Source organism: Rhodanobacter sp. T12-5 (assembly GCF_008329435.1).
Taxonomy (GTDB): domain Bacteria; phylum Pseudomonadota; class Gammaproteobacteria; order Xanthomonadales; family Rhodanobacteraceae; genus Rhodanobacter.
This window is the reverse complement of record NZ_NPKN01000010.1, coordinates 56,710-114,190: the sequence shown is the minus strand read 5'-3', so window position 1 is coordinate 114,190 and position 57,481 is coordinate 56,710. Positions and strand designations below refer to the sequence as shown.

Below are 57,481 nucleotides of genomic sequence, written 5' to 3'. Positions count from 1 at the left end.
CGACGGATCAGCGAGGGAGCAAACAGACATGCGCGCATCCGATATTTGCACTCTCGATGTGGTCTGCATCCATGCAAGCGCATCGGTAACAGACGCGGCCAAACTCATGCGCAAGAGCCACGCAGGCGCACTGGTGGTCATCAAACAACACGCCAGCGAACGCATCCCGGTCGGCATCGTGACCGACCGGGACATCGTGATGAGCGTCGTCGCCGCCGACGTCCCGGCAGCCACGCTTACCGTCGGCGACATCATGACTGCTCCCGCACTGACCTGCGGCGAGGATCACCATCTGCTCGAGATCATCTCCGTCATGCGCACGAAGGCGATCCGCCGATTGCCGATGGTCAACGCGCACGACGTGCTGGCAGGCATGGTGACCGCAGACGATGTCTATCTGGCCCTGGGCGTGCTCCTGCACGAAATGAATGCGGCCATCACGGATGAGCAGACCCGGGAGCACGAACTGCGCGTCTAGGGATGGCAGTCGTCACCATGCATCGCCGCGACCGCATATGCCTTTGTACCCGGTGATCTGACCATGGCAACGAAACCTCCGCCGCTCTACGGGAAATGGATCTGGTACGCGCTGCCGTTGGTGGTGGCAGCCATCGGCGTCGAGAATTACGTTGCCACGCGCAACCAGGTTCAGGGTATTTCCTACAGCCAGTTCGAGAGTGCGCTGAAGGCAGGTGAGGTCGCGGATGTCACGGTGACGGATACGTCCCTGGAGGGAAGCTACCGCACGCCCGACAAGAACGGCCGGACGCGCTACTTCAGCACGGTGCGCGTCGCCCCGGATATCGCCCGGGAGCTGGCCGCCGCCAGGGTGAGCTTTCATCAGGAAACACCGCCGGGGCCGCTCGAAAACATCCTGAGGTGGATACTTCCTTTTGTCGGCATCGTCCTGCTGTGGATGTTTTTGTCGCGACGTGTCCTGGAAGGCCGCGGCGAGCACGGCATGTTGGCAGTCGGGCGCAACAAGGCCAAGATCTTCGTGGAGCGTTCGATCCATACGAGCTTCGCCGACGTGGCTGGCGTGGACGAAGCGAAGGAAGAGCTCAAGGAAGTCATCCTGTTCCTCAAGAATCCGCAGGATTACGGACGGCTGGGCGCACACATCCCCAAGGGCATCCTGCTGGTCGGACCGCCCGGCACCGGCAAGACCCTGCTGGCGCGTGCCGTCGCAGGTGAAGCAGGGGTGCCGTTCTTTTCCATCAGCGGATCGGAATTCGTGGAGCTGTTCGTCGGCGTCGGCGCCGCGCGCGTACGCGACCTGTTCGAGCAGGCACGCGCACGGGCGCCCTGCATCATTTTCATCGACGAGCTGGACGCACTGGGGCGTGCGCGCGGCGCCGCGCCGATCAGCGGCGGCCAGGACGAAAAAGAGCAGACCCTCAACCAACTGCTGGCCGAACTCGACGGCTTCGACGCCAGCAGCGGCGTGGTGCTGCTGGCTGCCACCAATCGGCCGGAAATCCTCGACCCTGCCCTGCTCAGGGCCGGGCGCTTCGATCGCCAGATCCTGGTCGACCGCCCGGACAAATCCGGCCGCATGGCGATACTCGGCATCCACGCGCGCAAGGTGAAGCTCGATCCGGCGGTGGAACTGGCCGATATCGCCGCGCTCACCATCGGTTTCACCGGCGCCGACCTGGCCAACCTGGTCAACGAGGCGGCCTTGCTGGCCACGCGACGCGGCGCCGAATCGGTCCAGAACCGCGACCTGACCGAGGCGATCGAGCGCATCCTCGCGGGCCTGGAGAAAAAGAGCCGGGTGTTGAATGCCACCGAGCGCCGCGCCGTGGCCTACCATGAACTGGGCCATGCGCTGGTCGCGCTTGCCCTGCCCGGCGCGAAGGTGCAGAAGGTGTCGATCGTCCCGCGCGGCGTCACCGCACTGGGCTACACCATTCAACGGCCCACCGAGGACCGCTTCCTGATGTCGCGCGCCGAACTGGCCGACAAGATGACGGTGCTGCTGGGCGGGCGGGCGGCCGAGTCGCTGGCGCTTGGCGAGATTTCCACCGGTGCCGCCGACGACCTCGCCAAGGCGACCGCGATCGCACGCAGCATGGTGCTTCTGTACGGCATGGTGCCGGAGTTGGGTCAGGTCAGCTATGGCAACAACACGCCGACCCTGCTCGGTACGCCAGCCGATACGTGGGTACCGCGCACGTACGGCGAACAGACGGCCACCGCCATCGACAAGGCCGTGCGCGACTTGATCGACACGGCCTTCCTGAAGGCACGCGCCATCCTCATCAGGGAACGAGTCGCGCTCGAAAACGCCGCCGACGCGCTGATGCATGACGAAACCATTTCCGGCGAGCGCCTGGCGAAAATCGTCGAGGACGCATCGAGGACAAAGACTTCCAGCGACAACGCGACCGGTATCGAAGCAAGCAGCATGGCGCCATGACCATCATGTGAATTCCCATCGACCGTTGGGTGACTTGGCGAAATGGTCCCGATACGAGAACGGCGCCCAGCTGATGCAGATCAACAACGCCATGCGGCTGAAGGAGAAATGTTGCATCTCCAGTCGTGGAGATCGGGCAACACCATGGACAGCGATCCCCCCAGCGAGCCCGCGGGTCGAGGCACGCTGGCCAATGCGCCCTCGTCGAGCGCGCCACCGTCGAAATATCGACGGCGCTGGCTCGTGGCAGCGGCGTGCGCGTTGCTCGCATTGGCTGCCGGCATCGCCTACCGGATGCTCCCGCCATCGCCCGCCGCGAGTTACGTCACCATGCCCGTCACGACGGGTCCGGTCACCCGGGCCGTCACCGCCACGGGCAGCGTCAATCCGGTCCTGACCATCATCGTCGGCTCGTATGTCTCCGGTGTCATCCGCGAGCTCCATTGCGATTTCAACACACGAGTGAGGAAAGGCCAGGTCTGCGCGAAGATCGATCCCCGCCCGTACCAGGCCGCCGTGGATACGGCCCGTGCCGAGCTGGCCAATGCCAGGGCGCAGCTGATCAAGGACCAGGCCGCGCGGACCTACGCGAACGTCACTTACACGCGCAACACCTCGCTGGTGAAGCTCGGTTACATCTCGAAGGACGCCCTGGACGCGGCGCGCAGCGCGCTCGACGAGGCCAACGCGCAGGTCACCCTGGATCGGGCAGCGATCGCCGCCCGCGAAGCGTCGCTGCATACCGTCGAAATCAATCTCGGCTATACCGACATCACCTCCCCCGTCGACGGCACGGTGGTCTCCCGCAACGTCACCATCGGCCAGACCGTGGCGGCGAGCTTCCAGACGCCGACCCTGTTCCTGATCGCGACCGACCTGACGCGGATGCAGGTCGATGCCAATGTCAGCGAAAGCGATATCAGCTCGATCAGGGAAGGCAACAAGGCCAGCTTCAGCGTGGAAAGTTTTCCGGACCGGACGTTCGCGGCGGTGGTGGTGCAGGTGCGGCAGGCACCGCAAACGGTGCAGAACGTCGTCACCTACGATGTGGTGCTCGGCACCGACAACACCGCGCTGCTGCTCAAGCCCGGCATGACGGCGACGGTGCGCATCATCACCGATGCGCGAACGCATGTGCTGCGCGTCCCCGACCAGGCGCTGCGCTTCGTACCCGGCAACCTGGCGTCGCCCGCTCCGGCCGAAGAAAGCGGCGTGGGCAAGCCCCAGCGCGTGTGGAAGCTGGTCAACGGGCATCCTGTGCCTGTCCAGGTCGTGCCCGGTCTCGACGACGACAGCTTCACCGAGGTGCTGGGCGGCGACCTGAAGCCGGGCGACGCGCTCATTGTCGGCGAGCAGCGCGGCCCACCCCATGCGGCTGCCGGCTCGCCGCCGCGTTTCAGCCCCTGATGAACGCCACCACGACCATGGCCGAGTCCGTCATCGCCGTGCAGCATGTCAGCCGGATCTATCGCACAGGCGACACCGAGGTGCGCGCGCTGGACGATATTTCCCTGAACATCAACCGGGGCGAGTTCATCGCCATCGTGGGCGCTTCCGGCTCGGGCAAGTCGACGTTGATGAACCTGCTCGGCTGCCTGGACCAGCCGACCGGCGGGCGCTATCTCTTCGAGGGCGTCGACGTCGCCGGTCTCGCCGAACCGGCGCTCGCGCAGATCCGCGGCGATCGCATCGGCTTCGTCTTTCAGAGTTTCAACCTGCTGCCACGCACCAGCGCGGTCGAGAACGTCGCCCTGCCGTTGTTCTATGCCGCTGCGGGAGCGGCCAGGCATGCCGAGCGCATGGCCCGCGCGCGGCAGATGCTGCATGACCTCGGGCTGGGCGAACGGGAACGCAACAGTCCCGGCCAATTGTCGGGTGGCCAGCAGCAACGGGTGGCGATCGCGCGGGCGTTGATCAACGAGCCGGGCCTGCTGCTGGCCGACGAGCCGACCGGCAACCTCGACACGCGCACCTCGCACGAGATCATGCAGACGCTGCGGACGCTCAACCGCGAGCATGGCGTCACTGTCGTGGTGGTGACGCACGAAGCGGACATCGCCGGCTTCACCGATCGGGTCATCACGATGCGCGACGGCCGGATCGTCTCCGACCGGCCCACCGAGCGCGTGGCGGGAGCGGACGAACCCGCCGGCCTGCTACCCGCCCGCGATGTCGTCGCCAGGAGCAGCGCGGCCAGTGGCACGTTATGGAGCAGCGGCTTTGCCCGGATGATCGTCGCTGCAGCGGCGCAGGCGATCTGGCGCAACCGGCTGCGCTCGGCACTGACCATGCTTGGCGTCTTCATCGGCGTGGCCGCCCTGATCGCGATGGTGGCGGTGGGCCAGGGCGCCAACGAGGCGGTGAGAAAACAGATCGCGAACCTGGGCACGAACATGCTGGTGGTCGTGCCTGGCGCGGTCACGGCCAATGGCGTACGCGCCGGCTTTGGCAGCGCATCGACGCTCACCGTGTCCGATGCCATGGCGATCCGGCGCGAAGATGGCGCCGTCGGCGCGGTGGCTTACCTGATCCGCCAGGTTGGCCAGGTCCAATACGGCGACAGGAACTGGAACACCAGCCTCCAGGGCGTTTCCGCCGATTACCCCTCGGTGGCGAATTGGAAAATCGCCGCGGGGCACGCATTCACCCAGGGCGAACAGGATGGTGCGGCCATGGTGGCGCTGCTCGGTGCGACCGTCCGCCACCAGTTGTTCGACGACGTCGAGAACCCCGTGGGCGCCATGATCCTGGTCAAGGGCGTACCGGTGCGCGTGGTCGGCCTTCTCGCCGCCAAGGGTCAGAGTTCCTTCGGCCAGGATCAGGACGACGTGCTGATGATTCCGTTCATCACGGCGGAACGCAAAGTCCTGGGCGTGGCTGCGCCCAATTCGACAGCCGGCTCGGGGGATCCCTATTTCCCGCCGCCGACGAATCCCTATGCGATCACGCCGCGTCTCACCGGCTACGTCAACCAGATCTATGTCCAGGCGGCCAACCAGGCGCTGGTACAGAACGCGCTTGGCCAGGTCACCGCGACACTCGTCCGCCGGCATCGCATCCATCCTGGCGACATCAACGATTTCGCCGTGCGCAACCTGAGCCAGATCCAGCAGACCGCCGAGGGCAGCAGCCACGTCATGGCCCTGCTGCTGGCGACCGTGGCCTCCATCTCGCTGGTGGTCGGAGGCATCGGCATCATGAACATCCTGCTGGTGTCGGTCACCGAGCGGACACGGGAGATCGGCCTGCGCATGGCGGTGGGCGCCCGGCGCCTGCACGTGCTGTTGCAGTTCCTGGTCGAAGCCGTGTTTCTCAGCGTCACCGGAGGCTGCGCCGGCATCGTCGCGGGCATCACGATTTCGGAACTGATCTCGGTCGTGGCCCACTGGCCGACGCTGTTGTCTCCCGCCGCGGTATTTGGCGGCTTCGTGTTCTCGGCGGCGGTCGGCATCTTCTTCGGTTACTACCCGGCGCGAAAAGCCGCCCGCCTCAATCCGATCGAAGCCTTGCGTTACGAGTAGGCAACAGATTCACGGGTGCTTCCGGGGCGGTCGGCCCTGCTCAGGCCGGCGTGGCGCTGCCTGCCGCGGCGGTGCCGGTCGCGCACAGGCCGACCATCGCCTCGGCGACCGGCTTGCTGATATCGATCTGCGACGTTTCGGTGACGACGCTGTTGCTGGCGACAATCAGTCCGGCTCCCTCGGCCCGCATGGCTTCGAGCGCTTCACCGGCGAACAGGCCATGCACGGCCACGCAGACGGGTGGTGATGAGGTTCGTCCGCGCAGGCAGCGCAGCGTCTGGATCATGGTCGCGCCGCTGGCGACGATGTCGTCGAGCAGGACCGGCGTGTGGTCGCGCCAGTTGTCGATTTCCGGCAGGGAGATTTCCACCTCGCGATCGCCATGACGCTCCTTGCGCGCCACCACGCTCGGCGCGCACAGAAGGTTGGACACCGCGGTCACCCACTGCGTGCTTTCGCGATCCGGCCCGATGATCAGCGGCAGGCTCACATGGGCATCGATCCAGACGGCCAGCTGCGCTGCCGCATGCACGACGTGCGAAGCGCGCGGATATACCTCGGCAAGCGTCGCGTGGCGATGCAGGTGCGGGTCCACCGTGACCAGCCAATCGAAGGTGCGACCCAGCCAGTCGCCGAAAATTCTGGCGGACATGGCTTCGCCGGGATGGAAGCGCGCGTCCTGGCGCATGTAGGCCAGATAAGGCGCGACCAGGCCGACGCGCGCGGCACCCAGTTCGCGCGCGGTCGCCGCCGCCATCATCAGCGGCAGTACCTTGGCATCCGGGCGATCCAGCGTGCATACGATCACGGCGTCGCCCCCTGGGGCCGGTGCCGCCATTTGCACGAGCGTCTCACCGTCCGGGAAATGGTGCAGCAGCAGCTGTCGGCGCTGATAGCCCGTATGCAGCGACAGCAACTCGGCAAAGGTGTCGCTACCGGGCATGGCATAGAGGGTGTTCATGCGGATGCCTCGACGCAGACGATGCAGGGGTGACGGGAGACGTATTCCATGGCGTAAGCCAGCTCGCCGGGACTTTGCGCGTGGAGCGTGAATAGCGCCTGCCCGGCCGCCACCGTCTCGCCGAGATGCGCATCCAGCGTCAGCCCGGCCAACGGCGCGGCAGGCGCGCCGGCCAGCTTGGCGACGCGGGACAGGCGGCGGTTGTCGATCGCCGTCACATGCCCCGGCTGCGCGGCCGGAACAGCTTGCTGGTAGGCAGCTTTCCCCGGCGTGCGCATGCCACCCTGCGCAGCGCAGATGGATTGGAAGCGCTGCCACGCCCTGCCCGTCTCCAGGCAGGCGGTCGCCATCGCCAGCGATGCATCGGCATCCGCAACGCCGGCCAGCTCCAGTACGGCGGCGGCGATAGCCAGGGCATGGGCGCGCAGGTCGGGTGGTGCATGAGGTTCGTTGCGCAACACCGCCAGCACGTCGTGCGCTTCCAACGCGGGGCCGATGCCCCGCCCCACCGGCTGACTGCCGTCGCTGAGCAGCACGCGCAGCTGCAGGCCGAACGCGGCCGCGACCTGCTGCAGCAACGCGGCCAGCGACTCCGCCTCCGCGTGATCGCGCACCTTGGCGGTCGGCCCGACCGGCACGTCGATCACCACATGGGTGGAGCCCGCAGCGATCTTCTTCGACAGCACGGACGCCACCAGCTGGCCGGCACTGTCGATGTCCAGTGCGCGCTCGATGCGGATCAGCCTGTCGTCGGCGGGAGCCAGGTTCATGGCGCCGCCCCAGGCAATGCAGCCGCCGCAGGTTTCCACGACGCGGCGTATCTGCGCTTCGTCCAGATCGACGGGCGCCAGCATCGCCATGGTGTCGGCAGTACCCGCCGCCGAAGTGATCGCACGCGAGGACGTCTTCGGTATCGTGAGGCCCAGTTCCGCCGCGATCGCCACCACGATGGGCGTGGTGCGGTTGCCGGCGAGCCCGCCGATGCAGTGCTTGTCGACCACCAGCGGCTGCCGCCAGCGCAGTTGCGCGCCGGTCTGCACCATGGCCTTGGTCAGCGCGACGACTTCCGCGAGGCTGAGGCGATTGCCGCCGGCGGCGGTGATGAACGCGGCCATTTCGATGGAGGAATACCGGTTACCGACGATGTCCTGGATGATCCCGTGCAGTGCGGACCCATCCAGCTCCCTGCCATAGATCTTCGCCCGCACCGAAGCCAGCGAATCCACGCTGGGCGGATGGGCGATGATCACGCGCTCGTCGGCGCCAGGCTGCACGGCGAGCCATGCCGACTCGGACAGCCCGGCCTCGTCCGCGCCCAGCAAGCCGTCCTGCACGATGTTCAGCGTCGCCAGCACCCGCTGCGTGCCCACGCGCAGCTCAAGGCGGGAATGCGCACCGAAACCCTCGCTGCGGCAGATCGGCGAATCACGGTTGAGGTAGACGACAAGCTCATGCCCGGTATCGATGCCGAGGCGGCGCAAGTGGCCCGGTTCGAGACGCGGCCGGGGAAACGTTTCGAAGCCTGTGGTTTCAGCGGACATGGACGGCCGGCCCGGCAATAAGTGGCGCTCTTCGTTTACGCCGGTTCGGCATCGGTCGACTTGATCTTCATCAATGGGAGGCTGCCGCTGACGCAAATCAAGTGCAGCCGGAAGGATCACGCCGCTTACGGACCGTGCCTGGAGCCGGTCGCGGCGCCACTGCCCGACGCGGGATATTGAGCCACATCAACAAGCGCGGTCGTACGGGGTAGTAAATATCCCTTGCGTTTCCACGATCCCAGTGGGTTGATGCGAGGCGCGGCCGAGAACGGGAGTCAGGGCCATGGCACTCAAGCAAAAGATCGACAAAGGCGTGACAACCGCCGGCGCGGTAAGCGCAACCCCGGATACGGCATCGCCACCATCGCAGGCCCGCGTGCTGCCGCCGATACGCACGCATGGCGGACTGCCGCTGATCGATGCCCTGCGATTGCGCCATTCGACACGTGAATACGACAACCGTGCCCTGCCCGTCAGGTTGCTATCGGAACTGTTGTGGGCGGCGTTCGGCATCAATCGGTCGGAAACGGGCGATCGCACGGCGCCCTACTGGCGGCATGTCATGGTCATCGATATATATGTGGCGATGGCCGATGGCGTGTGGATCTACGCCCCGGGACAGCATGAGTTGCTGCCTTGCCTGGCTACGGATATCCGGGCGGCGACCGGGCTGCAGGATTTCGTCAGCGAAGCTCCGGTGGAACTTGTCTACGTGGCGCACGGCGAGCGCATGCGCGACGTGGTCGCCGAGGACCAGCGATTGTACGCCTCGGTCGATGCCGCCTTCATCGGACAGAACGTCTACCTGTTTTGCGCCTCCGAAGGTCTGGGCACGGTGTTCCGCGGCGCGTTCGACCCGAAGAAACTGGCACAGGCCATGAAACTGGATGACAGGCAGTTCATCACCTTCGTCCAGACGGTCGGCTATCCGAAAGGCTGGACCGATCCGGCCAGCTGAACCGGAAGAACCACATGACCCAACCTACGGCCGAACCACCGGCGAACACGCCCGAGACGACATTGTCGATACCGGTCGACACCGTCTGCTTCATCATCGAGAAACTCCGTGAGTACGACAGCAGGGACATGCTCGCCGAACCGGCGGAAGACCCCGCTCCACTGGATTCCCAGGACGTCGACGCGCTCCGCGAGCGGGAAAACGAATACGAGGATGCGGCCGTGCTCCAGGAGCTTCGCACGGCTATCGATGATCTGCCGGAGGACCAGCAAATCGACTTGGTGGCATTGACCTGGCTTGGTCGCGACAACTGCTCGGCATCCGACTGGCCGGCGATTCGGCAGGAAGCCGCCGAGGCGCACAACGCACGGACGGCTGACTACCTGCTTGGCATGTCGATGGCGAGCGGCCTCCTGGAAGAAGGCCTGTCGACACTCGGGTTTTCCGACAAGCGGGCCGACCTGGCGCCGCCGCAGCAAGGCGGGAACGCCTCATGACGGACGCTGCCGTCCATGCCGGCAAGCCCTGATCCCGGCTTCGGGCGAAGCGCCCGTTCCATCCATCGATGGGGTACCGGCGGCAGATGGAACATGGGTGCTTCCTTTCAGCGAATCACCAGGACCGGCACCGTGGAGTTCGCCAGCACCTTGACCACCACCGAGCCGAGGAAGAGGCTCTTCAATACTCCGCGCCCATGCGACCCCATGACAATGAGGTCGTACTTTCCTCGCTTGGCCACGTCGATGATCTCGGCACCAGGGTCGCCGACGAGCAGTTTCTCGTCGTGAATGTGACCTGCATCCTTCAGTATCCGACGCGCCCGCCTCAAGGCCGCGTTGCCATTGTCGGTGCGGAACTTGGCCAAGCTCTGCGCATCCAGATGGCCAGTGACGTGTTCGTTCAAAGGCACATCCACATTGAGCAGAGTCACCTGCGCGCCCTCGGGCCAATGCTTCACCAGGTATCGGGCCGCGCGGGCGTTGACGGCACTTCCGTCCACGGGCAGGAGGACTTTCATAGGCTGTCTCCAGGTAGGCTGCGTTTGCCCAAAAGCGCCAATGGCCTTCGGGTTCGTCGCCCCTATGAAACTGGCAAAATCACCCGCTGGTGTTGATCTGCGTCAACGCGATGACGTCGGCCCCGCCGTCTTCACTCGATGATGGCCAGCGACGTGTGGCGCGTGAGGTGGCGCACGGCTTCCAGCCATATGACGCACCCCGCCAGCATGAATGACCCGAACACCAGCGTGGTCGCATCGGGCGCGCCAAAACCCAGCATGCTACGCAGCGCTGGAATACTGACGATGCCTGCCAGCATCAAGCCCACTCCTCCGAGCATGCGCAGCAGCCAGGGGTTGTCCGCCAACCTTCCGCGCCACAGGGCATGACTGAGATCGTGGTTGGCGAGCGTCAACAGGAACACTGCCACGATCAGGCCGACGTAGACCGCCGCGCGCCCTTGCTCGATCCCGATGCCGCGCCCCAGTGCGAACGCGTAGCCAAGCAGCAGGACCGCGGCCAGGCCCATGCCCTGCGCGATGCCGTAGCCGAGGTTGACACCCCGAAAGGGAGACTCGCCAATGGGTCGCGGCGGGCGTCGCATGATCGCCGGAGAGGCCTTTGCCGACTCGAAGACGATGGAGCAGGCCGGGTCGATCAGCAATTCCAGCAGAACGATCTGTACCGGCATCAAAAGAATCGGCCAATGCAGCAGGCTGGGCACCAGGGCGAGCGCCACGACCGGGATGTGTACTGCCACCACGAAGCGGGTCGCCTTGGTGATGTTGTCGTAGATTCTCCGTCCTTGACGAACCGCCACCACCAGGCTGGCGAAGTCGTCGTCGAGCAGTACCAGTGATGCCGCCTCGCGCGCCACGTCTGTGCCGCGTTCGCCCATGGCCACGCCAACATTCGCCGCCTTGAGTGCGGGCGCATCGTTGACGCCATCGCCAGTCATGCCGACGACCTCGCCTTGCTGCTGCAGGGTTCTCACCAGGCGCAGTTTCTGGGTCGGCTGCACACGCGCGCAGACGTCGACGTGGCGCAACCGTTCGCCGAGCTGTTCGTCGGTGAGCGCTTCCATTTCCGCGCCGGTGATCAGCTTTGGCGCAAGGCTCAGTCCTACCTGGGCAGCGATGGCCCGCGCGGTGGCTTGATGATCACCGGTCATCATGATGACCCTGATGCCGGCTGCATGGCATTCGGCGATGGCCCCGGCGGCCGCGGGCCTGGGCGGATCGATCAGGCCGACCAGCCCGATGAATCGGTAGCGGAAGCCGCGCTGGGTCGCCGGCCAATCGCCCTCGCCCCAGGTTCCAGCCGCGACGCCGATCACCCGCAGGCCGCGCTCCGCCATGGCGTGCACCTCGCTGCCCAGTACATCCTGCTCGGCCGCCGTGAGGCCGCAAAGTTCGATGACTGCCTCCGGCGCGCCCTTGGCGCTGAGCAGGTAGGGCTCGTTGGGCGCCTCGCGGAATGCCCGCGTCATGGCGAGAAGCTCCGGATCCAGTCCGTATTCCTTCACTGCCGCGGCCTTGGTCAGTGCATGCGCCCCCGCGTCGAGCCTTTCTGCACCGAACAGGCGGATGGCCTGCTCCATCGGATCGGTGGAGTCCGCAGGGGTCGCCAGCAGCGCGAAACGTACCAGTGCGTGAAACTCGGGGGGCAGGCCCGCCTCGGCGGCAGGAAAGCTGTGCCGACCGACATGCAGTTCGGCCACCCGCATCCGGTTCTGCGTCAAGGTGCCGGTCTTGTCCACTGCAAGAACGGTGATGGCGCCCAGGGCCTCGACGGCCGAGATCCGGCGCGTGAGCACCTTTTGCCTGGCGATGCGCCACGCGCCCAGGGCAAGAAATACGGTCAGGATGACGGGAAATTCCTCGGGCAATATCGCCATGGCCAGCGCGATACCCGACAACAGGCTGTCCACCAGGCCATGCCCGTCCCATAGCCAGTTCAGCAGCCAGAGACTGATCGCACAGACCATGGCGGCCACCGCAAAGCGGCGCACCAGGCGCCGCGAAGCGCGCTGGAGTCCGGACGTCACCTCCATGGTCGAACTCAGGGCCTGCCCGACGCGACCAAGCGCGGTGGCGGTGGCTGTCGCGGTCACCCGTGCCATGCCCCGGCCCCTGGTCACCACGGTGCCGGCGAAGATGCTGCTGTCGCCGGGATCGGGGATCTTGCGAACGGGCACCGACTCTCCTGTCAGAAGGGACTCGTCTGCTTCCAGGTAGCCGCCCAGCAGTGTGGCATCGGCCGCGATGCGGTCGCCCTCGCGCAGCGAGAGCACGTCGTCCACGACCACTTCGGCGGAAGGGATGCGCGCTTCATGTCCGTTGCGAACGACACGCGCGTGTGGCGCCGACAAATCGCGCAACGCTTCCAGTGCCCTTTGCGTCTTGCGCTCCTGCAACAACGTGATGCCAATGACCACCAGCACCGACATCAACAGGAATGTCGCTTCAGCGAGATCGCCGAGCACCAGATAGAGTCCGCCGGCGACGAGCAACATCAGGAACATCGGCTCGATCAACACATCGCGCGCGATCGACCATAGCGATTTCGGCTTGCTGTCAGGCAGGGTATTGGGACCGTATCGATCCAGTCTCGCCTTGGCTTCGGCCTGGCTCAGGCCACTACCAGTAGGAGGCAGCGGATCAACAGCATTCACGACGGCACTCCGCTTCGTTCGCCACGGGTTCCAGTGTTCAGTGAGCCAGCAGCAGAGAGATTTCGCTGTGCTGAAGCATATGGCGCGTGATGCCGCCCAGTATCCATTCGCTCATGCGCGAATGCCCCCAGGCTCCCATGACCAGCAAGTCGGCCTCCATGGACTTCGCTTGTTCGTGAATCGCCCTTCCATTCCCGCGCAATGGATCGATCGATTGCCATTGCACCGGCAGATCCTGACGTTCCAGCCATTTCCGCAATGGCAGCGGCGCGCGATGCCTGCCGGCCTCCGACACGTCTTCTCCGTCCAGCACCATGACTTTCTCCGCTTTGCGCAGCAGCGGCAGCGCCGCCTTGACCGCTCGCGCTGCCTCCACGGAACCGTTCCATGCGATCGTCACCTTGCGCACGCCCGGATCGCTTGCCCAGGCCTCGGGCACCAGCAACACGGGGATGCCACCTGAAAGCAATGACCTGCTCAACGGACCGAGGCCCGATAGCGGGAAGGTGTCCTTGGTGCAGAGGCTGCCGATCATCAGGTCGGACAAGCTGGCCTGCCGTTCGATGACACTCTGGTAGTAGCCGCGAACGACTTCCCAGCTTCCATCTACGCCGTGGCCTCGGCAAAGTTCGCGCCACCAGTCGCGCCGCCTGTGGGCATCCTGCTCATCTTCATTGAGGGCGATCAAGGCATCGGGGAGCACCAGCGACGTGGTATCCAGCGAGACGATCTGAAGACCGGTCAGGTGAGCGTCGTATTGGCGAGCCAAGCCAAAGGCGAACCGGATCAGCGTTGAATCGATCTCGCGAATGTCGATATTGACGGTGAGTTCGAGCATATATACCTGCCTGGACGAATCGAGCGCACCCGAATCGTGGGTTGCCCACGCAACGGCCACCTTGATCCAGATCACTACCGGGGTTGCTCTGGTCTGCCGGCTCGCGGCGTTCCTCGCAAACCCTCCGGCGAACCGATGCTTCATCCGGCGCCCATGCGGGGCACGTTACACAGGTTGCATTTCACGCCGTGAGGCTGCCGTGTCCAGCGGTTCGACCGCGGAGGTTTCATCGAGATGGAACACCGCGTCGAACTGCGCGGCGATCGACGCCTTGAAATAGTGGCTTTCGTACTCGGTATCCGGGCGGTACAGCACGCCGATGGCCCGCTCCAGCAGGGGCTCGCGCAACACGCGCGCTGCTTCTTCCTGCATCGGCAGGTAAAAGCGGTCCAGCCGGGTGCGATGGAACAAGTCCTCGTAACTGTCCGGTCTTGCCACCTTGACCTGACGGCACTCGGCCTCGCCGTCCCACTCATAGGCCGCCGTCACCGTGCCGGTGTAGGTCGTGAAGCCGACCAGCCATGCCGCCTCGGCACCTGCCCTCTCGCGGACCAGCTGGCCGACGTTCCATTCGCCGGCACGGGACATTTCCGTGGCACGCGCATCGCCGAGATGCGAGTTGTGCGCCCACACCACCACCTTGCCGGCACTGCCGAGCGCGCGCAGGTGCGCCTGCAGGGCGAACAGGGTTTGCACCATGTGTTCGTCGCGCACGTTCCAGCTCGCCGCCCTCGATCCGAACATGGCGCGGTAATAGCTTTCGGCGCTGGCCACGACGTGGGCGTTGCGCTCGGCGAAAAAATACGCATCCACGGCGCCACGGCCGTCAGCAGACAGGTACTCCGGGGCCAGCGTCCACAGGTCCAGCAATCGCTGTCGCACCCCCTCGCGGCAATCGGGGCGAAGGCCCAGCACTGCCTCGTAGCCATAGCGCTGCGGATCGCGGACATGGTCGAGTGCGGCGTATTGCTTCCTGGCGATGGCCGCCTGTTCCTCGTCAACCGTCGAAAGATAGTCGACAACCGCATTGGCCGACCGGTACATGCTGTACATGTCGAGGCCGTAGAAGCCGATGCGCTCGCTGGCCTGCCGTGTCATGTTGATGTCGCGAAGGCGCTCCACGAAGCGCAGGACTTCTTCGTTGCGCCACATCCAGCGCGGGAAACGCTGGAAATCGTCGAATGCGGATCGCGCAGACTGATCGTGTCCTTCGCCGCGCACGAACAGGTTCAGGCGATAGGCATCGGGCCAGTCCGCCTCCACGGCGATCGCATCGAATCCCTGCTCGACCACCAGGCGAAGCGTCAGCTCGGCACGCATCCGGTAAAACTCCCGGGTACCGTGCGTGGCTTCACCGAGCAACACCAGGCTCCGCCCCCCGACGCTGTCGAGCAGGGCATCGTAATCGTGCTCGTCGCCATCCAGTCGAAGGGCTTCGTTGCGGATGACGTCCAGCGCAGTGTGGGAAGGGTTTGGCATCGGCGTTGTCGCGTGACTGTCGTGAGTTCACGCTGCCCCTGCCGGCATGACCACCGGGCAGCGGGCAGCGCGTGAGCGATCAGCTGATCGTCAACTTGCGGGCACTGCCGTTTCCCTTCTTGGGGAGTTCCAGGGTCAGCACGCCGCCTTCGTAACGGGCCGTCGCCTTGTCGTTGTCCACCTCGTCGGGAAGGCTGAACGAGCGATAGACCTGTCCGTAATAGCGCTCGGTGTAGACGTCGCGCTCGTCGTCCTTTTTCTTGCTCTCGCGCTTGACCTCGGCGCTGATGGTGACCTGGTTGCCGCTGATCGAGACGTCGATATCGTTCTTCTCCACGCCCGGCATTTCCGCCTTGACGCGATAGGCGCCATCGTTTTCGATAACGTCGATGCGCACATCCGGAGCCTCCAGCTCGGACCACTGCGGGCGCAGGCTGAAACCACGGAAGAAATCGTCAAAAGGAGCGCCTTGCTCGAACCGTGACAGGGTCTTGAAGGGACTCCAACGGGTAAGGTTTGCCATGGATAAATCCTCCACACAGATCATTCGATGTCGTTGGGCTGAACCCCCGGCCCGCCACTCCCGGCAAGATGGGATCATCGGCAAGCGTAGGAAGTTGAAGCGGAGCGCGGTTGATCCAGGTCAACCTGGTGCGCATGACTCAAAAACATTTCATGGATTCGGCGCACGCCCCGCCGTGACGTCATGGCCCTGATCCGGCAGCCACTGCGCGAACCAGCTCGTGGCGAGCGCCGCCACCCGCTCGATGGCGCCCTCCTCTTCGAACAGATGCGTGGCATTGGGAACCAGCACCAGTTCGGCCGTGCACGTGAGCACCAGCAGGGCGGAACGGTTCAATGCGATGACTTCGTGATCCGCGCCGCCGACGATGAGCAAGGTGGGCGCCTGCACCCGTGCCAGCGCTCCGCGCCCCGCCAGGTCGGGGCGACCACCCCGCGACACCACGGCCTTGATCACCATCGGGTATCGCGACGCCAACACCAGCGAAGCCGCCGCCCCCGTGCTGGCACCGAACAGACCGATGGGCAAGGCCTTCGTGCGCGAATCGAGCATGGCCCATCGGGTGGCGGCATCGAGCCGTGCCGTGAGCTTGGGAATGTCGAAACGTGCAGAGACGTCCCTGGCTTCATCTTCGCTCAGCAAATCGAACAACAAGGTCGCCAACCCCTTCGCGTGCATGGCCTGGGCTACCAGGCGATTGCGTGGGCTGTTGCGGTTGCTGCCGCTGCCATGCGTAAAGATGACCAGGCCGTTGGCTCCCTGCGGCATCTGCAAGTCGCCATCGAGCAGCAGGCCATCGGCGGGGATGCGGATGTCCTCGGACAGCGCAGACGCGGACGATCCCGCGGGGGAACGCATCAGCAGGCGCACCACTTCGCTGTCGTCGACCGCAGGGAACTGCACATAGAACTGCCCGACCGCACGGAAGTGTTCGGGTGCGGACAGATAGACGAGGTCGTCCACCACGTCCGCCACTGAAGCCAGGCCACGCGGCGATGCCACGGGAATGGCGCACACCAGCCGCGCCGGCTTGCGCGCACGCACAGCCAGCAGCGCCGCGCGCATCGTGGCCCCCGTTGCCAACCCATCGTCTACGACGACCACGGTGCGTCCGGCAGGATCGATCGGCGGGTGGCCAAGGCCATAGCTCTGTCTGCGGGCCCGGATGACGGCCAACTGTTCGGCGGCCTCGCGCTTGATGTAGCGCTGATCGGCACCGGCCAGCTGCGCGTCATCCGTTTGCTGGATCGTCCTGGCTTCGTCGACGGCACCGATGGCATATTCCGGGTTACCGGGTGCGCCGATTTTCCGCACCAGCACGATATCGAGTTCGCCGTCCAGATGGTCGGCAACGATCCTGCCGACCGGCACTCCACCGCGCGGGATGGCCAGTATCAGCGGATGCTGGCCACGCAGCGAGGACAGCGCCTGCGCCAACTGCTGTCCGGCGTCGGTACGGTCGCGAAAGGCGTCGGTTTGCCACTGCGCCATGGTCATCTGCCCTCCTTCGGGTCATGCAGTCGATGGACCGTGCTCACGGTGCCGCCGGCGAGCCCGCGAAATCGACCACCAAGGTCACGCGGCGATTCGGCTCGGCACCATCGCCCGATTTGCCCTTGAGGACCTGGCGGTTTTCCGCCTTGCCATAGCTGACCGTGCGGACCTGGTCGGCACCCAATCCGCCGCTCTTCACCAGGTAGTCGCGCACGGCCTCGGCACGTGCTCGCCCGAGCCGCATGTTGTAGCTCCTGCCGCCCGCGGCGTCGGCAAAACCTTCCACCGTCACCAATGCCTGCGGGTAATGCGCCGAGACGATTTTCGCGAAATCATCCAGCAGCGGCTTGTCCTCGTCGCGCAAGGTCGCATCGTTGAAGGCGAAATGCGAAACGGCGTCCACGCGGACACGCCCGCCCATCTGGGCGATCTTGGCGTCGTAGGCAGCGAAACGCTCCTGCATCTGCTGCGAAAGGCTGTCGATCTCCTGCTGCTGTTTCTGGTCGTTGGCGCGCAGCTCGCTGACCGTCGAATCGAAATCGGCCTTTTTCACATAACCCGTGCAGCCGCCCAGCGCAATGAACGCCACGCCAAGCGAGGCACAAGCAAAACGGCGATAGGAATTCATGGTTGATTTCTCCTGAGGGAATCCATGCGGCGATGAATGTCCGACCGACCACGTCGAGGTCTGCTCATCCCGCGGCTCATCAACCTACGCAGAAAGCGGCGGGGCATGTTGATTTATGTCACCCAAGCCCCGCACGGCCGGCACCCTCGCCGAATGGATCCATTCGCCGATAGGCCATGGACCCAAAAAGAAAGAGGCCGCATCGCAGCGACCTCTTCCCCATGCAAGCCGTACCGGGATGGCCTCGACAAGTATTTGCCGTCTGTCCCATCTTCAGAGCGTCCCGCCTCCCGACTTTCACCGGAATGGCGAGTCACCCCGACCCTTCCCAATCCTAGGCGACAACCAGATTGTCGACGACCTTCTGCACGCCGGGCGCGCTCCACGCCGCCCACTCGACCGTATTGCGCTCGGCCAACGAATCGACCTCGCCCGTCAAGGTCACCGTGCCCTTCTCCACGCCAACGGTGATGTCGGCAGCATCGAAGTGCGCGCGGCGATAGAGCGCCGCCTCGATCTTGGTCTTGACGTCACGCGGCTCGATGCGCGGGCTTATGCTGATCTTGTTGATCACACCCTTGACGCCATACAAGTGGCGGACGCTGGCTTCTGCGGCGTAACGAATGAAGGCCCATTCGACGTTCCCGGAAAGCGTGATCCAGCCATTTTCGACGAGCAGTTTGACCGTGCCCTTCGGAATCGACGCGTTCCAATCGACGGCATTGGTGGCTGCCTTGGCAATTTCCGTGTCGTTTCGCTGATGCGGTCCGGGCAAGACCACATCCAGTTCGACCGCGACGCTCTTGATGCCAGCGACGCGCTGCGCCGCTCGCTCCGCAGCCCACTTCTGCGTGTAACTGTCGACATGGCCCGACAAGGTGGCCACGCCACCTGATACCTCGACGCCGATGCGGCTGGCGTCCACTGATGGCTCCCAGTCGAGTTCGGTCATGATGTCCTCTTGAAGTTGACGGTCGTTTTTCATGGGTTGTTCCTCAAATATTTCACCAGTGAATGGACAGCGGGCGTACGCAGGTCGATGCGACATGACAGGTCGCCATCGACGCATGGTCACTTTAGAAGTGGGGCACGGGACTCTGTTGATGCAGATCAACCTTGCAGCACATTCCAGCGAGCGTCCCGCGGGCAGAGGTTGATTTCGATCAATTCGACGTCAATCAGGCCGCACCATGATTTGCCCTGGGTCGGCGTGGTGGCTGTGCGGAAGCCGACTCCATCGGCGCCGAACAGGGAAAGGCCAGGCATATCCACGCTTCGCGGGCCGAACTGGACCAGCGGTTCGATTCGATGAACCCGTAGTGGTTTGTTGACCGTCGTCAAGGAGCGGGCCTGCCCGAGTCATAAGCTTCCACCATGTCGCCGCCCCGGAAAAGGCGTGGCGGACAGACAAGAGCTTCCTGGCACCGTTGCCGCTGGAGGCAACAGCGGAAGTCATGCTCAACCCGGAGGATGCCAACATGTCGAAGACCTGGTTACTGGTCGCGGATGCCGCCAAGGCGCGTCTGTTCGAGATAGCCAAGAAAGGCGGAAACCTGACGGAGATCGCGTGCTACACCAACCCCGACGGCCGCTCTCCGGGACAGCATCCCGAGCATGGGCGAGAGGGGCGCACTCAGGAAAGCGCGAACTCGGCGCGCCATGCCATCGAACCGCATACATCGCTGCGTGAAAAACATGCGATGCAATTTGCCGACCTGCTGCGCGATACCATTCGGCAAGGACGTTTGGCGAACCAATACGATCAGCTCGTGCTGATGGCGCCACCGAGATTCCTCGGCCTGCTCCGTGGCCGTCTCGATGATCAGACGCTGAAGTGCGTGGTGGCCGAGGTCGGCAGCGACCTGCTTGCGCTCTCCCCTACCGAGCTTCGCGCGTACCTGCCGACCTGAGTCCGCGAATGAGCGCGACCACCACCGGCATCGGCGCAACTTTCGATACCGATTGGCTGGAACTCGCGCGGGTGGCAGATCAACTGTCCGGTAATCGCGGTGACAAGTCAGCATTCCCTTGATGCAGATCAAACCCACCCTCCCCATCCGCATGATCATCACAAAGAACATCGGACGCGTGGCGGCGGCGATGGCAGTCCATTCATTCGTCGGGAAGCCCCATGCCAACCCCCTTGTCACCCCAACAGCTGCAGAAGATGGACGCCTATTGGCGCGCCGCCAATTACCTGTCCGTCGGCCAGATCTACCTGCGCGACAACCCGCTGCTGGAAGAGCCGCTGCAGCGCGAGCACATCAAACCGCGCCTGCTCGGCCACTGGGGCACCACGCCGGGCTTGAACATGCTGTACGTGCATGTGAACCGGCTGATCAAGCAGAACGACCTGGACATGATCTTCATCACCGGCCCGGGCCATGGTGGCCCGGGACTGGTGGCGCAGACTTATCTGGAAGGCTCCTATACCGAGCGCTATCCGGCCATCGAGCGCAACCGCGATGGCATGCGGCGCTTGTTCCGCCAGTTTTCCTGGCCGTACGGCGTACCCAGTCATGTCTCTCCGGATACCCCCGGCTCGATCCATGAAGGTGGCGAACTGGGTTACTCGCTGGCACATGCATTCGGCGCGGCGTTCGACAACCCGGACCTGATCGTCGCCTGCGTGGTGGGCGACGGCGAGGCGGAAACCGGTGCGCTGGCGACCAGCTGGCATTCGAACAAGTTTCTCAATCCCGCACGCGATGGTGCGGTATTGCCGATTCTGCATCTGAACGGTTTCAAGATCGCGAATCCGACCATTCTTGCGCGCATCAGCCGCGAGGAGCTGCTGGACCTGTTCCGCGGCTATGGCTACGAGCCCTTTGTCGTCGAAGGCAGCGATCCGGTTGCGGTCCACCAGGATCTGGCCGCCACGCTCGACGTGATCCTTGCCAGAATCCGGAGCATTTGGCAGGCGGCGCGTGCGAACGGCGAGGCGGCCGCCATCACGCGTCCGCGCTGGCCGATGCTGATCTTCCGCACGCCCAAGGGCTGGACCGGACCGAAGATCGTCGATGGCCTGCCGGTCGAAGGTACCTGGCGTGCGCATCAGGTGCCGATCGCGCAGTTCGACAAGCCCGGGCACGTCGCGCAGCTCGAAGCATGGATGAAGAGTTATCGGCCGGAAGAGCTCTTCGACGACACCGGGCAGTTCCGCCATGAGCTGGCCGCACTCGCGCCGACCGGGCATCGCCGCATGGGTTCCAATCCTCACGCCAACGGCGGGGAATTGCTGAAACCGTTGGTGATGCCGCATTTCCGCGATCATGCCGTGGTCATAAACACGCCGGGGTCTGTCGAAGCCGAGTCGACGCGCGTGCTCGGCGGCTTTCTGCGCGAAGTGATGCGCCTCAACCTGGACAGCCGGAATTTCCGCCTGTTCGGGCCGGACGAAACCGCGTCCAACCGACTGGATGCGGTGTATGAAGTTACAGGCAAGGAATGGATGGCCGACATCGACCCGGTCGACGACCACCTCAGCGCCGATGGCCGCGTCATGGAAGTCTTGAGCGAGCATCTATGCGAGGGTTGGCTGGAAGCCTACCTGCTCAGCGGCCGCCATGGTTTCTTCTCGTGCTACGAGGCGTTCATCCACATCATCGATTCGATGTTCAACCAGCATGCCAAATGGTTGAAGGTCGCGCGCCATATTCCCTGGCGCGCGCCGGTGGCGTCATTGAACTACCTGCTCACCTCGCACGTCTGGCGGCAGGACCATAACGGCACGTCGCACCAGGATCCCGGCTTCCTCGATATCGTGGCGAACAAGAAATCGGAAGTCGTGCGCATCTACCTGCCGCCGGACGCCAACTGCCTGTTGTCGGTGGCCGATCATTGCCTGCGCAGCCGCGACTACATCAACCTGATCGTGGCCGGCAAGCAGCCGGAATGGCAGTGGCTGGACATCGACGCCGCTGCGAAACACTGCGCCGCCGGCGCCGGCATCTGGGAATGGGCGAGCAACGATGGCGGCGATCCGGATGTCGTGATGGCCTGCGCAGGCGATGTACCGACACTCGAATGCCTGGCCGCCGTGACCCTGCTTCGCGGCTTCATCGCGGACATCCGGATCCGCGTCGTCAACGTCGTGGACCTGATGGTGCTGCAGCCGCAATCCGAACACCCGCACGGATTGTCGGACCCTGACTTCGATGCGCTGTTCACCGTGGACAAGCCGGTGATTTTCGCTTTCCACGGCTACGCCGCGCTGATCCACAAGCTGACGTACCGCCGGCGCAATCACGACAACATCCATGTGCGCGGCTACAAGGACGAAGGCACCACCACCACGCCGTTCGACATGGTGGTGTTGAACAATCTCGATCGCTACCAGCTGTCGCTGGATGCCATTACGCGCGTGCAACGCCTCGACGACTATGTCGCACAAGCCACCGAGCGTTACTGGGCGATCATGGAACGACACAAGCTCTATGTCAGCGAGCATGGCGAGGACATGCCCGAGATCGCTTCATGGCGCTGGCCGGCACATGGGCTGGCGGGCTGACCGAGCAGCCCTTCTTGCCGACGCGCCGCATTACGGCGCGAGCACCGCCGCGCCGCTGAAGCGTCCCGCACGCAGGTCATCCAGGGCCCGGTTGGCCTGTGCCAGCGAATAGATGTGCGTGGTGGTCCTGATGTCCTTGCATTCCCTGGCCGCGAAGAAATCGTGCGCATCGGCGCGCGTCAGATTGGCCACGGAAACCACCTCGCGCTCCTCCCACAGCCAGCGATACGGAAACGACGGGATATCGGACATGTGAATGCCGCCGCACACGACCCTGCCGCCCTTCTTCACGACACGCAGCGCCTGCGGAACCAGCTCGCCTGCCGGCGCGAACAGGATCGCGGCATCCAGTGGCTCGGGTGGCAATTCGTCGGATGAACCGGCCCACACGGCACCCAGCGAACGCGCGAATGCCTGTGCCGCGATGTCGCCGGACCGCGTGAAGGCGTAGACCCGGCGCTGCTGCCGACAGGCGATCTGGGTGACGATGTGCGCCGCCGCACCGAAACCGTAGAGGCCGAGACGCCTGGCCTGCCCTGTCTTCACCAGGCAACGCCAGCCGATCAGGCCGGCGCACAGCAACGGGGCGCTGGCGACGGGATCGGCATCGTCGGGTAAGGCTATGCAGTAATCCGCGCGCGCAACGATATGGCTGGCGAAACCGCCCGGCCGTGTGTAACCGGTGAACGCGGGCGCATCGCACAGGTTTTCGCGGCCTTCGCGACAGTACTCGCAGCGGTGGCAGGTGCCGCCCAGCCATGGCACACCTACCCGCTGCCCCAGCTTCAGTTCGGAAACCCCGGGACCAAGCGCCTCGACCAGGCCGACGCACTCGTGCCCAGGGATCAGCGGCGTCACGATATCCGGCAACTCGCCATCGACGACATGCAGGTCCGTGCGGCATACCCCACAAGCCTCCACCCGCAACCGCAGCTCACCGTCGCCCGGCAGGGGATCGGGCAGTGTCTGGAGTGTCAGTGGCTCGCCGACCTTGCTCAGCACCATGGCGCGCATGATTCCGTCCTCGTTCCGAACGACTGCGCCGTCCATCCTCGCGCATGTCGGCAGCGGCCGAGTTGACATGACTCAATCCCGCTTCCGAACGGTCAGAGTGCCACGAGGTTGGCCTTCGCCCTGACATGGCTGCGCAACTGCGCCAGCGGCAATGACTTGTCCAGCGAGGTGAGACTGGACCTGAGCATGTGCAGATCTTGAATACGTCCCAGCCTGTCCGACAATTCGCCGAGCGCCCCCACGGAGGCATGGCCGTAATGCATCAAGGATGGCGCTGCCCGCCCGGCCGCCTGGATCATCTGCTTCTGCATGCGCAGGCGACGAAGGCGGCGCCTCCAGCGGTGCCGATTGACCGGATCGGGTTTCCGCCTCGCCGTGCGTGCCGCCTTGGCTGCGCGGCGTTCGCTTCGCTTCATCCCATGGCGCAGGCACTTGTTCGTCAAACGCTGCCAAGGCAGCGCAGCAACCGCCGCAGCGATCGCACCCAACTGAGCCCGTCGCCTCGCAAAGTCGGGATCCCTTGAGAGGGCATCTGCGAGAAGTGCATCCCTGCGTGCCGCGAGGCGACTGGCCACGTCCAGCCAGATATCGCGGTCATCCCCTCTGGCGAGCCGGGAGGCCGTGACCACGACGACATGCGCATTTCGCAGGCGTGACAAACCGGACGCCAGTCGCTTGAGCTTGCGATCAACGACTGACACCTCGGGTTCGAGCGAACTGCCGCACAGGGCCAGCAGACTGCGCAGCCGGCGGATGGCCTTGCGCGTCGCATGGATGGCGCAGTGCCTGTTTCTTCGCTGAGCGAGCGAACGCAGGGCAAGATCGGCCTGCTCCTGCGCCAACGCGGCAAATACCGAACCCGATGACCTGGTCGTCATGGTGGAGCTCGGCCTGGTGCAGCAGACACTGAACTGGAATGGGATCGCAACATCGTCATGAGCACCGGTTTGCCATCACAAGCACCCCATGGAGCGGATCTTCCGGTGATCTGGCAAAGATCCAGGCCGCCGGTCCTGTCGCCGCCCCGGAGCCGGGTGATCGGGCCCGCGGCGCGAAGACATGTGCTACGAGGAAAGTGTCGACATGGCACGAGCGGTGTGCTCGGCAATCATGGCCTCTTCATCCGTGGCCATGACGAAGACGCGCACCGGACTGCGTGAAGTGCTGATCAAGCTGTCGTGCCGGGTATTGGCGGCTGTATCGCACTCGATGCCAAGCCAGGCCAGCCGTTCGCAGACTGCGGCACGAACGCCAGCACTGTGCTCGCCGATGCCGGCGGAAAAAATTAGCGCATCCAGCCCCCCCAGGACCGAGGCCAGCGCACCGACGTGCTTGACGAGGCGGTACACGAACAGCTCGATCGCCTCCCTCGCATGCGGGTCCTCGCTGGCCTGCAGGATGCGCATGTCGTGGCTGATGCCGGAAACACCCAGCAGGCCGCTCTCGTGATACAGCACGCGCTCGACGTCGGCGGCACGCAGGCCATCGGCCTGCTGCAGATAGAGCAACGCTCCCGGGTCGATGCTGCCGCACCGGGTTCCCATCACCAACCCGTCGAGCGTCGAAAAGCCCATGGTGGTATCGATGCTGCGGCCGTTGCGCATCGCGCACAGACTCGCGCCATTGCCCAGATGGGCGGCGATGACACGGCCGTCCGCCAGGCCAGGCGACAACTCGCGCAGCCGTGCGATGAGATATTCATAGGAAAGACCGTGGAAGCCGTAGCGGCGCACGCCCTCCTCCGCATAGATCCGCGGCAGCGCCAGGCGCGTCGCCACCGCCGGCATGTCGTGATGAAAGGCGGTATCGAAGCAGGCAACCTGCGGCAAACCGGGACGCAGGCTGCCGATCGCCTTGACCGCGGCGATGTTGTGCGGCTGGTGCAGGGGTGCCAGCGGCACGAGTTTTTCCAGTGCGGCCAGGACGGTGTCGTCGATACGCGTCGGTGAATGAAAGTCGCTTCCCCCATGCACGATGCGGTGCCCCACGGCCACAAGATTCTCTTCGCCCAGGTGGGAGGTCACCCAGGTCAGCAAGGGTTCGAGCAGGTCTTCGTGATCCAGGTGGGTTCCCGTCGCCCAGTGCTTGTCTTCCAGCACCGTGCCGTCCGTTGCCAGCGCAGTGAACGTCGGTGCTGCGCCGATGCCCTCGATGGCACCACGCGAAACCAGGCGCCGCGCGCCGGCGGGACATTCGTACAACGCGAACTTGATGCTCGACGAACCGGCATTGAGGGTCAGGATCGCCTCGGGCATCGCTCAGCCGCCTGCAGCCGGCGCGACGCCGTTCGTGGCTGCCTGGACGAGCAGGACCGCCACGGCGCAGGAAGCGATGCGTGCCCGTGGCGCATCGGCGCGACTGGTCAGGATGATCGGCACCTGCGCTCCCATCACCACGCCGGCGGCATCGGCACCGGCCAGAAAAGTCAGCTGCTTGGCGAGCATGTTGCCGGATTCCAGATCCGGCACGACCAGGATGTCGGCCATGCCGGCAACCTTGGAGTCGATGCCTTTCTCGCTTGCGGCCAGCGTGCTGACCGCATTGTCGAAGGCCAGCGGCCCGTCGACGAGGCCACCGGTGATCTGCCCGCGCTCGGCCATCTTGCACAGCGCGGCCGCGTCGATCGTGGAGGGTATCGCGGGATTCACCGTTTCCACTGCTGAGAGCACGGCCACCTTGGGCATCGCGATGCCCAGGATGTGCGCCAGGTCGATGGCGTTCTGGATGATGTCGCGCTTCTCGTCCAGGCCGGGCGAGATGTTGATGGCGGCGTCGGTCACCAGCAGCAGCCGGGGGTAGCTGGGAACGTCCATCAGGTAGACATGGCTCAGGCGACGACCAGTGCGCAAATCCGGCTCGGCCACGACGGCGTGCATCAACTCGTCGGTATGCAGCGAGCCCTTCATGAGCAGCTTCGCTTCGCCGCTTTTCACCAATGCAACCGCCTGTGCCGCCGCCGCATGACTGTGTGGCATGTCGACCAGCCGATAGGGCGCGATATCGAGACCAGTGTGTTTCGCTGCGGCCATTATCCTGGTGGCGGGGCCAACCAGGATGGGCTCGATCAGGCCGGCATTCGCCGCTTCGACGGCGGCGACGATCGCGCTGTCGTCGCAGGGATGCACGATCGCCGTGGGTATGGCCGGACGCCCTTTCACCTGCGCCAACAGCTGCCGGAAGCGCCGGTGGTCGGTGATCTGCACCTCGGGCAGGTCCACCCGTTGGCAACGGACCTTTTCGGTCGGCGCCTGCACTTCGGCCGTGCCCAGGATCACCTCCGTGCCGTACTGGTTGCGCACACAGCAGTGCATGGTGACGCGGTGCTGCAGCGGATCCTTGCCGGTGACAGCCACGATCACCTCGATGGTATCGCCCACGTTGATCGGCGCATGGAAGTGCAGGTCCTGCGAGAGGTAGATGGTGCCCGGCCCCGGCAGCTGCGTGGCAAGTAGCGCCGATATCAGCGAGCCGCCCCACATGCCGTGCGCCGCCACGCGATGGAACGTCGCATCGCGTGCGTAGCCCGTATCCATCGCGAGCGGGTTCATGTCGCCGGACATCGCCGCGAACAGCCCGATATCCCGCTGCGACAGCGTGCGCGTGGTGCGTGCGCTGTCGCCCACCTCGATTTCATCGAAGGTACGGTTCTCGATGCAGGCTGGCGCGGCAAGGGCGGATGTGGCATGCATGGCCCAGGCCTTCAGTACATGTGCTGGCCGCCATTCATGGCGACATTGCTGCCGGTCATGAAAGCCGCCGAATCGCTGCAGATGAAGCCCACCAGTGCGGCGACCTCCTCCGGCTGGCCCAGTCTCCCCACCGGAATCAGCGGAATGACTTTTGGCTCCAGCACCTCCTTCGGTACCGCGTTCGCCGGCGGCAGCGCGCACAGCGACACTTCGCACAGGTAGACATGCAGCTTCTGCACCTGGTCCAGCGCCAGTTGCAAAAGGTCCATCCGCTTGCCGGGCGAGCGCATCAGATGCAGCAGCCAGTCGGCAAACGCCAGGTACAACGACTCCATCGACAGCGAAGCCGTCCACCTTGCCTGCAGGGCGTGCACGGGCGGGTCCAGCGTCTTGGCGGCGGGGACAACGGAATAGGTCACGTCGCACTCCATCATGATGGGCGGACGATGCCATCGGCCTGGGGCGCTCTTGTTGATAAAGGTCAAGCGCAGGCCACGCTTCTGGCCACGGACGACACCGAACAGCTCCTGCAGGAAATCGCGAAACGTGTGCCGGGGATGTATTCGATGGCGCGGCTGCAGGTGGCGTAGAGCGTCGGTATGCCGAACAGGTCGGAGGAATACATCCTGGCGATGCCGACCACCACGCCGCGATTGTCGTTGAGCTCGAATTCCTGCCCCGGTTTCGGGCTGCCCAACTTGCCGTACTCGGCATCGTCGACCACGATGAACCCGTTGTCGGCGTAGATGTCCTCGATCTCGCCCTGCTTCAGCCGGGGGCGACCGACCAGACTGGTGCCTTCCAGCCCATCATGCTCACTGCCTGACACCTGCTTCAGGTACCCCCCATTTTTCGCCCGCTTGAGTGAATCGACCGAATGCGCCTTCGCTGTCGCCTGTCGTTCCGACCCATCACCGAAAGCCGACACACGCAGGCGTATGCTGCGCCGAAGGCACTGACCCGACCGGGCGCCGCTGCTGATCGGATGTTCCAATGGCCATCTCGTCCAGTCCTGCTTCACCCACGATTGCGCCGGCACACCTGCTGGTGGTGGATGACGATACCGAGATAGTCCGGATTCTCAGCCGCTACTTCGGCGGTCACGGCTTTCGCGTCAGCACGGCCGGTGACGGCATTCGCATGCACCATGTTCTCGACAGCGAACCGGTCGATATCGTGATGATGGATATCGGCCTGCCCGGCGAAGACGGCTTCAGCCTGACCAGAAACCTGCGCGAACACTGGCGTGGTCCGGTGATCATCGTCACCGGGCGCGGCGAATCGGTGGACCGTGTCGTGGGCCTGGAACTCGGCGCAGACGACTACGTCACCAAGCCGTTCGATCTGCGTGAACTGCTGGCTCGCGTGCGCAGCGTCCTGCGCCGCGCACGCGAGCCAGCCAAGGCGGCTGTCGAGACGAACGGGCCACGATGCCTGTCGTTCGATGGCTGCGTCCTCGATCCGCAATCGCACAGACTATCGGGCCCGCACGGCGAACCCATTCCGCTGACCAGCGGCGAATTCGCCTTGCTGCGGGTTCTTGTCGAACATGCCAACCAGGTGCTTACGCGCGACCAGTTGATGACGCATATCCATGGCCACGATGCCGGGCCGTTCGACCGCTCGATCGATGTGCAGATCGGGCGCCTGCGCCGCAAGATCGAACCCGATCCCGCCAACCCGCAATGGATCAAGTCGATTCGTGGCACGGGCTATCTTTTCTCGCCCACGGTCCGGCGGATATAGGCGCCATGTTCAGCAAACATGCCCCCGACGCCGATCTGTTCCGCGCGCTATTCGAAGCGGCACCGGATGCGATGATCGTGGTCGACCGGCAGGGTACGATCGTGCTGACCAATGCGCATGCGGAGCGCCTGTTCGGCTATGCAGCAAGAGGACTTGTCGGCCTGCAGGTGGAAGCGCTGTTGCCGGCCGCCCTGGAGCAGGCGCATATCGCCCATCGCGCGCATTACACGTCCCATCCGCGCGTGCGCGCGATGGGCGCCGGCTACGAGTTGACCGGCGTACGTGCCGATGGCCAGTCGTTTCCGGTGGAAATCGGCCTGAGCCCGGTCGCTGCCTCGCAGGGAACGCTGTATGCGGCATCGATCCGCGATATCTCCGAAACGAAACGGGCGCGCCAGGCCCTGGAGCGCGCGCGCTTCGATGCCACCATGGCCCAGATAAGCCGTCGCCTGCTCGCGGCGACGCTTCACGAAAAAGCCATCGACGACATTCCCAAGTTGGTGGCAGCCACCCTCGACATTCCAGCAGCGGCGATCATCCTGATCCATCCCCACCATGCCGGCCTGCACGCCCTTGCGTCGACAGGTTTGCCGCAGGCAGTGCTGGAGAGCTTGTCGGGCGATCCCCTCATGCGGGACATAGCGCACAGCAGGACGTTGCAGACCGACGAGCAGCCGCCCTTGCAAGTTGGCGTCATCGAGGTTCTTCGCGGCACATGCCCGTCATTGGCAAGCGATTACCGGGACGCCGCCCTCGTATCGCTACCCGATCGGCATGAGTCCATGGGGTTGTTGCTGGCACTTGCGCACCGAAAGGATTATTTCGACCGGGACCGGCTGAATTTTCTGCAGATGGTTGCCAATATCCTGGCCGCGTCCATCCAGCGCGGACGCAGCGAGGAGCAACTGGCGCATTCGCAGCGCCTGGACGCACTCGGTCAACTCACCGGCGGCATCGCGCACGATTTCAACAATCTGCTGACCGTGATTTCCGGCAACCTGCAACTGCTGGAAATGGACCTGCCGGAGGATCCGGCAACACGGAAAACCCTCGCCAGCGCATCGCGCGCGGTCGAGCGTGGCGCGGCGCTTACCCGCAAGCTGCTTACCTTCTCCCGCCGCCAGCATCTGTTGCCGCGCGCCGTGCACACCGTGCAACTGCTGGCCGACCTGAGCGAAATGCTGGGGCGGACCCTGGGCGAACGCATCATCGTGACCGCCGAGTGCCCCAACGACGTGCCGGCGGCATACGCCGACGAGGGAGAACTGGAAGCGGCCCTGATCAACCTGGCGCTCAATGCACGCGATGCGATGCCGCACGGCGGCCGTCTTGCGATCACGGCGCGCTCTTGCGCCATCGCCAAGCCAGAGGAAGACACCGGGCTTGCGCCTGGCCTGTACGTGGTCTTTACGGTATCGGACAACGGTGAAGGCATCCCGCCAAAAATCATGGAACACGCGCTGGAGCCTTTCTTCACTACCAAGGAAGCGGGCAAAGGCAGCGGCCTCGGGCTGAGCATGGTCTATGGCTTCGTGAAACAGTCCGGCGGTCATTTCCATATCGAGAGCCAGGTGGGCTATGGCACGCGCGCCGAGTTTTTTTTGCCGGCCGCGGTTTCGACTCCTGCGGAAGAAGCGGTACCCGCTCCTTCGCGCCATGGTCGCGAGACCGTGCTGGTCGTGGAGGACGAACCGGAGGTAAGGCGTGTCGCTGCTGCCTTTCTGCGCGCGCTGGGCTATATCCCTTGCGAAGCGGCTGATGCCACCACGGCGCTGGAGCAGTTGGCGAAGCACACGGAAATCGATCTGCTCTTCACGGATATCGTTCTGGGCGGGGAGATGACGGGGTTCGAACTGGCCGCGAAGGCGCGCGAGCGGCACCCCCGCCTGCCGGTGCTTTTTACCTCCGGCTACGAATACGCATCGCTGGACATCGATACCCGTGCTTTCGGTGTCTTCGAGTTGCTACGCAAACCTTATCGCCGCGAGCAACTCGGCGCAGCCATCCGCCGCGTGTTCGACCATGGCGGCAGCGCGTGACGCCGCTCAATTCAACGCAGCGCCAACCCCAGCCATCGAACGCAGTCCATGGACATCCAGCACGCGCACTTCGCGGCGCTGCACGTCGATGTAGCTCATGTCATGCAGGTGGGACAGCGCGCGGCTGACGGTTTCGTGCTTGAGTGCCAGGAAGCTGGCCATGTCGATGCGGCTCATGCGCAAGATGAAGTGCTTCGCGCTGTAGCCCAGCCGCGCGTAGCGCGAGGCAACGTCGAGCAGGAAGGCGGCCACGCGACGCTCTGCCGCCAGCGTGCCAAGCATCAGCATCCATGAACGATCACTGCGGATTTCCGCAGCCAGGGCCGAGGTCAGGCGCGCATGCATTTCCGGCACATGCAGGCAGGCGCGCAACACTGCCGGATATGGCAGTTCCCACGCCTCGCTGCCTTCGAGCGCAATCACGTCGCTCGCATAGGCTTTCAGGCCGATGGATTCCACGCCGATCAGGTCACCGCGCATGCGGAAGCCGGAGACTTGTTCACGACCGTCGTCGGCAAGTTCGCAGATCTTGTAGGAGCCGGCATGCACCAGATAGATCGCATGGAACGGCTGCCCGGCGTGATAGATGTTCTGTCCGGCGACATGCTTGCAGCGCCGCATCGGCACGTGCTGACGGATGGCCTCGATATCGAGACCGCAAGCGTCGCCGGAGGCCGCCATGGCCATGGTGGCGTATGAGTTGATGGGGCCGTACGAGTTGCCCGCCTGCGTGGCGAAGGTGTCTGTTGCCGGCATTGCCATGGCACTTGACCTCGTGATGCCGTCCGGTTGACGACGGGATGACTCTAAGGCCGGCGCGTAACGGCCATAGGTCGACTCGACAACGGTTTGTAACGGTTTGTAACGCGCATCACGCATTGACCTTGTGCCTCACCAGGCTCAGTGCGCCAGCAATAACGGCAATGATGCGTGCTTGAGCACGTGGCGCGTCGTACCGCCCAGTATCAGCTCGCTCATTCGAGAGTGTCCCCACGCGCCCATCACCAGAAAATCCGCGTGCATGGCAAATGCTTCGACGAGCAGTGCTTCGCCAGCATTGGCTGTAGTCGGAAACTTCTGCACCGAGTGCAGCGTGATGCCTTGCCGCACAAGCCAGTCGCGCACCGGCAAAGGTGGTGGAGTGATGCCGGGCAATGCATCGCTGGCCCCATCGACAAGGCACACCTTTTTGGCCTCGCGCAGGAACGGCAGGGCGGCACGCAACGCACGCATGGATTCCTGTGTGCTGTTCCACGCCACCAGAACCCTCTCCTGCCGGAAACTCCCATCCCATTTCGGTGGAACCAGCAACATGGGAGAAGCTGCCGTGAGCAATACCCGCGTCACGTAGTCCATACCGGTGGGATAGCCGGCTTCATGATTGGGCAAACGGCTTACCGTGATGTCCGCCATGCACGAACGCCGCGCCAATGCCGGCACGTAGACGCCACGAATCACTTCCCAGGCACCATTGACGCCGTGTTGGCAACATTGTTTCGCCCACCAGCTATCGCATTGCCCGGCTTCGTGCTCCTGCATGGCCAGCGCGGTCATGACATCGGGCATGGCCATGGTCGAGGGAAATACCTCGACGATATTCAGCCCCGTCGCATAGGCATCATGAAGGCCCGCCAGGGTCAACCCCGTTTTGACCACGGGATTGTCATCGCTCATTTCTTCAACGTTGACCAGGATCTCGAACATGACGGCGCTCCCGGGCTGGATTCGATGCGCCAACACTCGTCAAAACACCGGTCAGTCCGCTTGATCTGGGTCAACTGTTGCCGAAGCCGCTCGGGATCGTCCCGCGCAAGGGCGCGATCTCCATTTCACTTGATCCCCGTCAAGCGCCTGCGGGCGGCAACTCGTTAAATAAATTGGGTACAGGCCCACAACCAAGCGAGGTCGCCGCCATGTCTTCCATCCAGAAACAACCGCAGGGCGCTCTTGAAGGCGATCACTGGATCGAGTCCCTGCGTGACGGAACACGAGTGCTGGTGCGCCCGCTGAAGCCGCAGGATCGCGCCATGGAAGAGGAGTTCATCCGCCGGCTTTCACCCGAGGCGCGACGCTTCCGTTTCCTGGGCAATTTCAAGGAACCTGACAAGGCCATGCTCGACCGACTGATGCACGTGGACTACGTCCACGATATGGCTTTCGTGGCGTTGGCCCACGACAACGGCCATCTGCGCGAAGTGGGCGTCAGCCGCTATTCGGCCACGGACGACGGCAAGCAGTGCGAATGTGCCGTCACGGTGGCCGACGACTGGAGGCATCGCGGCCTGGCGGTCCTCCTCATGCACCACCTTATCCACGTCGCGCGCCAGCAAAAACTGACCCGGATGTTCTCGATCGATGACATCAACAACGAGCCGATGCGCGAACTGGCCACGTATCTTGGCTTCAAGCGCGAATTGCATCCGGACGATCCTCGATCGGTGGTGTATTCGTTGGCCCTGTGAAAGCTGATCGACAGCGCTGAAAATGCGCGTTTGGCAGCATGGTTTTTCATGACCAGCCTCGTCGAAGTGGCATTCAAGCAGCCACCGGGAACCGCGTTGCGGAGCACCGATCGGGATAAATGACAGGCGTCATGCATGCGGAAACACACTCGGTGGATTCCCGAGGTTTCAGCGCGGTCACGGCAGCATCTTCTGGACAAATCGATGACAGCTTACGAAAGCCGTCAGGGCCTGTCTTGATGTCGATCAGCCTAACGCACCCGCCCCGGCAGGCGATTACGCAACGAATTGACCCCGATCAACATCGCGGCAATCGCTCAGGCCACCATGACCTCAACGTGACTGTGTGCAAGCGACATCTCAACATCCTGGAGGCTCTATCCATGTCCACCGAAGCCGCTGTGAGTCGGGAATCAGTCACTGCGCAACGAAATACGCTGTTCCAGCACATGCTCCTGCCAATCGACGGATCGGACCTGTCACTGCGGGCTTTCGGCGTGGGTCTGGAGTTGGCCAAGACATTGGGCGCCAAGGTATTGGCGCTGCACGTCGTACCGCCTTTCAACTCCTTCGTCTACATGACTGAACTGATTGCCGCTGCAGAACTGAGTTACAGCCAGCAGGCGGTGAAAAGCGCCACACGCTACCTGGATGAGGCCAAGAAACTGGCCAAGGCTGCACAGGTACCCTGTGAATGCCATTACTCCTTCGGTGAACGTCCCCACGAAGCCATCCTGGAAGCCGTTCGCGAACATCATTGTGACCTGATCGTCATGGCTACCCATGGTTGGCATGGATTGAACCGCTTGATTCTGGGCGGCGAAACACAAAAGGTCCTGTTACGAAGCAAGATCCCGGTACTCGTCTGCCGGTAATGGACTATTGGCGGGGGCCGCGAGCGAGCGCGTGCAATCTGCAGGGGCACCAAGGATCGCCAGTGACACCGGCATACCAGGAGCGACTGATCGTCGTTTTTTTGGATGGATGCCCACCTCAGGATCACGGCCAGGCGCTCCATCTTCTCGAGGATTGGAGCCTCCTCAAAAAAACCGGGTAATTCAGTCACAAGATTGGATTGGCGGGCAATGACTTTGTACGTTGTACCCGGCTCGGCTGACTTCCCTTGATTTGCTGCAACCAGTCGTAACCGTCTTTTGGCTGCAAGGCGGTGCGGACGATGTCGTGGGAACTCGAGATGCGACGTGCATCGCCGCCACCATCGAACTCGTTGTGCCTACGCTGCAATAAGGAATTGAGGTGTTTCATTTTCCTGGACCCTGTGCCGATGAGCGATTGATGGGTCGGGCGTGACTGGAACCGAGTGGACAAGTGACGCCGCCGACGACCTCGCAGCGGATATCGGGCCTGTTGCGTTGTCTTTGAATGGTGTCCATGCGATCTGTGTGTTTCCGCAGGCGAACGGCGCGCACTCGTGGCGTTGACGCGCTGAGTGTTCGTGCAAGGAAACACACTGGTTATCTCGAAGGAACTACTGCCGGACGGCATCGGGCCCATGTTCAGGCCGCAAACATTCGAAGCCTGATCATGAACAAGTCGTTCCTTTCCCTGCTGATTGCCGTCCTGTTTGGCGCCGTCGCCCTGGCAACGCCATCGCTGGGTCGCGGTGCCACGTTCCACGACGGGGACTATGTCCGGATCGGCGTGCCGAACCTGCCGCAGGCCGTGGCGTTTTTCCGGGATGTCTTGGATTGCCAGCCAGTCAACCCGATGTCGGCCGAAGGTGCGCGCCAGTCCAGGCTGATGGTCTGCGACTCGGACTCCATCGTGGAGATCTTCGACAACCATGGGGTCGTTTCCCCCTCCTCGGCACGTCCGACAGGCTCCCGTGATGAGCCCGTCCGCTTCGTTTCCAATGACGTGAGGAATGCCGATCGATGGCTGCGCAATGCCGGCGTCCGCGTCATCGGGCCGCCGCACACGCTGAGTTCCGGGCCGGATGCCGGCCAGACCGTAGTGGATTTCGTGTCGCCCTGGGGACTCAGGTTGCAGCTGGTCAGCTGGGGCTCGAATGTAGCCACGGCGGGGCCGTGATTCGCGTTCAACGCCGTGCGCGGAAGAACTCACGCAGCATGCAGGCGGACTCTTCGGCCAGCAGGCCGCCGGCAACCTCGATGCGGTGATTGTGCCGTGCGTCCACAAGGGTATCGAACACGCTGCCGGCGGCTCCGGTCTTGGGGTCGGTGGCCGCGTAGACCACGCGGCCGACACGGGCGTGGATCATCGCCATCGCGCACATCGAACACGGCTCCAGCGTGACATACAGCGTGGCGCCAGACAGGCGGTGATTGGCGAGTTTTTCGCCGGCGGCGCGCAGCGCCATGACTTCGGCATGGGCGGTCGGGTCGTGCAGGGTGATGTTGCGATTCCAGCCCAGACCGACGATCTCCCCGCCTTGCACGAGCACCGCACCCACCGGCACTTCGTTCTCCGCATCACGGGCGTGGGCCGCCAATTGCAGCGCACGCCTCATGTACTGCACATCGGCAGCCGAGAATTCGCTCGAGGTTTCTGAAATTTCGTCAGTCATTTCAATGTATTGATGACTTTTCATGAGAAAGCCGGCAAATTGCCGGCCTTCCCATTGCGCACGCAAGTGGTTGATTTTCTATTCCCACTCGATCGTGGCCGGTGGCTTGCCGCTGATATCGTAGACTACGCGAGAAACACCTCGTAATTCATTGATAATTCGATTGGAAACCTTGCCGAGGAAGTCATAGGGCAAATGCGCCCAGTGCGCGGTCATGAAGTCGATGGTCTCCACGGCGCGCAACGCGATCACCCATTCGTAGGCTCGCGCATCGCCGACCACGCCCACCGACTTCACGGGAAGGAACACCGCAAACGCCTGGCTGGTCTTGTCGTAGAGGTCGGCCTTGCGCAGTTCATCGATGAAGATCGCATCGGCCTGGGCCAATAGCTCGGCATATTCGCGCTTTACCTCGCCGAGGATGCGCACGCCAAGACCCGGACCCGGGAACGGATGGCGATAGACCATGGCCCGCGGCAAGCCAAGCTCCACGCCGATGCGACGCACCTCGTCCTTGAACAGTTCGCGCAGCGGTTCGACCAGCTTCAGCTTCATGTGCGCCGGCAGGCCACCGACGTTGTGGTGGCTCTTGATGACGTGGGCCTTGCCGGTCTTGCTGCCGGCAGACTCGATCACGTCAGGGTAGATGGTGCCCTGCGCCAGCCATTTCACCTTGCTGCCATCCGCGGTGATCTTGCCCGACTCCTCGTCGAAGATCTCCACGAACAGGCCGCCGATGATCTTGCGCTTGGCTTCCGGATCGGCCGTGCCTTCGAGCGCCTTGAAGTAGCGGTCCGCGGCGTCGACGCGGATCACCTTGACGCCCATATGCTCGGCCATGGTGGCCATCACCTGGTCGCCTTCCTGCCAGCGCAGCAGGCCGGTATCGACGAACACGCAGGTCAGCCGGTCGCCGATTGCCTTGTGCAGCAGCGCGGCAACCACCGAGGAATCGACGCCACCGGACAGGCCCAGCAGCACGTGATCGTCGCCGACCTGCGCGCGTACACGGGCAATCTGGTCGTCGATGATGTTGGCCGCCGTCCACAGCATGGCGCAGCCGCAAATCTCGGTGATGAAACGCTTCAGGAGCGCACTGCCCTGCTTCGTGTGGGTCACCTCCGGGTGGAACTGCACGCCGTACCAGCGCTTGTCCTCGTTCTCCATCACCGCGACCGGGATGCGATCGGTGGTGCCGGTGACGACGAAACCCGGTGGCGCTTTCGACACGTGGTCGCCGTGGCTCATCCACACGTCGAGCTTGTGACTGTCGGCATGATCGCTGAGGCCATCGAACAGACGACTGACTGCGGCGATGTCCACCGTGGCATGGCCGAACTCGCGGGCATCAGCTGCTTCGGTGGCACCGCCGAGCTGGGCGGCCAGGGTCTGCATGCCGTAGCAGATGCCGAGAATCGGCAGGCCCGAATCGAATACTTGCTGCGGGGCTTTCGGCGCGCCGGCCAGCGTGGTCGATTCCGGACCACCGGACAGGATGATGCCCTTGGCGCCGAACGCGGCGATCTCGGCCGGGTCATGATCCCACGCCCATATTTCGCAGTACACGCCAAGCTCGCGTACCCGCCGCGCGATCAGTTGCGTGTACTGCGCGCCGAAGTCGAGGATCAGGATCTTGTCGGAATGGATGTTGGTCATTGCATGGCCGGGAATCGGGATTGGGGAATCGGGAATGGAACAGCCGGTTCGTTTCGTACCCGGCGCATATGGGAAAACCGGCAAGAGGGAGAGCCGCTTTCAACGATTCCCCATTCGCGATTCCCCATTCCCTGCACTCAGGAGTTCAGCCGATAGTTCGGCGCTTCCTTGGTGATCTGGATATCGTGCGGATGCGCTTCGGTGACGCCGGCGGAGGTCACCTTGACGAACTGTGCCTTGTTGCGCACATCGTCGATCGTGGCTGCGCCCAGATAACCCATCGACGCGCGCAGGCCGCCAATCAGCTGGTGGATGATGTTGCGCAGCGGGCCACGGTACGGCACGCGGCCTTCGATGCCCTCGGGCACCAGCTTGTCGGCGTCCGCCTCGTCCTGGAAGTAGCGATCCTTCGAGCCGAGCTGCATGGCACCGATCGAGCCCATGCCGCGATAGCTCTTGTAGGAGCGGCCCTGGAACAGCTCCACTTCGCCAGGTGATTCCTCGGTGCCGGCGAACATCGAGCCGAGCATTACCGTGGACGCGCCAGCGGCCAGTGCCTTGGGGATGTCGCCGGAATAGCGGATGCCGCCGTCGGCGATCAGCGGGATCTCGTCCTTCAGTGCGGTGGCGACCATGTCGATCGCGGTGATCTGCGGTACGCCGACACCGGCGACCACGCGGGTGGTGCAGATCGAGCCGGGGCCCACGCCCACCTTGACCGCGTCCACGCCCACGTCAAGCAGCGCGCGCGCCGCTTCGCCGGTGACAATGTTGCCGGCGATCACCTGCACCTGCGGATAGTGCTTCTTGACCCAGCCGGCGCGTTCGATCACGCCCTGCGAATGGCCATGTGCGGTGTCGACCACCAGCACGTCGACGCCGGCATCGACCAGCGCGGCGACGCGCTGCTCGGTGTCGCCGCCGACACCGACCGCGGCACCGACCAGCAAGGCTTCGTTGCGGTCTTTCGCCGAGTGCGGGTTGTCGCGCGCCTTCTGGATGTCCTTTACGGTGATCAGCCCGCGCAACTGGAACGCGTCGTTGACCACCAGGACTTTCTCGATGCGGTGCTTGTGCAGCAACAACAGCACGTCGTCCTGACTGGCGCCCTCATGCACGGTCACCAGCTTCTCCTGGCGGGTCATGATGTTGCGCACCGGGTCGTCGTGCTTGCGCTCGAAGCGCAGGTCGCGGCTGGTGACGATGCCTACCAGCTTGCTGCCGTCGACCACCGGTACGCCGGAGATGTTGTGCGCATGGGTCAGCCGCAGCACTTCGCGGATCGAGGTGTCCGGGCCCACCGTGATCGGGCTGCGGATCACGCCGGCTTCGAACTTCTTGACCAGGCGCACTTCGGCAGCCTGCTGCTCGGCGGTCATGTTCTTGTGGATGATGCCGATGCCGCCGTTTTGCGCCATGGTGATGGCGAGGCGGGCTTCGGTGACCGTGTCCATGGCAGCGGAGACGATCGGGATGTTCAGGCGCAGGCCGCGGGTGAACCGCGTTGAGGTATCCACGTCGCGCGGCAGCACGATGGAATGGCCCGGAACAAGGTAGACGTCGTCGTAGGTCAGGGCCTCGGCGAGGATACGCATGCGATAAAGTCCCGCTGCAAAGAGGGGATTATACGCGCCCTGCCGTGAGGCTCGCCAGCCATGCAGCTGAATACCGCGGCAACACCGGCGTAAACGGATGGGCTCATCCTCACGCAATTGGCATCAGGCAGAGCCGGCGGACAAGCGTCCGCCCCACTACAAGGCGCGAGCGTTCCCCTACGATCTCCGCGCTTCGGCTGCTTCCAGCGTGTTTTCCATGAGGGTGGCCACCGTCATCGGGCCTACCCCGCCGGGGACCGGCGTGATCCAGCTGGCACGTTCGGCGGCTGCGGCGAATTCGACGTCGCCGACCAGCCTGCCGTCATCAAGCCGATTGATGCCCACGTCGATCACCACCGCACCGGGCTTGATCCATTCACCCTTGACCAGTCCGGGCTTGCCCACCGCGACGATCACGATGTCGGCCTGACGGACGAAGCTCTCCAGGTCACGGGTAAAGCGATGGCAGGATGTGGTGGTGCAACCGGCGATCATCAGTTCCAGCACCAGTGGCCGTCCGACGTGGTTGGACACCCCTACCACCACCGCATGCTGGCCACGCACCGGACGATCGGTGTGGCCGAGCAGCGTCATCACGCCCCTGGGCGTGCACGGGCGCAGGCCGAAACGACGCAATGCGAGACGCCCCACGTTGATCGCCTGGAAACCATCGACGTCCTTGCCCGGATCGATCCGATCGACCAGCGCGTCCTCGTCGATATGTTCCGGCAGTGGCGACTGCACCAGGATGCCGTGCACGTCGGCGTCGGCGTTGAGCCGGTCGATCAGCGCCAGGAGTTCTTGCTGGGTCGTGTCTGCCGGCAGGTCGTAGCCGAACGAGCGAAAGCCGACTTGTTGGCAGGCCTTGCGCTTGTTGCGTACGTATACCGACGAGGCTGCGTCGTTGCCGACAAGCACCACCGCCAGCCCGGGAGCAGACAACCCTTGCGCCACCCGCTCGGCAACACGCAATCCCACCCGGGCCAGCAGTTCCTGTGCGATGCGTTTGCCGTCGAGGATGCGTGCGCTCATGTTGATGCCATGCCGAAGATTACCCATTATCGCGGCTCGGCATGATGTGTACAAACGATGGGCACGCATGAGCACGGACGATATCCCCCCGATCACGCTGGAACTGGCCGACGGTCGATTGCATCTGCGTCCCTGGCAGGATCGCGACGCGGTCGCCCTGTTCGATGCTGTCCGCGAGTCGATAACCGGGGTGGGTCTCTGGCTACCCTGGTGTCATGCCGATTACAGCCGGAACGATGCCGCCGCATGGATCGCGTACTGCCAAACTGGCTGGCTTTCGGGCGAACATTTTGCGTTTCCGGTGTTCGACGCGACCACGGGCGAACTGCTTGGCGGCGCCGGACTCAACCAGCGCAACCGGCTGCATCGCAGCGCCAATATGGGTTACTGGGTGCGCCAGTCACGCCAAGGGCAAGGCGTGGCCACAGCGGCGAGTCGGCTGGTGGCGGGTTTCGGTTTCCAGTGGCTGGGCCTGGCCAGGATCGAGATCGTCGTCCTGACTGACAACCGGCCAAGCCTGCGTACGGCCGAAAAAATCGGCGCCCGGTTCGAAGGCATCTCCCGTCACCGCTTGTGCGTGCGCGAACAACCCCACGATGCCGCGGTGTACGGGCTTGTGCCGGAAGACCTGCGCTGACTTGTTGCATGACGCAACCCGGCGATCGGTCGGTACTGCATCGTCATGCCGACAAGGCGAATCAACGCGTACGCTTGATCAGTTCGCTGACCCTTCGCCGCGCCTTCTGCTCCTGCTCCTTGGTCAACACTTTCTTTCGCCCGGCATAAGGGTTTTCGCCTTCGCGGAAGGCGATCCGGATCGGCGTGCCTTCGAGCTTGTAGCGCTTGCGGAAGAAGTTTTCGAGATAGCGTTGATAGGCCGGGGCAATATGTTTGGTGCGGGTGCCGTGTATGACGATGGTGGGTGGATTGCTGCCACCCGGATGCGCAAAACGCAGCTTCGGTGAATGACCATGCACCAGTGGCGGCTGGTAGCTTTCGTAGGCTTTCTCCAGCGTTTTGGTGAGATCCGACGACACCAGCACCTTGGTCGCCGAGGCATGTGCACGCACTACTGCACGCATCAGTTCACGCAGGCCCGAACCGTGCAACGCCGAAATATGCACCTGTTTGGCCCAGTCGACGAACACCAGCCGACGATCCAGTGCGCGCATGCATTCGTCGCGCTGGTATTGATCCAGGCCATCCCACTTGTTGATGGCGATCACCAGCGCCCTGCCCTCGTCCATCGCATAGCCGATCAGGGTGAGGTCCTGGTCGGCCAGGTTCTCGCGGGCGTCGATCATCACCACCACGACCTGGGCCGCGGCGATCGACTGCAGCGTCTTGATGACACTGAATTTCTCCACCGCCTCCTCCACCCGCGCCTTGCGACGGATGCCTGCGGTGTCGATCAGCGTGTAGCGCTTGCCATCGCGTTCCAGCGGAACCCGGATCGGGTCGCGGGTGGTACCGGCCACGTCGGAGACGATCAGCCGGTCCTCGCCCAGCAGGCGGTTGATCAAGGTCGATTTGCCCGCATTCGGACGGCCGACGATGGCAACGCGGATGCTGTCGCCCTCGCCTTCCGCCTCAGTCGCGCTTTCCTCGTCGGTCGGCAACAACGGCAGGATCATCCCGATCAGGTCGCCGGTGCCGCGATTGTGGGCGGCGGACAGCGGCAGGATCCGGCCGACGCCGAACGCCGAAAATTCAGCCAGCACCGCCTCTTCTTCCAGTCCGTCGGTCTTGTTGACCGCGGCGATGATGGTCTTGCCGCTGCGGCGAAGCTCGCCCAGGATGACGTAATCCTGCGGCAGCAACCCCTCGCGCGCATCGACCACGAACACCAGCACGTTGGCCTCGTCGATCGCCAGGCGAACCTGCCTGGCAGTCAGCACGTCCATGGCGTCCTCGACGCCGGACAAGCCTCCGGTGTCGACCACCACGAACGGCCTATCGCCACTGCGGCAGACGCCGTAGTGGCGATCGCGGGTAACGCCCGGCATGTCGGCCACCAAGGCGTCGCGGCTGCGGGTCAGTACATTGAAAAGGGTCGATTTACCGACATTCGGACGACCAACCAGCGCGACAACGGGCAGCATGATGAGGGCTTCGTTCCGGCGATCAGTGCGCGGACAGACGATAAGCGCCGATCCGGCCCTTGATGTCTTCCACGTAGACGGTATCGCCGACGACCAGCGGCTGGGCGCGAATCGCCTTCTTCGACAACCGTTCGCGTGCCGCCAGCGCGCCATCGCCGGTCTGCAGCCAGTGCACGTAGCCTTCCACGTCACCGACCACGACGTAATCCCCCTGTACGGCGGGGCTGGTCAACCAACGGTATTTCAGCGCCTCGTTCTTCCACATGTCGGCGCCGCCGCTCTTGTCGAACGCCCAGACCCGGGATTGATCGTCGACGCCGTAGATCGCGCTGCCATTGGACGCCACCGAGCCGAAACTCGAGAACGGATGCGCCCAGATTGGCCGTCCACTGGGACCATCGACGGCCACCAAATTGCCATGATAGGCGACGCCATAGAGCACGCTGCCATCAAGCAGAATGCTTCCGTCGACATCGTTCAGACGATCGATTTCGGTACGACCCTCGCCGCTGGAGAGCTTTTGCTCCCATAGCTTCGATCCATTGTCCATGCGCAAGGCAATGAGCTTGCCATCGTCGCTGCCGAGGAAAACCACGCCATTGGCGAGCAGCAGGCCACCGTTGCCGCGCAGACTGAGCAGTGGCACGGCGCTCTCGTCGTATACCCAGCGGCGCGCACCGGTGGCCGCGTCCAGGCCGTAAACGCGACCGTCCTCGGTACGAACCACCACCAGGCCACCGGCAATGGCCGGCGAGGCGAGAACCTCAGCATTCAATTCCACATCCCAGCGCGGGCTGCCGTCCTTCGCATTGACGCCGTAGACGTGACCGTCAAGGGTTCCTACGGCAAGCAGGTCGCCATCGACGGCAGGGCCACCGGCATACATGGCGTCCTTGCGCTTCTTGTCGCCCCAGCCGAACCAGCCGTGGGTTCTCGAACTTTTCGACCACAGGGTCTTGCCGTTGGTGGCATCGATCGCCACCAGTTTGCCGTCGGTGCTGTCGGCATAGAGCACGTTGTCGACAACCGTCGGGCGAAGGCGTGCGCCACTGTCGCCGGCACCGTCGCCCACGCTGGTGCGCCAAAGACGGGTCACCTGCACGGTAGGGGTGAAATCCTTGGCCAGCGGCGTCGGCGGCTGGACGTTTTCCTTCTTGAACGAATGACAGCCGGCAAGGGCCACCAGGGAGGTCAGCGTCGCCGTCAGCAAGACGCGTTTCATCATTTCAGGTTTCATGCACCCTGCTTCCCGGCCACGGCCAAATCATCGAGTTTCATCTGCAAGGCACCGCGCTGCGGCGCCTCCTCGCTCAAGACCGACAAGGCTGTCTGATAGGCCTTGCGTGCTTCGTCCGAACGCCCAAGCTTGACCAGCACATCGCCGCGGAGTTCCTGTGCCATGCCCTTGTAGCTGTCGGCGGGAATGCGATCGAGCGTAGCCAAGGCCGCCTTGCCGTTGTCGCGAGCCAGTTCCACCTGGGCGATGCGCAGCAGGGTCAACGACTTCAGGGCCGGATCGGCCGCGTGGCTTTCGGCCCATTCCAGCGACGTCTCGGCCTTGTCCAACTGCTTGGCGCGTACTTGCTGGACAGCTTGATCGCTGACGGCAAACATCGTGAACGGCGATTTGGCGTAATCCTTCTTCAACTGATCGGTCAGCTTCGAGGCGGCATCCGGCTTGCTGGAAGCCAATGCGGTCTGCACCTGCTGATAGAGCTCGGATGCTTCGCTTTCATGTCGGGCCTGATGCGCGCGCCATTGCTGCCAACCGAAGATGCCCACCAGGCCGATGGCGATTCCAACGACGATCGACAGACCGTTTTCGCGCAGCCATTTCTGAACCAGTTCGCTCTGTTCGTAGTTGTCGTATTCTTCGAATGCCATGCAATAACCCTTCAAAAGGCCGCACACCCACAGGCGCGTGCACAAGCCAACGCGGTAAACAAAAGGAGAAGCCGATTACATCCGGCCGATCACGTCCGCTGGTTGCCGAGCGGACAATGGGCAAGCATAACCGAAATGGCAGGTTCGAGCGGCGTGGCGCCGCTGTCAAAGGCTGGCCGCGGAGACCTTGCCATCCTGCATCTGCACGCGGAAATGCGCGACATTGGCGTGCCGGAAGTCTTCCAGTTCGATCGGCTGGCCATCGATGCTGACCTGCGCACCATTGGCATTGCCGATACGCACATCCAGCGGCTGATCGCTGTGATAGACCTTGTTGCTGCCGGCAGGCAGCAGGCCGTATTCCAGGCGTGTGCCGTCGTGATCGAGGATCTCGACCCAGCTGGCAGCCGTCAGGTTGAGGCCCAGGCTGTGGTCGTCACCGGACCGGGCCGCCGAGGCGGCAGCGACCGCAGGCTTGGCAGCCGACAGGCCGCCATCCAGATTCGGAAACGGCGCCATCGAGGCCATCAATGGCTGTTCCTGATCCGGGACCTGTACCGGGGCAACTTGCGGCGGCACCAAAGACGCCACCTTGCTGGTCAAAACGGAGGAGGCCGTTGCCGCATCGTTGCTTGTCGACGCGTCAACCTGCGCTACCGGAGCGGCATCCAGTGGGGCGAGATGGCTGAGATCCCGATCCAGCGTTCCGCGAACACCCAGCCAGATCATCGGGACCACGATCACCGCGGTCAGCACCACATAGGTGGCTGCAGTGGCATAGCGATCCAGCAGAAAGCGTGAATGCGAGATGCCGCCTGTCGCCACCAGCGGTGATTCGATCTGCCTGATGCGATCGAGCTCCACCTGGATCGAGGCCTCATTGATGCCCAGGTAACGCCCGTATTTGCCGATATAGCTGCCGAGGTAGATCTTCGAGTCGATGCCGTCGTACTGGTCGCGCTCCAGTTGGCGCAATACGCGGGCCGGCAATTTCAGGGTGTGCCCGCAGGTTTCCAGGTCCAGTCCACGGGCTTCACGTGCCGCATGCAGTCGACTGCCGAAACTCACACCGTGGGGTGCTGTGGACGGACCGTCGATGTCGAGCAAATGGACGCCGGATTCGCTCGAAATCTGCTCAGGCGGCTGGGGCTGCATGGAAGTCATGGGCTGGCGGCAGTGTCAAGAGCGTGCGCCTGCTCCGAATCCGGGAACTGGGCTTGCAATCGCTTGGTGTAAGCAAGGGCACCTTCCGGGTTGCCCAGACTGGTTTCTATATCGTGGCCGAGCTTGAGCGATGCGGCAGTCGGCTTGCCCAGCGCATCGAATCGCTGGATGAAAGCCCTGGCGCGAAACACATCCTTATTCAGATAGAGCGCATTGGCAAGCTGAAAGAGTGCCTCCGCGTTATTCGGATTACGCGCGATAGCGTCACGAAAACTCGTTTCGGCGCCGGCCACGTCCTTGCCACGCAGCTGGCATACGCCGGCATTCGTCAGGGCGACATCCGGGGTCGGATAAAATGGATCGGCCACCGCCTTGCGGAAATACGTCTGCGCCTCGGCAAACTTGCCGACGGAACAGAGAAACTGGCCGAGATTGTTGTTCGGCGAACCCTTGGTCGGCTCGAGCTCGACAGCCTTGCGGTAGTGCAGCTCGGCGTCGGCCGGACGGTTGATCTTCTCGTACACCACGGCCATCACGGTGTGCGCGGGCGCATAGTCAGGGTCGAATTTCAGCGCCGTGGTCAATTTTTGCAATGCCGTCTGCAAGTCGCCATTGGCCAGATAATGCTGGGCCAGCTCGGTATGGATGCGCGCGGCATCCACAGCCTGCTCGGCCTTGCTGGTCTGCGGCATGCTCTTGCCAAGTGCGCTGCTGTTGGTTTGCGTAGTGACGCAACCGGCCAGCGGCAGCCACAGGCTGAAGATCAGTATCCGGTCAAAGCGCATGCACTGCCCCCTCGTCCTGACGTTTGCGCAAGTCGGCACTGCGTCGGGTGCGATCGGTGACTTGCCCGGCCAACTGGCCGCAAGCCGCATCGATGTCGTCGCCGCGCGTACGCCGCAGCATGGTCAATACACCGGCATTCAGCAACTGCGTCTGGAAGTCGCGGATGTCATTCGCGTCTGAGCGCTCGTAGCGGGTGCCGGGAAATGGATTGAACGGAATCAGATTGACCTTGCAGGTCGGCAGCTTGCGCATCAGCTTGATCAGCTGGCGGGCGTGCTCGGGCCGGTCGTTGATGCCCTTCATCAAGGTGTATTCGAAGGTGATCGAGGTGCGCGGCTTGCGCGCGACCCAGCGCTGGCAGGCCGCCAGCAGCTCGGCGATCGGATAGCGCTTGTTGATCGGCACCAACTCGGTGCGCAGTTCGTCGTTGGCCGCATGCAGCGATACTGCCAGCGACACGTCGATGGCGTCGGACAACTGATCGATCAGCGGCACCATGCCGGCGGTGGACAGGGTGACGCGCTTGGCGGCCAGGCCGAAGCCGAGGTCGTCACGCATCAGTTTCATCGCACGCACCACGTTCTCGAAATTGGCCAGCGGTTCGCCCATCCCCATCATCACCACATTGGTGATGCGGCGGTTCTGGTGGGTGACGTTGCCCAGATGCTTCGCCGCCACCCACACCTGGCCGATGATTTCGGCGGTGGACAGGTTGCGGTTGAAGCCCTGCGCGCCAGTCGAGCAGAAACTGCAGTTCAGCGCGCAACCGATCTGCGAGGACACGCACAAGGTACCGCGGGTCGGTTCGGGGATGTACACCGTCTCGATCGCGTTGCCGCTGTCCATGCCCAGCAGCCACTTGTGGGTGCCGTCGGTGGCGGCCTTGTCCAGCAAGGTCTTCGGCGCGCCGATGTAGCAAACCTCGGTGAGCTTGGCGCGCAGCGCCTTGCCCACGTCGGTCATGTTTTCGAAGTTGTCTTCCAGGTCGTGGTAGATCCACTTCATCACCTGCTCGGCGCGATACGGCTTCTCGCCGATCTGCGTGAAGAAATCACGCAAACCCTGGCGATCGAAATCGAGCAGATTGACCTTGGCAGGAGGATTCACAACGACCTGGTTCACAACGCATGCCTCACAACTATTGAATCGCTCAGCGCGACAACACGTCCGTCGCAGCGAAGAAATACGAAATCTCCACCTTGGCGGTATCGACCGCATCGGAGCCATGTACGGCATTGGCGTCGATGGAATCGGCAAAGTCGGCGCGGATCGTGCCCGGTGCGGCTTCCTTCGGATTGGTGGCGCCCATCAGATCGCGATGAGCCAACACGGCGTTCTCACCCTCGAGCGCGGTGATCATGACCGGACCGGAGATCATGAAGTCGACCAGCGCCTTGAAGAACGGACGCTCGCGGTGCACCGCGTAGAAGCCTTCGGCTTCCTTGCGCGACAGCTGCTTCATCTTGGCGGCGACGATCTTGAGGCCGGCCTTTTCGAAGCGTGCGTAGATTTCACCGATGACGTTCTTGGCAACGGCGTCGGGCTTGATGATGGAAAGGGTGCGCTCCAGCGCCATACGGGTCTGCTCCGGGAAAACCGATTAAGGAAAGGATGATGGCCGGCTCGGGCCGGCAGATGAACTAAACCTCACAGGGAATGAGGCTTTAGCTCACGAAAGTTTGACAGATTCTAACTCATACGCAAGTCGCCCGATGTTTGCAACTGTCGATTGTTTGACGGGCGCAAAGCTGTCCGCGTATGCTCAAACGATCGTTTGAACTTCCTTCCGCCGATGGATGCCCGCCCGTGAACAGCTCCGGCTCAACCAAGGAACGGATACTCGGCGCCGCCGAAGTCCTGTTTGCCCAACGCGGCTTCGACGGCGCTTCGCTGCGCCAACTGACTGCGGCTGCAGGGGTCAATCTGGCGGCGGTCAATTACCACTTCGGTTCAAAGGAAAAGCTGGTCGAAGAAGTATTCAGGCGCCGCCTGGACGCGCTGAACGCCAGCCGACTGAAGGCGCTGGCCAAAGTCTCCGGCGCCGCGGGCACCACCCTGGAAGACGTGCTGGAAGCTTACATCCGCCCCGCGCTGGAGTTGTCGCACGACGACAACGGTTCGTTGTTCATGCGCGTGCTGGCGCGGGCATTCGCCGAGCATGACGACACCCTGCGCCAGTTCCTTTCCGAGAATTACGGCCACGTCATGCGCCAGTTCACCGCCGAGTTCGCCCGCCTGCTGCCCCAGCTGGACAAGCCCGAACTGTATTGGCGGATCGACCTGGTCACCGGCGCGCTGACCCATGCCATGTCCGGCTTCGGCATGATCCAGCGCAAGAGCGAAGTCAGCGAACAGGTTCACCGCGAGCAGATCGCGCAACACCTGATCCGTTTCGCCGTCGCCGGGCTCAGCCACCCTTGAGTCACCTGCCCCACCCTCTTTTGCATCCCCGGAGAAGCCAATGACCGCTGCATCCTCATCCACATCGGCACTACGTATCCGCAAGGCCGCCGTGCTGGGCGCCGGTGTCATGGGCGCGCAGATCGCCGCGCACCTGACCAACGCCGGCGTCGAAACCGTGCTGTTCGACCTGCCCGCGAAAGAAGGCCCGAAAAGCGGTATCGCGCTGAAAGCCATCGCCAACCTGTCCAAGCTGTCGCCTGCCCCGCTGGCCGACAAGAGCCTTGCCGCCGCGATCATTCCGGCCAACTACGACGACGATCTCGACCATCTGAAGGATGTCGACCTGGTCATCGAGGCGATCGCCGAGCGAATGGACTGGAAGCTCGACCTCTACAGGAAAATCGCCGGCCACCTGTCGGAGACCGCGATCATCGCCTCCAACACCTCCGGCTTGTCGATCAACGCCCTGGCCGAGGCGCTGCCGGAAGAAATGCGCCATCGCTTCTCAGGCGTGCACTTCTTCAACCCGCCGCGCTACATGCACCTGGTCGAGCTGATCCCGACCCGGCTCACCGACAAAAACGTGCTGGACGGCCTCGAAGCCTTCCTCGTCACCGCCGTCGGCAAGGGCGTGGTGATCGCCCGCGACACGCCAAATTTCATCGGCAACCGCATCGGCGTGTTCTCGATGCTGGCCACCATGCATCACACCGAGCAGTTCAAGCTCGGCTTCGACACCGTGGACGCACTGACCGGTCCGGCTGTCGGCCGCCCGAAAAGTGCGACCTACCGCACCGCCGACGTGGTCGGCCTGGACACCATGGCCCACGTCATCAAGACCATGGCCGACACCCTGCCTGACGATCCGTGGCACGCATACTTCAAGGCGCCGGTGTGGCTGGCCGGGCTCATTGAAAAGGGCGCACTGGGCCAGAAGAACGGCGCCGGCTTCTACAAGAAGGCTGGCAAGGACATCGTGGTGCTGGACGTGGCGAAGCAGGACTATCGCCCGTCCGAGCAGAAGCCGTCGGATGAAGTCGCCGCGATCCTGGCGATCAAGGATCCGGCCGAGAAGTTCGGCAAGCTGCGCGCATCAAACGATCCGCAGGCGCAGTTCCTGTGGGCCACCTTCCGCGACCTGTTCCACTACACCGCCTACCACTTGGCCGACATCGCCGACACCGCCCGCGACGTCGACTTCGCGATCCGCTGGGGCTACGGCTGGAAACTCGGCCCGTTCGAAACCTGGCAAGCCGCGGGCTGGCAACAGGTGGCCGGCTGGATCAACGAAGACATTGTCGCTGGCAAGGCGATGAGCAAGGCCCCGCTGCCGGCATGGGTCACCGACGGCCGTAAAGGCGTCCATTCGAAAGACGGCTCGTACTCCGCCAGCGCCCATGCCGACAAGCCCCGCTCCCAGCATCCGGTGTACAAGCGCCAGTTGTTCCCCGATCCGATCCTCGGCGAGAAGTTCGACCAGGGCACCACCGTCTGGGAAAACGACGGCGTGCGCCTGTGGACGCTGGGCGACGACGGCATCGGCATCCTCTCGTTCAAGACCAAGATGCATACGGTCAACGATCACGTGCTCGACGGCATCCAGCACGCGATCGGCGTCGCCGAAGAGAAGTTGAAGGCGGTAGTGATCTGGCAGACCAGCGAACCGTTCTCCGCCGGCGCCGACCTCAAGGGCGCACTGGGTCTGCTGAAGGACGGCAAGTTCGACGACTTCGAGAAGATGGTCGCCAACTTCCAGCGCACCAGCATGCGCATCAAGCATTCGCTGGTGCCGGTGGTCTCTGCCGTGCGTGGCCTCGCCCTCGGCGGCGGCTGCGAATTCCAGATGCACTCCGCCCGGACGGTTGCCGCGCTCGAGAGCTATCTCGGCCTGGTCGAAGCCGGCGTCGGCTTGCTGCCGGCCGGCGGCGGCCTGCACGAACTGGCCGTGCGCGCGGCGAAAGCCAACCCGAACGACCCATTCGAGGAACTGAAGAAGGTATTCGAGACCGTGGCAATGGCCAAGGTTTCGCCCAGCGCGATCGAAGCGAAGAACATGGGCCTGCTGCGCGACAGCGACGTGGTCGTGTTCAATACCTACGAACTGCTCTACGTCGCCAAGCAGGTGGCCAACGCACTGGCCGAAACCGGCTACCGCCCGCCGCTGTACCAGCGCGCCATTCCGGTCGCCGGCGACGTCGGCACCGCCACATTCAAAGCCTCGCTGGCCAACCTTCAGGCCGGTTACTTCGCTTCCGAACACGACGTGGAGATCGCCAGGCGCATCGCCGACACCTTGTGCGGCGGCGTCATCGAACGTGGCTCGACCGTTGACGAGGAATGGCTGCTGGCGCTGGAACGCAAGCACTTCGTGGAGCTGGCCAAAACCGAGAAGACCCAGGCCCGCATCGCCCACACCATGACTACCGGCAAGCCGCTCAGGAACTGATCCGCGCCCTGCTCCCAATTTTCAGAGACAACCCGACTCCCTACGCGGCGTCATTCCCGCGAAAGCGGGTATGACGACCGAAGAGATGGCAGGTTGCTCCATTAAGGATTGAAGACCATGACCAAGCAAGTGCAAGACGCCTACATCGTCGCCGCCACCCGCACCCCGGTCGGCAAGGCCCCGCGCGGCGTGTTCCGCTACACCCGCCCGGACGACATGCTCGCCCACGTGATCCGCGCCGTGATGGCGCAGGCGCCCGGCATCGACCCGCACCAGATCGGCGACGTCATCATCGGCTGCGCCATGCCCGAGGCCGAGCAAGGCATGAACGTGGCGCGCATCGGCCTGCTGCTGGCCGGCCTGCCGCACACCGTGCCCGGCGTCACCGTCAACCGCTTCTGCTCCTCCGGCCTGCAGTCGGTGGCGATGGCCGCCGACCGCATCCGCCTGGGCCTGGACGACCTGATGCTTGCCGGCGGCACCGAGAGCATGAGCATGGTGCCCATGATGGGCCACAAGATCGCGATGAACCCGGCCATCTTCAACGATGAGAACATCGGCATCGCCTACGGCATGGGCATCACCGCCGAGAACGTGGCGAAGAAGTGGAAAATCAGCCGCGAGCAGCAGGACGCGTTCTCGGTGGAAAGCCACCGCCGCGCACTGGCCGCCCAGGCCGCCGGCGAATTCAACGACGAGATCAGCCCGTTCGCATTGGACGACCACTACCCCAACCTCGCCACCCGCCAGATCGTCACCGACAGCCGCAACATCACCGCCGACGAAGGCCCGCGCGCCGGCACCACGCTGGAAGTGCTGGGCAAGCTGAAGACCGTGTTCCGCAACGGCCAGTTCGGCGGCACCGTCACCGCCGGCAACTCCAGCCAGATGTCCGACGGCGCCGGTGCCGTGCTGCTCGCCAGCGAAAAAGCCATCAAGGAATACAACCTTCAGCCGTTGGCCCGCTTCGTCGGCTTCTCCGTCGCCGGCGTACCGCCGGAAGTGATGGGCATCGGCCCGAGGGAAGCCATCCCGAAAGCCCTCAAGCAGACCGGCATCAGCCAGGATCAGCTCGACTGGATCGAACTCAACGAAGCCTTCGCCGCCCAGGCCCTCGCCGTGATGGGTGACCTCAAACTCGACCCGAGCAAGGTCAACCCGCTTGGCGGCGCGATTGCGCTTGGCCACCCGCTCGGTGCGACCGGCGCGGTGCGCATCGCCACGCTGGTGCACGGCATGCGCCGGCGCAAGCAGAAGTACGGCATGGTGACAATGTGCATCGGCACCGGCATGGGCGCGGCGGGCGTTTTCGAGGCGCTCTGAGGATCACCTCACGCACGTCGAGCATCCACTCATGTGAAACAAAGACGGCGGCGCCGCATCGGCGTCGCCGTTTTTTCATGATCGCCTGGCCAGGAACCGATGACGTGGCGGTGGCAATTGCGTCGACGATGCTTACCGGGCCGTCGGGTTGGTGGTCTCCACTCTGAATTCCCTCACGGTGATCACCGTGCCTTTCGCCGGCCTGCCGCTGCCATCGACACGAACGAAGGAGATGGTCAGCCTGTCGAGGTTTCCGGGCGCGATCCGCGCCAGCGCATCGGTGGCCGGGTAAGCAATCCGGACACCGTCGCTGGCTTTGGCCATGGGCATGCCACTCATCGCCATGTGATTCAACATGCCGGTGATCTCGAACGACCCCACAGTGCCCAGCAGGTACTTCGTTTCGGGCTGGGACGTCCCCGCCTGCGCGGGAAGGTTGATATAGATCTTGTAGAAATAACCGCCCTTCTTGCCGAGTTCGGTCAAGCGGACACCATCCAGCACGACCTGCAGGGAATTGTCGATCGGGGCTTGCACCTTCGTGGCGGCCTGTTTGAGCAGCAACGAGCGGACCTGGTTGCGATCCGTCACACCAAGGGGTACAGCGACGCTGACCGACTTCTCATCCAGCGCCAGCCGTTGCCCACCTCCCAGGGATACGGCAAGCGCACCCTGCGGCGTGGACGAAAGCGCCTGCAGGGTGATCGCCGCTGGCTGCGGCGGAACCGATATCACGGGCAGAGCCATTGGCATGGTCTCGTTGTCGTATTGGTAGCGCAGGACTGAGTCCGAGATTGTCCAGACGCGCTTTATGGTCGGAACCCCGGGGCCGTAGTTGAAAGATCCCGCCCAATAGGGGTCCGTCGAAGGGGGCATGGTTCGCCCACCGCCAGCATTGCACCACGCAGCCCACAGACGGTCGATGTTGCCATGGTGAACCCAGAAGATCGGGTCTCTCGGGGAAACCGTGACAGCCCCCATCGCACCGCCTATAAGATTGTGCACCGGATTGTGGGGCAAGGTCTCCAAGGTCGTCTCGAAGGCATTGGTCAGGCCGCGTTGAAAATTGGTGACCGTGGGAGCAAACGGATCGAGGCTGAGCGCATTGGTCACGTCCGTGTTTTGACGATTGGCGATGTAGAGCGGTGATGTGGTATCGGTGAATTCGATCGGCATCACCGGATTGGTGTAGTAGTCCCAATAGGGAATTACCAAATCAGGGTTTCCCGACACTGCTCGCACTTGCGCTTCGAACCGAAACAGAAAGCCGCGATGCCAGGCCAGAAAATATGCGACGCGATGCGGGCAGAAATCCTTGTGGACATTCACCCAGTAATTCCAGCTATTCGGATCGGATGCATTGGTATTGGCCTTCATGGCACTTATCGCAGCAAGGTAGTCCTGAAACATCGGCATCGCGCAGAAAGTGGACCATTCAGGCCGGTAGCGCAGCGCCCCAGTGGCGCCGAGAGACACGCGTGGCAAGAGTGGAACCAGCGCTGCTGTGAGCGATGACTGCAGAAAACGCCTTCGGGAAATCATGTTTTTCTCCATCTTCGAATTTCGCCAAGCCGACAGCACCGTGAAAATCAAACGCCCGCAGAGAGCCTCAGGCCGGCCATGTGAGGAGTCTGTGATCCGAATGGCGCGTGCCGAGTTGCGCAGCTCTTTGCTGCGCAAACCGGCACACACGTGCAACGCTGATTGAACGACCGCATCTGCGGCAACGCCCCGATTGTCCTGGCGCGTCACCCCTCGTCGCGGGCGCGGCCGCTTCACGCCTTGGCTATCTTTCTACTGCTAGGTTTTTGCCCCGTCATCATCCAAACGGATGACGCGAAGAACGGAATGGCCGCGGAGGGTCGCCCTTGGACCGCCGGCGCAGCACGCAGTTGATCGATGCCCTCTACGGCATGGATTTGCGTGCGCCGGATTGGACCCCTTTCCTTGCGCTCATCGCGCAGGTGTTTCGCTCCCATGTCGTTTCGGTGCAAATCCACGATCACGCCCACAGGCACGGGCGACTGATGACTGCCATCGGCCTGCCACCCAGGTTGATGGCACTCCATCCCACGCTGTCCTACGAGCACCCCTGGTTCGAGCGCGGCGCCAGCAGGTTGCTGCTGGAGGGGATTGCCGACGACCGCGGGCTGATGGGCGAGCCCGAACTGAGGGACACCCGCTACTACGCCGAGTTCATGCACGACGCAGGCATCGGCCATGGCATGGCGCTGTGCATGCATGCGCAAGGGCCGAACGATCTCGCGCTGCTCACCATCAACCGGGATTGGCAAACCGGGTATTACGACGAACACGAGTGCGAGCTGGCGCGATCGCTATTGCCGCATCTCTGCAACGCCTACGCGCTGCAACAGCGCCTTGGCTGGCTGCATCATGAAAGCCGGAACTTCCACGCCGCGCTGGATCAATTGACCGATGGCGTGTTGCTGCTCAATGCCGAAGGGCAATTGCAGTTCTGCAACAGCACGGCCCTGCAGATGGAAGCCGACCGCCTGTTCGCACGCCGCCCCGACGGTCGCCTGCACCTGTATTGGCCGGCGGACGAACAACGACTGCGACGAACCCTCCCCCAGCTTTGCGCCAACATTGAGAGCCGGCCGCTCATCCAGCAATTGCACGGCCCCGACGGCGTGCTCGCCGGTACGCTGAAGTTCTGCCCCGCCGGCATGGTGGCGGGCACGCACTGGTCGCAATACGACACGCGCGTGATTGCTTTCGTCAAGACCGTGGCCTCGGGCAGCACCGCATCGCTCGGCGAAGAGTTGCAGCGCCAATGGGGCTTTACCAGCGCCGAGGCGCAACTGGCGCAATGGCTGATGCAGGGAATGTCACTTTCCCAGGCCGCCGAGCAAGGCGGCGTCACCATCAACACCGTGCGTACCCAGCTGCGATCGCTCTTCGACAAGACGCAGACCCGACGGCAGGCCGAGCTTATGCGGGTGCTGCTGCGGCTCTCGCCTGCGTAAGAATGATTCGCCTGTAGCGGCGACCGGCGGACGAGGACAAAGGAGATCGGCGCCGTATCACTACGACAACGTACTTCTTGCCAGGCATTGCGGTGAAGGCGAAGCTCGATGATCCGCTCTCCCTTGTACGCGCCGAACGCATCAGCCGGCCCAGCATCTCGCCACCGCGCGGGCTGCGGCGGAGCCGAGCATGAGCGCGCAGCAAGACGAAGATCGCGCCAAAGAATCCTCTCGCCGCCCGGCCGGTGCGGCCAACGGCTTCTCGCTGTCGGGCGACGAACAGGGCGAAGTCGAGGAGAAGCGGCAACCACGCGCCGCGGTGTTGCATGAGGTGATCCGCCGTGAAGGCGAGCAGGAGCTCAGCCGAGGCTTCGCCGCGTTGAGCCTGTCCGCGCTCGCGGCTGGCCTGTCAATGGGTTTTTCCATGCTGGCGCGCGGTCTGCTGCACCGCCATCTCGCCGGCATGCCGGGCGCATTCCTGCTGGAAAGCCTGGGTTATCCGTTCGGCTTCGTCGTGGTCATCCTGGCGCGGCAGCAACTATTCACCGAAATAACCATGATCGCCGTGCTGCCCGTCATGACTGATCCGCGCCTGCGCGCCCTCGGCCGATTGCTGCGCATGTGGGCCATCGTGTTCGCAGGCAATCTTGTCGGGGTCGCCCTGTTCGCGTGGGGCGTCCTGCATCTGGACCAGTTCGACGAGGAGAACCAGAACGCCTTCCTCGCGATCGGTCGCGAACTGATGCACAACACACCTTCGCAGATGTTCACCAAGGGCATTCTCGCCGGCTGGCTGATTGCCATCATGGTATGGCTGCTGCCCGCTGCCGAAGGCAGCAAGATCCTCGCGATCACCCTGGTGACATACCTCATCGCGCTGGGCGGCTTCACCCACATCGTCGTCGGCTCGGTTGAAACGCTGTACCTGGTGTTCGCCGGAGAATTGGCTTTCGGCGATTAGGTTACCGCCTTCGCGCTGCCCACTCTCGCCGGCAACATCGTCGGCGGCAGCTTGATCTACGCCCTGATCAGCCACGCCCAGGTGCGCAGCGACACGGAGTAGCCGGTGCGAACTGCCTACTCATTCTTTACACAAATGAGGGATCACAATACCGACAACCGGCACTCATCCGTGAACGTTTAGTGACCTTGCCGAAACCCAAATCAGCGCGCGCGGCTCTGAATCGCATAACGCGGACCACACGCGACATTCTCGGACTTGCGTTTGACGAGAGGCTGTCGCGTTCGTACTGGCCGGAGGCGCCGCGAAAAAGCAGGCCGAGGATAGTCGTCGAGCTGATCTGGTGGTTGATCCGTACCGGCGAGGCCAACAACTTCTATTACGCCTACGGGCTGGACCTCAAATCCGCGCGCCGCCGTGACCTGATGTCGTATCGGCGGTTTCAGTGGATGCGAAACCGCTGCAACCTGCGCGTGGACGGGGCGACTTACAACTATGTCTGCTTGCTGCGGGACAAGTTCGTTTTCGGCCAGTTCGCGTCGAGCCTTGGCATACCGACGCCGAAAAACCTCGCCCTGCTGGATCGGGAAAGCATTACATGGCTCGATCGCGACGAAATCGTTCCGCTGGAAGCCCTCGCCGAAGCCGACGCGCCTGGTCTCGATGGCTTCTGCAAGCCGCTGGCCGGCATGCAGGGCACCGACGTGTTTCCGTTGCGGATCGATCGGGGCCGACTTTTTGTCGCGGACACGCCGGTGTCGCTGGACGAGCTGCGCAGGCGCCTGAGAGGACGGTGCCTGTTCCAGCAGCGCATCGACCAACATCCGCTGATGAGCCAGTTGAACGCCAGTTCCGTGAATACCATGCGGTTGATTTCATTCTGCAGCGACGGTGAGGCCGCCGTGTTGCATGGCGTTTTGCGTATCGGCGTGCCACCCGGCAATGTCGACAACTGGGCTGCCGGCGGACTGATCGTCAGCATCGATCTCGAGCGTGGAAAATTGCGCGGCGACGGGTTTTTCAAACCTGGCACGGGCGCGCGCACTCCGGTTCATCCGGTCAGCGGCACCCGCTTCGACGGGTTCGAGTTGCCACGA

51 protein-coding genes and 2 pseudogenes (1 of these 53 cut by a window edge) are annotated in these 57,481 nt (G+C 63.6%); 20 read left to right on the top strand and 33 right to left on the bottom strand.

Translation table 11 applies throughout. The features are described 5' to 3' along the window. Window positions 1-28: 28 nt before the first annotated feature. From CIW53_RS17755 to CIW53_RS17230, 4 genes are all read left to right on the top strand, one after another. A complete protein-coding gene (locus CIW53_RS17755) occupies window positions 29-478 on the top strand; it encodes a CBS domain-containing protein (protein ID WP_172969723.1) in 450 nt (149 codons plus the stop codon). A gap of 63 nt (window positions 479-541) precedes the next feature. Beyond that, complete coding sequence (gene ftsH / locus CIW53_RS17240) at window positions 542-2,422, top strand: ATP-dependent zinc metalloprotease FtsH (protein WP_149365956.1); 1,881 nt, start codon at window positions 542-544, stop codon at window positions 2,420-2,422. A 270-nt stretch (window positions 2,423-2,692) separates the two neighbouring features. After that, the gene (locus CIW53_RS17235) at window positions 2,693-3,829 is read left to right on the top strand and encodes an efflux RND transporter periplasmic adaptor subunit (RefSeq protein ID WP_197736703.1); all 1,137 of its coding nucleotides are present in this window, start codon (window positions 2,693-2,695) and stop codon (window positions 3,827-3,829) included. Next, on the top strand, window positions 3,829-5,943 hold the full coding sequence (locus CIW53_RS17230; RefSeq protein ID WP_197736701.1) for an ABC transporter permease: 2,115 nt from the start codon (window positions 3,829-3,831) through the stop codon (window positions 5,941-5,943). The genes CIW53_RS17235 and CIW53_RS17230 overlap by 1 nt, the downstream gene beginning before the upstream one ends. A 40-nt stretch (window positions 5,944-5,983) precedes the next feature. Here the strand turns inward: CIW53_RS17230 and CIW53_RS17225 are convergent, their stop codons facing one another. Then, window positions 5,984-6,904, bottom strand: coding sequence for a ribose-phosphate diphosphokinase (locus CIW53_RS17225; protein ID WP_149365955.1), 921 nt, complete (start codon window positions 6,902-6,904; stop codon window positions 5,984-5,986). Further along, complete coding sequence (locus CIW53_RS17220; protein WP_149365954.1) at window positions 6,901-8,445, bottom strand: thymidine phosphorylase family protein; 1,545 nt, start codon at window positions 8,443-8,445, stop codon at window positions 6,901-6,903. The genes CIW53_RS17225 and CIW53_RS17220 overlap by 4 nt, the downstream gene beginning before the upstream one ends. Window positions 8,446-8,728: 283 nt before the next feature. Here CIW53_RS17220 and CIW53_RS17215 point away from each other — a divergent pair, with 283 nt between their 5' ends. Together CIW53_RS17215 and CIW53_RS17210 are read left to right on the top strand one after the other, a co-directional pair. Further along, on the top strand, window positions 8,729-9,403 hold the full coding sequence (locus tag CIW53_RS17215; protein ID WP_149365953.1) for a SagB/ThcOx family dehydrogenase: 675 nt from the start codon (window positions 8,729-8,731) through the stop codon (window positions 9,401-9,403). Window positions 9,404-9,465: 62 nt separating this feature from the next. Next, window positions 9,466-9,900 (top strand): DUF3775 domain-containing protein, encoded by a 435-nt coding sequence (locus tag CIW53_RS17210; protein ID WP_207105469.1) that lies wholly within the window; start codon window positions 9,466-9,468, stop codon window positions 9,898-9,900. Between the two features lie 107 nt (window positions 9,901-10,007). Here the strand turns inward: CIW53_RS17210 and CIW53_RS17205 are convergent, their stop codons facing one another. The 9 genes from CIW53_RS17205 to CIW53_RS17165 all read right to left on the bottom strand — a co-directional run bounded on the left by CIW53_RS17205 (window position 10,008) and on the right by CIW53_RS17165 (window position 19,378). Beyond that, window positions 10,008-10,421, bottom strand: coding sequence for a universal stress protein (locus CIW53_RS17205; protein ID WP_149365951.1), 414 nt, complete (start codon window positions 10,419-10,421; stop codon window positions 10,008-10,010). A 131-nt stretch (window positions 10,422-10,552) separates the two neighbouring features. Then, a complete protein-coding gene (locus CIW53_RS17200) occupies window positions 10,553-13,075 on the bottom strand; it encodes a cation-translocating P-type ATPase (protein WP_149365950.1) in 2,523 nt (840 codons plus the stop codon). 37 nt (window positions 13,076-13,112) lie between these two features. Further along, window positions 13,113-13,913, bottom strand: a complete 801-nt coding sequence (locus tag CIW53_RS17195) for a universal stress protein (RefSeq protein ID WP_172969722.1) — start codon at window positions 13,911-13,913, stop codon at window positions 13,113-13,115. A 165-nt stretch (window positions 13,914-14,078) separates the two neighbouring features. Continuing rightward, window positions 14,079-15,392 carry an erythromycin esterase family protein gene (locus tag CIW53_RS17190; protein ID WP_149365948.1) on the bottom strand — a complete coding sequence of 438 codons (1,314 nt, stop codon included), beginning with the start codon at window positions 15,390-15,392 and terminating at the stop codon, window positions 14,079-14,081. Between the two features lie 79 nt (window positions 15,393-15,471). Continuing rightward, window positions 15,472-15,915, bottom strand: a complete 444-nt coding sequence (locus tag CIW53_RS17185; protein WP_149365947.1) for an Hsp20/alpha crystallin family protein — start codon at window positions 15,913-15,915, stop codon at window positions 15,472-15,474. A gap of 150 nt (window positions 15,916-16,065) precedes the next feature. Continuing rightward, a complete protein-coding gene (locus CIW53_RS17180) occupies window positions 16,066-17,412 on the bottom strand; it encodes a phosphoribosyltransferase family protein (protein WP_242451965.1) in 1,347 nt (448 codons plus the stop codon). 37 nt (window positions 17,413-17,449) lie between these two features. Next, window positions 17,450-18,037 carry an OmpA family protein gene (locus CIW53_RS17175; protein ID WP_149365946.1) on the bottom strand — a complete coding sequence of 196 codons (588 nt, stop codon included), beginning with the start codon at window positions 18,035-18,037 and terminating at the stop codon, window positions 17,450-17,452. 334 nt (window positions 18,038-18,371) lie between these two features. Continuing rightward, complete coding sequence (locus CIW53_RS17170) at window positions 18,372-19,022, bottom strand: BON domain-containing protein (RefSeq protein ID WP_149365945.1); 651 nt, start codon at window positions 19,020-19,022, stop codon at window positions 18,372-18,374. Between the two features lie 125 nt (window positions 19,023-19,147). Continuing rightward, on the bottom strand, window positions 19,148-19,378 hold the full coding sequence (locus CIW53_RS17165; protein WP_149365944.1) for a hypothetical protein: 231 nt from the start codon (window positions 19,376-19,378) through the stop codon (window positions 19,148-19,150). A 137-nt stretch (window positions 19,379-19,515) separates the two neighbouring features. On the opposite strand from CIW53_RS17165, the gene CIW53_RS17160 reads away from it, so the two are divergent. Together CIW53_RS17160 and CIW53_RS17155 are read left to right on the top strand one after the other, a co-directional pair. Next, window positions 19,516-19,947 carry a host attachment protein gene (locus CIW53_RS17160; protein WP_172969721.1) on the top strand — a complete coding sequence of 144 codons (432 nt, stop codon included), beginning with the start codon at window positions 19,516-19,518 and terminating at the stop codon, window positions 19,945-19,947. A 221-nt stretch (window positions 19,948-20,168) separates the two neighbouring features. Continuing rightward, window positions 20,169-22,547: a phosphoketolase family protein gene (locus CIW53_RS17155; protein ID WP_149365942.1), complete on the top strand. Its 2,379-nt coding sequence runs from the start codon at window positions 20,169-20,171 to the stop codon at window positions 22,545-22,547. A gap of 30 nt (window positions 22,548-22,577) precedes the next feature. Here CIW53_RS17155 and CIW53_RS17150 read toward each other — a convergent pair whose 3' ends face one another. From CIW53_RS17150 to CIW53_RS17125, 7 genes and pseudogenes are all read right to left on the bottom strand, one after another. Then, the gene (locus CIW53_RS17150) at window positions 22,578-23,561 is read right to left on the bottom strand and encodes a zinc-dependent alcohol dehydrogenase family protein (RefSeq protein ID WP_149365941.1); all 984 of its coding nucleotides are present in this window, start codon (window positions 23,559-23,561) and stop codon (window positions 22,578-22,580) included. A 92-nt stretch (window positions 23,562-23,653) separates the two neighbouring features. Next, entirely contained in the window at window positions 23,654-24,439 is a 786-nt protein-coding gene (locus tag CIW53_RS17145; protein ID WP_149365940.1) for a CHAD domain-containing protein, read from the bottom strand. A 186-nt stretch (window positions 24,440-24,625) separates the two neighbouring features. Then, window positions 24,626-25,816, bottom strand: a complete 1,191-nt coding sequence (locus CIW53_RS17140) for an acetate/propionate family kinase (RefSeq protein WP_149365939.1) — start codon at window positions 25,814-25,816, stop codon at window positions 24,626-24,628. A gap of 3 nt (window positions 25,817-25,819) precedes the next feature. Then, window positions 25,820-27,250 carry a bifunctional enoyl-CoA hydratase/phosphate acetyltransferase gene (locus tag CIW53_RS17135; protein ID WP_149365938.1) on the bottom strand — a complete coding sequence of 477 codons (1,431 nt, stop codon included), beginning with the start codon at window positions 27,248-27,250 and terminating at the stop codon, window positions 25,820-25,822. Window positions 27,251-27,261: 11 nt separating this feature from the next. Then, window positions 27,262-27,429, bottom strand: a pseudogene (locus tag CIW53_RS18125) (SDR family oxidoreductase); the annotation flags it as partial. Window positions 27,430-27,534: 105 nt separating this feature from the next. After that, window positions 27,535-27,681, bottom strand: a pseudogene (locus tag CIW53_RS18120) (poly-beta-hydroxybutyrate polymerase N-terminal domain-containing protein); the annotation flags it as partial. A 50-nt stretch (window positions 27,682-27,731) separates the two neighbouring features. Beyond that, a complete protein-coding gene (locus tag CIW53_RS17125) occupies window positions 27,732-28,079 on the bottom strand; it encodes a hypothetical protein (protein ID WP_149365936.1) in 348 nt (115 codons plus the stop codon). A 164-nt stretch (window positions 28,080-28,243) separates the two neighbouring features. On the opposite strand from CIW53_RS17125, the gene CIW53_RS17120 reads away from it, so the two are divergent. Further along, window positions 28,244-28,996 carry a response regulator transcription factor gene (locus CIW53_RS17120; RefSeq protein ID WP_149365935.1) on the top strand — a complete coding sequence of 251 codons (753 nt, stop codon included), beginning with the start codon at window positions 28,244-28,246 and terminating at the stop codon, window positions 28,994-28,996. Then, window positions 28,936-31,035 (top strand): PAS domain S-box protein, encoded by a 2,100-nt coding sequence (locus CIW53_RS17115; protein ID WP_149365934.1) that lies wholly within the window; start codon window positions 28,936-28,938, stop codon window positions 31,033-31,035. The genes CIW53_RS17120 and CIW53_RS17115 overlap by 61 nt, the downstream gene beginning before the upstream one ends. A 6-nt stretch (window positions 31,036-31,041) precedes the next feature. On the opposite strand, the gene CIW53_RS17110 is transcribed toward CIW53_RS17115, so the two are convergent. Together CIW53_RS17110 and CIW53_RS17105 are read right to left on the bottom strand one after the other, a co-directional pair. Continuing rightward, window positions 31,042-31,797, bottom strand: coding sequence for a helix-turn-helix domain-containing protein (locus CIW53_RS17110; protein WP_172969719.1), 756 nt, complete (start codon window positions 31,795-31,797; stop codon window positions 31,042-31,044). Window positions 31,798-31,935: 138 nt separating this feature from the next. Beyond that, entirely contained in the window at window positions 31,936-32,739 is an 804-nt protein-coding gene (locus CIW53_RS17105) for a universal stress protein (RefSeq protein WP_149365932.1), read from the bottom strand. Window positions 32,740-32,816: 77 nt separating this feature from the next. On the opposite strand from CIW53_RS17105, the gene CIW53_RS17100 reads away from it, so the two are divergent. Then, a complete protein-coding gene (locus CIW53_RS17100) occupies window positions 32,817-33,497 on the top strand; it encodes a GNAT family N-acetyltransferase (RefSeq protein WP_343192625.1) in 681 nt (226 codons plus the stop codon). 383 nt (window positions 33,498-33,880) lie between these two features. Further along, window positions 33,881-34,372: a universal stress protein gene (locus CIW53_RS17095; protein WP_343192623.1), complete on the top strand. Its 492-nt coding sequence runs from the start codon at window positions 33,881-33,883 to the stop codon at window positions 34,370-34,372. 187 nt (window positions 34,373-34,559) lie between these two features. Here CIW53_RS17095 and CIW53_RS17090 read toward each other — a convergent pair whose 3' ends face one another. Then, window positions 34,560-34,763, bottom strand: a complete 204-nt coding sequence (locus CIW53_RS17090) for a hypothetical protein (protein ID WP_149365931.1) — start codon at window positions 34,761-34,763, stop codon at window positions 34,560-34,562. A 279-nt stretch (window positions 34,764-35,042) separates the two neighbouring features. On the opposite strand from CIW53_RS17090, the gene CIW53_RS17085 reads away from it, so the two are divergent. Next, a complete protein-coding gene (locus tag CIW53_RS17085; RefSeq protein WP_149365930.1) occupies window positions 35,043-35,549 on the top strand; it encodes a VOC family protein in 507 nt (168 codons plus the stop codon). Window positions 35,550-35,556: 7 nt separating this feature from the next. Here CIW53_RS17085 and tadA read toward each other — a convergent pair whose 3' ends face one another. The 4 genes from tadA to folD all read right to left on the bottom strand — a co-directional run bounded on the left by tadA (window position 35,557) and on the right by folD (window position 40,328). Next, window positions 35,557-36,045, bottom strand: a complete 489-nt coding sequence (gene tadA / locus CIW53_RS17080; RefSeq protein WP_149365929.1) for a tRNA adenosine(34) deaminase TadA — start codon at window positions 36,043-36,045, stop codon at window positions 35,557-35,559. Window positions 36,046-36,123: 78 nt separating this feature from the next. Then, entirely contained in the window at window positions 36,124-37,701 is a 1,578-nt protein-coding gene (guaA, locus tag CIW53_RS17075; RefSeq protein WP_149365928.1) for a glutamine-hydrolyzing GMP synthase, read from the bottom strand. Window positions 37,702-37,838: 137 nt separating this feature from the next. Beyond that, complete coding sequence (gene guaB, locus CIW53_RS17070; protein WP_149365927.1) at window positions 37,839-39,296, bottom strand: IMP dehydrogenase; 1,458 nt, start codon at window positions 39,294-39,296, stop codon at window positions 37,839-37,841. Window positions 39,297-39,473: 177 nt separating this feature from the next. Continuing rightward, window positions 39,474-40,328 (bottom strand): bifunctional methylenetetrahydrofolate dehydrogenase/methenyltetrahydrofolate cyclohydrolase FolD, encoded by an 855-nt coding sequence (gene folD, locus CIW53_RS17065; protein ID WP_149365926.1) that lies wholly within the window; start codon window positions 40,326-40,328, stop codon window positions 39,474-39,476. Window positions 40,329-40,395: 67 nt separating this feature from the next. On the opposite strand from folD, the gene CIW53_RS17060 reads away from it, so the two are divergent. Further along, window positions 40,396-40,965: a GNAT family protein gene (locus tag CIW53_RS17060; protein WP_149365925.1), complete on the top strand. Its 570-nt coding sequence runs from the start codon at window positions 40,396-40,398 to the stop codon at window positions 40,963-40,965. 61 nt (window positions 40,966-41,026) lie between these two features. Here CIW53_RS17060 and der read toward each other — a convergent pair whose 3' ends face one another. The 7 genes from der to ndk all read right to left on the bottom strand — a co-directional run bounded on the left by der (window position 41,027) and on the right by ndk (window position 47,840). Continuing rightward, window positions 41,027-42,430, bottom strand: coding sequence for a ribosome biogenesis GTPase Der (gene der / locus CIW53_RS17055; RefSeq protein WP_149365924.1), 1,404 nt, complete (start codon window positions 42,428-42,430; stop codon window positions 41,027-41,029). Between the two features lie 22 nt (window positions 42,431-42,452). After that, window positions 42,453-43,667 (bottom strand): outer membrane protein assembly factor BamB, encoded by a 1,215-nt coding sequence (bamB, locus tag CIW53_RS17050; RefSeq protein WP_242451963.1) that lies wholly within the window; start codon window positions 43,665-43,667, stop codon window positions 42,453-42,455. Beyond that, window positions 43,664-44,314, bottom strand: coding sequence for a tetratricopeptide repeat protein (locus CIW53_RS17045; RefSeq protein ID WP_149365923.1), 651 nt, complete (start codon window positions 44,312-44,314; stop codon window positions 43,664-43,666). The genes bamB and CIW53_RS17045 overlap by 4 nt, the downstream gene beginning before the upstream one ends. A 165-nt stretch (window positions 44,315-44,479) precedes the next feature. Then, the gene (locus tag CIW53_RS17040) at window positions 44,480-45,478 is read right to left on the bottom strand and encodes a RodZ domain-containing protein (protein ID WP_149365922.1); all 999 of its coding nucleotides are present in this window, start codon (window positions 45,476-45,478) and stop codon (window positions 44,480-44,482) included. Then, window positions 45,475-46,263: a type IV pilus biogenesis/stability protein PilW gene (gene pilW, locus CIW53_RS17035; protein WP_149365921.1), complete on the bottom strand. Its 789-nt coding sequence runs from the start codon at window positions 46,261-46,263 to the stop codon at window positions 45,475-45,477. Before pilW ends, CIW53_RS17040 begins: the two co-directional genes overlap by 4 nt. Next, window positions 46,253-47,386, bottom strand: a complete 1,134-nt coding sequence (gene rlmN / locus CIW53_RS17030) for a 23S rRNA (adenine(2503)-C(2))-methyltransferase RlmN (protein WP_149365920.1) — start codon at window positions 47,384-47,386, stop codon at window positions 46,253-46,255. The genes pilW and rlmN overlap by 11 nt, the downstream gene beginning before the upstream one ends. A gap of 28 nt (window positions 47,387-47,414) precedes the next feature. Further along, window positions 47,415-47,840 carry a nucleoside-diphosphate kinase gene (gene ndk, locus CIW53_RS17025; protein ID WP_149365919.1) on the bottom strand — a complete coding sequence of 142 codons (426 nt, stop codon included), beginning with the start codon at window positions 47,838-47,840 and terminating at the stop codon, window positions 47,415-47,417. A gap of 182 nt (window positions 47,841-48,022) precedes the next feature. Between ndk and CIW53_RS17020 the strand changes: the two genes are divergently transcribed. The 3 genes from CIW53_RS17020 (at window position 48,023) to CIW53_RS17010 (ending at window position 52,436) form a co-directional block, all read left to right on the top strand. Continuing rightward, complete coding sequence (locus tag CIW53_RS17020; RefSeq protein WP_149365918.1) at window positions 48,023-48,685, top strand: TetR/AcrR family transcriptional regulator; 663 nt, start codon at window positions 48,023-48,025, stop codon at window positions 48,683-48,685. A 40-nt stretch (window positions 48,686-48,725) separates the two neighbouring features. Next, complete coding sequence (locus tag CIW53_RS17015; protein ID WP_149365917.1) at window positions 48,726-51,113, top strand: 3-hydroxyacyl-CoA dehydrogenase/enoyl-CoA hydratase family protein; 2,388 nt, start codon at window positions 48,726-48,728, stop codon at window positions 51,111-51,113. Window positions 51,114-51,230: 117 nt separating this feature from the next. Beyond that, window positions 51,231-52,436 (top strand): acetyl-CoA C-acyltransferase, encoded by a 1,206-nt coding sequence (locus CIW53_RS17010; protein WP_149365916.1) that lies wholly within the window; start codon window positions 51,231-51,233, stop codon window positions 52,434-52,436. A 132-nt stretch (window positions 52,437-52,568) separates the two neighbouring features. Here the strand turns inward: CIW53_RS17010 and CIW53_RS17005 are convergent, their stop codons facing one another. Further along, window positions 52,569-54,215, bottom strand: a complete 1,647-nt coding sequence (locus tag CIW53_RS17005; protein ID WP_149365915.1) for a tyrosinase family protein — start codon at window positions 54,213-54,215, stop codon at window positions 52,569-52,571. Between the two features lie 89 nt (window positions 54,216-54,304). Here CIW53_RS17005 and CIW53_RS17000 point away from each other — a divergent pair, with 89 nt between their 5' ends. From CIW53_RS17000 to CIW53_RS16990, 3 genes are all read left to right on the top strand, one after another. After that, window positions 54,305-55,423, top strand: a complete 1,119-nt coding sequence (locus CIW53_RS17000; RefSeq protein WP_149365914.1) for a LuxR C-terminal-related transcriptional regulator — start codon at window positions 54,305-54,307, stop codon at window positions 55,421-55,423. Between the two features lie 190 nt (window positions 55,424-55,613). After that, window positions 55,614-56,384 (top strand): formate/nitrite transporter family protein, encoded by a 771-nt coding sequence (locus CIW53_RS16995; RefSeq protein WP_197736694.1) that lies wholly within the window; start codon window positions 55,614-55,616, stop codon window positions 56,382-56,384. A gap of 182 nt (window positions 56,385-56,566) precedes the next feature. After that, window positions 56,567-57,481, top strand: the 5' portion of a protein-coding gene (locus CIW53_RS16990; protein ID WP_149365913.1) for a sugar-transfer associated ATP-grasp domain-containing protein. Its footprint extends 213 nt past the window's final position; only the first 915 of its 1,128 coding nucleotides appear in the window; it begins with the start codon at window positions 56,567-56,569; its stop codon lies off the right edge, out of view.

What these genes read in the sequence shown, in the direction of transcription:
- CIW53_RS17085 (WP_149365930.1), top strand. Translation starts at nt 35,043, where the DNA reads ATGAACAAGTCGTTCCTTTCCCTGCTGATTGCCGTCCTGTTTGGCGCC.
- CIW53_RS17195 (WP_172969722.1), bottom strand. Translation starts at nt 13,913, where the DNA reads ATGCTCGAACTCACCGTCAATATCGACATTCGCGAGATCGATTCAACG.
- CIW53_RS17190 (WP_149365948.1), bottom strand. Translation starts at nt 15,392, where the DNA reads ATGCCAAACCCTTCCCACACTGCGCTGGACGTCATCCGCAACGAAGCC.
- CIW53_RS17220 (WP_149365954.1), bottom strand. Translation starts at nt 8,445, where the DNA reads ATGTCCGCTGAAACCACAGGCTTCGAAACGTTTCCCCGGCCGCGTCTC.
- CIW53_RS17090 (WP_149365931.1), bottom strand. Translation starts at nt 34,763, where the DNA reads ATGAAACACCTCAATTCCTTATTGCAGCGTAGGCACAACGAGTTCGAT.
- bamB (WP_242451963.1), bottom strand. Translation starts at nt 43,667, where the DNA reads ATGAAACCTGAAATGATGAAACGCGTCTTGCTGACGGCGACGCTGACC.
- CIW53_RS17185 (WP_149365947.1), bottom strand. Translation starts at nt 15,915, where the DNA reads ATGGCAAACCTTACCCGTTGGAGTCCCTTCAAGACCCTGTCACGGTTC.
- CIW53_RS17105 (WP_149365932.1), bottom strand. Translation starts at nt 32,739, where the DNA reads ATGTTCGAGATCCTGGTCAACGTTGAAGAAATGAGCGATGACAATCCC.
- CIW53_RS17225 (WP_149365955.1), bottom strand. Translation starts at nt 6,904, where the DNA reads ATGAACACCCTCTATGCCATGCCCGGTAGCGACACCTTTGCCGAGTTG.
- folD (WP_149365926.1), bottom strand. Translation starts at nt 40,328, where the DNA reads ATGAGCGCACGCATCCTCGACGGCAAACGCATCGCACAGGAACTGCTG.
- CIW53_RS17110 (WP_172969719.1), bottom strand. Translation starts at nt 31,797, where the DNA reads ATGGCAATGCCGGCAACAGACACCTTCGCCACGCAGGCGGGCAACTCG.
- CIW53_RS16995 (WP_197736694.1), top strand. Translation starts at nt 55,614, where the DNA reads ATGAGCGCGCAGCAAGACGAAGATCGCGCCAAAGAATCCTCTCGCCGC.
- CIW53_RS17170 (WP_149365945.1), bottom strand. Translation starts at nt 19,022, where the DNA reads ATGAAAAACGACCGTCAACTTCAAGAGGACATCATGACCGAACTCGAC.
- pilW (WP_149365921.1), bottom strand. Translation starts at nt 46,263, where the DNA reads ATGCGCTTTGACCGGATACTGATCTTCAGCCTGTGGCTGCCGCTGGCC.
- ftsH (WP_149365956.1), top strand. Translation starts at nt 542, where the DNA reads ATGGCAACGAAACCTCCGCCGCTCTACGGGAAATGGATCTGGTACGCG.
- CIW53_RS17040 (WP_149365922.1), bottom strand. Translation starts at nt 45,478, where the DNA reads ATGACTTCCATGCAGCCCCAGCCGCCTGAGCAGATTTCGAGCGAATCC.
- CIW53_RS17020 (WP_149365918.1), top strand. Translation starts at nt 48,023, where the DNA reads ATGCTCAAACGATCGTTTGAACTTCCTTCCGCCGATGGATGCCCGCCC.
- CIW53_RS17120 (WP_149365935.1), top strand. Translation starts at nt 28,244, where the DNA reads ATGGCCATCTCGTCCAGTCCTGCTTCACCCACGATTGCGCCGGCACAC.
- CIW53_RS17175 (WP_149365946.1), bottom strand. Translation starts at nt 18,037, where the DNA reads ATGAATTCCTATCGCCGTTTTGCTTGTGCCTCGCTTGGCGTGGCGTTC.
- CIW53_RS17095 (WP_343192623.1), top strand. Translation starts at nt 33,881, where the DNA reads ATGTCCACCGAAGCCGCTGTGAGTCGGGAATCAGTCACTGCGCAACGA.
- CIW53_RS17145 (WP_149365940.1), bottom strand. Translation starts at nt 24,439, where the DNA reads ATGACGACCAGGTCATCGGGTTCGGTATTTGCCGCGTTGGCGCAGGAG.
- CIW53_RS17060 (WP_149365925.1), top strand. Translation starts at nt 40,396, where the DNA reads ATGAGCACGGACGATATCCCCCCGATCACGCTGGAACTGGCCGACGGT.
- CIW53_RS17155 (WP_149365942.1), top strand. Translation starts at nt 20,169, where the DNA reads ATGCCAACCCCCTTGTCACCCCAACAGCTGCAGAAGATGGACGCCTAT.
- ndk (WP_149365919.1), bottom strand. Translation starts at nt 47,840, where the DNA reads ATGGCGCTGGAGCGCACCCTTTCCATCATCAAGCCCGACGCCGTTGCC.
- CIW53_RS17180 (WP_242451965.1), bottom strand. Translation starts at nt 17,412, where the DNA reads ATGACCATGGCGCAGTGGCAAACCGACGCCTTTCGCGACCGTACCGAC.
- CIW53_RS17010 (WP_149365916.1), top strand. Translation starts at nt 51,231, where the DNA reads ATGACCAAGCAAGTGCAAGACGCCTACATCGTCGCCGCCACCCGCACC.
- CIW53_RS17135 (WP_149365938.1), bottom strand. Translation starts at nt 27,250, where the DNA reads ATGCATGCCACATCCGCCCTTGCCGCGCCAGCCTGCATCGAGAACCGT.
- CIW53_RS17045 (WP_149365923.1), bottom strand. Translation starts at nt 44,314, where the DNA reads ATGGCATTCGAAGAATACGACAACTACGAACAGAGCGAACTGGTTCAG.
- CIW53_RS17140 (WP_149365939.1), bottom strand. Translation starts at nt 25,816, where the DNA reads ATGCCCGAGGCGATCCTGACCCTCAATGCCGGTTCGTCGAGCATCAAG.
- CIW53_RS17230 (WP_197736701.1), top strand. Translation starts at nt 3,829, where the DNA reads ATGAACGCCACCACGACCATGGCCGAGTCCGTCATCGCCGTGCAGCAT.
- CIW53_RS17755 (WP_172969723.1), top strand. Translation starts at nt 29, where the DNA reads ATGCGCGCATCCGATATTTGCACTCTCGATGTGGTCTGCATCCATGCA.
- CIW53_RS17015 (WP_149365917.1), top strand. Translation starts at nt 48,726, where the DNA reads ATGACCGCTGCATCCTCATCCACATCGGCACTACGTATCCGCAAGGCC.
- guaB (WP_149365927.1), bottom strand. Translation starts at nt 39,296, where the DNA reads ATGCGTATCCTCGCCGAGGCCCTGACCTACGACGACGTCTACCTTGTT.
- CIW53_RS17115 (WP_149365934.1), top strand. Translation starts at nt 28,936, where the DNA reads ATGGATCAAGTCGATTCGTGGCACGGGCTATCTTTTCTCGCCCACGGT.
- CIW53_RS17160 (WP_172969721.1), top strand. Translation starts at nt 19,516, where the DNA reads ATGTCGAAGACCTGGTTACTGGTCGCGGATGCCGCCAAGGCGCGTCTG.
- CIW53_RS17215 (WP_149365953.1), top strand. Translation starts at nt 8,729, where the DNA reads ATGGCACTCAAGCAAAAGATCGACAAAGGCGTGACAACCGCCGGCGCG.
- tadA (WP_149365929.1), bottom strand. Translation starts at nt 36,045, where the DNA reads ATGACTGACGAAATTTCAGAAACCTCGAGCGAATTCTCGGCTGCCGAT.
- der (WP_149365924.1), bottom strand. Translation starts at nt 42,430, where the DNA reads ATGCTGCCCGTTGTCGCGCTGGTTGGTCGTCCGAATGTCGGTAAATCG.
- guaA (WP_149365928.1), bottom strand. Translation starts at nt 37,701, where the DNA reads ATGACCAACATCCATTCCGACAAGATCCTGATCCTCGACTTCGGCGCG.
- CIW53_RS17205 (WP_149365951.1), bottom strand. Translation starts at nt 10,421, where the DNA reads ATGAAAGTCCTCCTGCCCGTGGACGGAAGTGCCGTCAACGCCCGCGCG.
- CIW53_RS17150 (WP_149365941.1), bottom strand. Translation starts at nt 23,561, where the DNA reads ATGCGCGCCATGGTGCTGAGCAAGGTCGGCGAGCCACTGACACTCCAG.